This window comes from Streptomyces abyssalis, from assembly GCF_001751365.1.
In the GTDB taxonomy this organism is placed as follows: Bacteria; Actinomycetota; Actinomycetes; order Streptomycetales; family Streptomycetaceae; genus Streptomyces; species Streptomyces abyssalis.
Genome location: NZ_LJGT01000039.1, coordinates 1 through 57,530 on the forward strand (window position 1 = coordinate 1; position 57,530 = coordinate 57,530).

The following is a 57,530-nucleotide window of genomic DNA, read 5'->3' on the forward strand; positions in this document are numbered from 1 at the left end:
ACAACCCTGCCACAGGCCACTCCGGGCGCTTCCCTCTCGGTGAACCCGACACTATCAGAGCTGATCCGACAGTGAATCGGGGGGTGCTTCTTACCGGCGATATCGAAATTCGGAACGCGGTAGGAAGCGGAACGGATACCGACTCTCGCCACGGGTTCGTCGAACTCCGGCGACTTGTCGGATCCTTCACCGCGGAGACCGTTCAACCGGCTCCGCAGCGGCGAGAACAGTAACAGGCCGCCACGTGCGGATGCACATCAGGCGGCCGTGGGCACCGGAGCCGGGCGGTCGTGAGCGGAGACGTCGCCCGTCTCCCCGGCCCGAGCGGCACGCCCTCCGAGGACGTAGACGTAAGCCAGGAACAGGAGTTCGCTGACGACGCCGATGGTGATGCGGGCCCACGTGGGAAGTCCTGACGGGGTCACGAAGCCCTCGATGACACCTGAGACGAACAGCACCGCCGCCAGCCCGATGGCCATGCCGATCGCTGAACGTCCTTCTGCGGCAAGCGCGGCGCGGCGGCTGCGCGGGCCCGGATCGATGACCGTCCAGCCCAGCCGCAGTCCCGTGCCCGCGGCCACGAAGACCGCGGTGAGTTCGAGAATCCCGTGCGGAAGGATGAGTCCGAGGAAGGTGTCGAGCCGGCCCGCCGACTCCATCAGGCCGATGCCGATGCCGAGGTTGAGCATGTTCTGGAAGAGGACCCACAGCACCGGGATTCCGAGCAGGGCGCCGAACGCCAGGCAGACGGCGGCGGCTTGGGCGTTGTTCGTCCACACCTGCGCCGCGAAGGAAGTGGCGGGGTGGCTGGAGTAGTACGACTCGTACTGGCCGCCCGGCTTTGTCATCTCCCGCAGTTCGTCCGGGGCGGCGATCGTCGAACGCACCTCCGGGTGTGTGCCGATCCACCATCCGATGAGGGCGGCGACCACGACGGACAGCAGTGCGACCGGCACCCACCAGTGCCGGCTGCGGTACACGGCGGCGGGGAAACCTGCGGCGAAGAAGTGCGCGGCGTCGCTCCACGAGGCCTTCCGTGGACCCGTCACGGCGCTGCGCGCGCGTGCTACGAGGGACGTGAGGCTCCCGGCCAGCGCCGGATCGGGGGCGCTCGACTGGACCTGGGAGAGGTGGGTGGAGGTGCGCTGGTAGAGCGTGACGAGTTCGTCCGCCTCCTGCCCGGAGAGCCGGCGCCGGCGGCGCAGCAGTTCGTCCAGCCGGTCCCACTCCGCCCTGTGCGCGGAGACGAAGACATCCAGATCCATGGTGAGAGCTTGGCAGACGGCTCGGGGCGGACGGCAGACTGTGCCGAAGGAGACCGACGGCTGGGAGCGGAGGCACGGTGAGCGAGCTCGTGACGGGAGATGCCGTCGTACTGGGTCTGCGGCCGGCGCGGCTGCCGACCCGGGCGCTGGCCGTCTTCATCGACCTGGTGCTCGCCTGGGCCGTCTATCTGGCCGTCTCGATGGCGCTGCTGACCGCCGTCAGCTCGCTGGACGACGCGGCGCTGGCCGCTGTGCAGGTGGCGCTGTTCCTGCTGGTGCTGGTGGGTGTTCCGGTCGCGGTGGAGACGCTGAGCCGCGGCAAGTCTGCGGGCAAGCTGCTGTGCGGTCTGAGGGTGCTGCGGGAGGACGGCGGGCCGGTCCGCTTCCGGCACGCCCTGGTGCGCGGGGCGATCGGGGTCATCGAGATCCAGATCTTCTTCGGCGTCGTGGCCTGCGCGGCTTCGCTCGTCTCGGCCCGCGGACGGCGGCTGGGCGATGTGTTCGCCGGGACTCTCGTCGTACGGGAGAGGGTTCCGGACGCGAGCGGAGCGCCCGCTCCGCCTCCCCCCGCATGGCTGGCCGGGAGCTTCGGGGAGCTGGACCTGTCGCGGGTTCCGGGCGGTCTCTGGCTGGCCGTACGGCAGTATCTGATGCGCGCAGGGCAGCTGGACGAGGCCGTGAGCCGTTCCATGGCGGAGCAGCTCGCCTCCGATCTCGTGTCGTGTACGGGCGTTCCGGCGCCGTACGGCGTGCCCGCCGCGGCGTATCTGGCGGGTGTCGTCGCGGAGCGGCAGGCCAGGGAGGCACAGCGGACCTTCGGCCCGCACGGGGTCGCGTCTCCTTCGGGGCCGTTCCCGTCCGCCGCCTCCCCCGGAGGGCCCACGGCGGCGCCTGGCGGGCAGCAGTCCGGCGGGCACCCGTGGGTGCCCGTCTCGGGGCCGCCCGCGGCCGCGCAGCCGGTGCCGCCCGTGGAGGCTCAGGAGAGGGTGCCCGAGGCTCCTCGCAGTACGGGCTTCGTACCGCCGTCGTAGAGCGCGGTGCGGTGAGAGGCGGCCTCATGGCTCCGGCGGCCGTTCAGCCGAAGCCGGAGGGTGGTGACTCCAGCTCCTCCAGTTCGATGCCCGGGGCGGCGAGGACGACGTCGCCGGCGATGTGGACGGGGTGCTGTTCACCGGTGTCGACCTCTGCGACCTGGTAGTTCCCGACCACGAGGGCGCCGTTGTCAGTGGCGTGTGTTTCAGTACCGGTCAGCGTCCACGACTGGTCGAGGGTGCGCGGAGCGAGTACGGGGGGTGTGAGGGCGACGAGGCGGACGCGGACGGCGGGCCCGCCGGCGGCCGGCCGCAGCAGCCGGGACGTCGCGACGAGGAAGGCGGGGGATGCGCCGGCGAAGGAGTGGGCTGCGGCGTTGCCCTCCTGAGCGTGTTCGCCGGCCGGGTCGCTACGGACCCAGGTGACCCCGTCCAGGACGGCTCCGCGCACCTGCCAGCCCCCGGCGTGGAGTTCGAGCCGGACCGGACGGCCGAGTTCGTCGATGGCCAGGTCGACGGAGCCCGCGTGGTCGCCGGAAGGGGCGGTGATCTGCGAGACGTAACGCCAACCGGAGGGACCGGTGGCGCAGTGGAAGTGTTCGTCGCCGAGGGGGGTGCGATCGTGCGGGTCGTGGAGCGAATACCGGCCGCGTGGCATGCGTGGACTCTACGTGCGAGCCGTGAGGGCAAGCCGAAGGCCCCCGCCGCGGGGGCAGGGGCCTCGGCCTCGTTCAGGGGTGCCCGCCGGCGCCCCGGGTGAGGGAGCGGACGCGGCGGGCGGCCGCCTGTCAGTACCGGTAGTGGTCCGGCTTGTACGGGCCTTCGACGGGGACGCCGATGTAGTCGGCCTGGTCCTTGCGGAGCGTCGTGAGCCTCACGCCGAGCGCGTCCAGGTGCAGACGGGCGACCTTCTCGTCGAGGTGCTTCGGCAGCACGTAGACGTCGGTCGGGTAGGCGTCGGTCTTCGTGAACAGCTCGATCTGGGCGATCGTCTGGTTCGCGAAGCTGTTGGACATCACGAACGAGGGGTGCCCGGTCGCGTTGCCCAGGTTCAGCAGACGGCCCTCGGACAGCACGATGAGCACCTTGCCGTCCGCGAAGGTCCAGGTGTGCACCTGCGGCTTGAGCTCTTCCCGGACCACGCCCTTGATCTCGGCGAGGCCGGCCATGTCGATCTCGTTGTCGAAGTGACCGATGTTGCCCACGATGGCCTGGTGCTTCATCCGGGCCATGTCCGAGGCCATGATGATGTCCTTGTTGCCCGTGGTGGTGATGAAGATGTCCGCCGTCTCGACGACGTCCTCGAGGGTCACCACCTGGTAGCCGTCCATCGCGGCCTGGAGCGCGCAGATCGGGTCGATCTCGGTGATCAGGACGCGGGCGCCCTGACCGCGCAGCGAGTCCGCACAGCCCTTGCCGACGTCGCCGTAGCCGAAGACCACGGCGGTCTTGCCGCCGATGAGGACGTCGGTGGCGCGGTTGATGCCGTCGATCAGCGAGTGGCGGCAGCCGTACTTGTTGTCGAACTTCGACTTCGTGACGGAGTCGTTGACGTTGATCGCCGGGAAGAGGAGCGAACCGTCCTGGTGCATCTCGTACAGACGGTGCACGCCGGTGGTGGTCTCCTCGGTCACACCGCGGATCTCGGAGGCCAGCTGGGTCCACTTCTGCGGGCTCTCCCGCAGGGTGCGGTTCAGCAGCTCCAGGACCACCCGGTGCTCGTCGTTGTCCGCGGTGTCGACGGACGGGGCCGCGCCCGCCTTCTCGTACTCGACGCCCTTGTGCAGGAGGAGGGTGGCGTCACCGCCGTCGTCGAGGATCATGTTCGGTCCGCCGGTGGCGGCGCCGGGCCAGGTGAGGGCCTGCTCGGTGCACCACCAGTACTCCTCCAGCGTCTCGCCCTTCCAGGCGAAGACCGGGACGCCCCGGGGGTTGTCCGGGGTGCCGTCGGGACCCACCACTGCGGCCGCCGCGGCGTGGTCCTGGGTGGAGAAGATGTTGCAGGACGCCCAGCGGACCTCTGCGCCCAGGGCGGTCAGGGTCTCGATCAGGACGGCCGTCTGCACGGTCATGTGGAGCGACCCGGTGATGCGGGCCCCGGTCAGGGGCTTGTCGGCGGCGTACTCCTTGCGGATCGCCATCAGGCCGGGCATCTCGTGCTCGGCCAGGCTGATCTCCTTGCGGCCGAAGGCCGCAAGTGAAAGGTCCGCGACCTTGAAGTCCTGGCCGGTGGAGGTCGTCGTCATGCGAGCTGCTCTCCTCGATGTCGAGGTCATGGCTGACAGGTCCGTGCTGCGGCGCTCGGGCTCCGTGTGCGGTGCCTGCACTGCGTAACGCACCACAGCGCACACGGGCACACTGATCCCTTGCTCGCAGCCCAGTCCGTCGGAGGCCCTCTCTCCCTCGGTGGCCCGCGGGGCGGGCCGGCCGATCTGCCATCAGCAGCGACGTCTGTGCACTACGAAGTTACACCGCTCGTCCAGTCGAACGGATTGCTCACGGTGCGGGCAAGGGCGGACCTGGTCGGATTTCGGCCGCACAGTGCGCGCAGTTGTGCCGATGCCCAACAGTGGGCCCTTCCACACCTCTGGGCATAATTTGACAAACGGCGCGAAGTGATGCATTTCCCGCTGCGGCGGAGGGAGTTCAGCGACGAGCGAACGCGGACAATGCGGACGATCAGCTCGACGGAGCCGACGCCTCCGGCCGGTAGATGTCCGGCTCCAGATAGATCACACGCGCGCTCGGCACGGCCGCCCGGATGCGGTCCTCCGCCGCGTCGATCGCGCTCGCGATCTCGCCCGCGGTGTCGTCGTGCTGCACCGCCACCTTGGCGGCGACCAGCAGTTCCTCGGGGCCCAGGTGCAGGGTCCGCATGTGGATGATCCTCGTCACGGTCTCGCCGTCGACGAGCGCGGAGCGGATCTTCTCCCTCTCCTCCGGATCGGCCGACTCACCCAGCAGCAGCGACTTGGTCTCCGCCGCCAGGACGATCGCGATCACCACCAGGAGCACGCCGATGCACAGGGTGCCGATGCCGTCCCAGACGCCGTCGCCCGTGATGAGTGCGGCGCTGACGCCGAAGAGGGCGAGGACGAGACCGACGAGCGCGCCGAGGTCCTCCAGCAGGACGATCGGCAGCTCGGGTGCCTTGGCGCGCCGCACGAACTGGCCCCAACTGAGCTTGCCGCGTACCTCGTTGGACTCCTTGATGGCGGTGCGGAAGGAGAAGATCTCGGCGATGATCGCGAAGACCAGGACGCCGACCGGCCAGTACCAGTCCCCGAGCGCGTGCGGGTGCTTGATCTTCTCGTAGCCCTCGTAGAGGGCGAAGACGCCACCGATGGTGAACAGGACTATGGAGACCAGGAAGCCGTAGATGTAGCGCTCACGGCCGTAGCCGAAGGGGTGCTCCTCGCTCGCGTCCTTCTTGGCCTTCTTGCCGCCGACCAGCAGCAGGGCCTGGTTCCCGGCGTCGGCGACAGAGTGCACGCTCTCCGCGAGCATTGAGGACGAGCCGCTGAAGATCCAGGCGACGAACTTGGCCACTGCGATGGCCGTGTTCGCGCCCAGCGCGGCGATGATCGCCTTCGAACCGCCTGATGCACTCATACGAGTCGGTCGTCCCTCTCTCGGTGGTACGCGTGGTCCCGGTGGTACGCGTGGTTTCGGTGATGCGCGTGAACCCGCGCTGTCGTGGATGCCTTCCGCCCGTGGCTGTCCTCCACGGCCCCACGGGTGTGCGCGTCAGACATCCACTGTGGCCCGGAAGAGCGTACCGTCACCCGTCATCGCGACCCGCTCGCCCGCCGGTACGTACGCGGACTGGCCGCGCCGCAGAGGCAGTTCGCCCCCTTCGTCCTGTCCGGCGGCGCCGCGCAGCACGACGTGACCGGCCGTGCACAGCAGGATCTGCGGCGTACGGGCGTCGACGGGGCCCACCGCCGCGCCCGGTGCGACGACGTAGCGGGAGAGGCGGAACTCGCCGATGGGGACCTCGTACAGCTCCTCGCCTCCCGGGCCGGCTTCGGGGCGCAGAACAGCCGGTTCGCCCGGCTCGAAGCGGACGATCCGCAGCAACTCCGGTACGTCGACGTGCTTCGGGGTCAGGCCGCAGCGCAGCACGTTGTCGGAGTTGGCCATGATCTCCACGCCGAGGCCGCTCAGATAGGCGTGCGGCACTCCCGCGCCGAGGTAGAGGGCCTCACCCGGGTGCAGACGTACGTGGTTGAGCAGCATTGCCGCGATGACGCCGGGGTCGCCCGGGTAGTGGTGGGCGAGCGAGGCGCAGACGGCGTACGCACCGGCGCGGGCGCGGGCCGGGGTGCCGCCTTCCGCATCGTCGCCCCCCGCGTCGGCGAGGCGGGCCGCGGCCCGTGCGGCCTCTTCGACCGTGGCGGCGATCTCGTGCCGGTCGGCGGTGAGTACGGCGGTCAGGACCTCGCGCAGTGCCGCGCTCTCGGGGCTGGCCCGCAGGATGTCCACGTACGGCTTGAGCGCGTCCACGTCCAGCCCGGCCAGCAGATCCGCCGCGTCCCTCGCCCGCCGGAACCCGCAGAGACCGTCGAAGTCCGTGAGCGCGCAGATGAGTTCGGGCTTGTGGTTGGTGTCCTTGTAGTTGCGCTCGGGTGCGTTGACGGGGACGCCGCGCGCCTCCTCGTCGGCGAAGCCCTGCCGCGCCTGCTCCCGGTCCGGGTGTACCTGGAGCGACAGCGGCGAGGCGGCAGCGAGCAGCTTCAGCAGGAACGGCAGACGCGGTCCGAAGGCGCGTACGGCCTCGGGGCCCAACTCCCCTTCGGGGTCGGCCGCGACGACGTCCGTCAGCGACTGCTCACCGTCGGCGCGGGCGACGGTCGAGGGGGCTCCCGGGTGGGCGCCCATCCACAGCTCGGCCTGCGGTTCGCCGGTGGCCGGCGTCCCGAGGAACTCGGGGATGGCTGAGATCGAGCCCCATGCGTAGGGCCTGACTGTGTTGCTGAGGCGGTCCATGCGGTGGTGCTTCGCTTCCTTACGGCAACTGCGGGGACGAGGACGGTGAGTCGAGGGGCGGGGAGCGGGGACGGGAAGGGCGACGCTTACGGCGACGGCGCCGTTACGGCGACGATGATGCGCCGCCGTCGGCCAGCGCGAGGTAAACGGCGGCGAAATCCACGGTGGCGATCAGCTCGGCGGCGGCCTCCAGAGGACCACTGCCCTCGGCGGGTTCGAGTTCGCCGAGCGGGACGTCGTTCGCGTACGCCAGGTCCCGTGCGGCCACGACGGCGGAGTCCCCGGACGGGGCACGGTCACGCAGCAGCAGGATCCGGGCATGCAGCGATTCCGGCTCGTCGACGCGGTCGCGGAAGAAGTCGTCCGGGTCGGAGCCCGCGGCGAGCGTGCCGGAGAGCAGCGCGCCGTGTGCCGCCATCGCCTCGGGAAGTGCGGCGGGCAGGGCGGGGACGCCGGGGAGCGCGGCGAAGGTGCTCGCGCTGTGCCGTGCGACAGCGCCCGCGAGAGGCCCCTCGCTCCACAACAGCGGGAAGGTTCCGGCTAGTTCGGTGGCGAGCGATTTCGCGGGGTTGCTGTACGTGGCCACGGCGGGGCCACAGCGTTCCGCGACCTGGTCGAGCCGGTCGGCCAGCGACGCCAGTGCGGCCTCGGGGGCGGCGAACAGACCGAGGCGGTCGGAGAGCACGAGGAGCGGCGTCAGCAGGGTCCACAGGAGGCCGGGCGCGGCCGTCGTCCGCGGCCCGGCGGGCGACGGATGCGGTGCGGCGGGCGTCGGATGGGGTACGGCGGGTACTTCGGCGCCGTCCGGGCCCCGGCTCTCCGGCGCACCCGTGGGGTGCGCCGCGGCCGCGTGGTCGTCCCCGTCGCCGTAGGCGTGCCCCGTGTCGTACCCGGGGACGTCGTCGCCCGCGTCCGTGGGTCCGCGTCGGCCCGGGGAGCCGTCCCGCCCCGCGGGCGCCGGCGCCGCGAGGGGCACCGTCAGCCCGTGCGTCTCCCCCGTCATCTCCGCGACAGGGGAACCGGACCTGCAGAGCGTCACGACGGTGCACCCGCGCCTGTACGCCTGCTCGATCAGCGCCGTCAGACCGGCCTCGGACCCGTCCGGCGTCGTCACCAGCAGCAGATCGAGCGAACCGGCCCAGCCGGGCAGGGCCCAGCGCAGCGCACCCGGCGCGGCCAGGGCGCCGGTGGGACGCAGCAGTGTGACGGGGACCGCGTCGTTGCCGAACGCCCCGAGAAGTTCCGCGGCGCAGGCCGTCGCCGGACCGGGACCGGCGACGAAGATCGCACGCGGCCGCCCGTCCGGCCGCAGCGCCGCCAGCGTCTCGGTGGCCTGGCGCATCGCCGTACGTACACGGGCTCCTGCTTCGGCTGTGCCGCGCAGCAGCGCCTCGGTGTCCGCGCGGGCGAGGGCCTCTGGAGAGTCGAGCAGTGACTCGTCGAGCATCTTCCGGAGCCTCCGATCGGCTGCTGGACGACGAGCTGCCCGCGCCGTGTGGTGGGTGAAGGGGCGTGTTGCCGGGGACGGGACGGACGGGCCGCCCTTCGGTTCGGCCGGGACGGACGGGCCGCCCTTCGGTTCGGTCGGTGCGTTCGGCCGGGGCCCCTCAGCCGGGGTCGTCCGGCGGGGCCCGTCAGCCGGGGTCGTTCACCTCGTTCAGCCGGGGCGGCGCGCCTCGTCCACCAGAAGAACCGGAATCCCGTCGCGCACCGGGTAGGCGAGCCCGCACTCGGTGCCGCCCGTGCAGACCAGCTCCTCGGCCTCCTCACGGAGCGGCGAGTGGCACGCCGGGCAGGCGAGGATCTCCAGAAGACCGGCTTCGAGCGGCATGGGTTGTCCCTTTCGGACGCGGGGCGCGGCTGGCGGCCAAGCGTACCGCCGGGCGCCCGGCCCCCGCCCGCGGGCTTCGGGGCCGTCGACGGGTGCGCCCGGCCCCTCTCGGGTCCGGACGTGGGAAGGGTGATCCCGGCCGTGCAGGGGTGAAGGCTGCGGTGGCGGCGAGGGCGGCTGTGGGGGAATCCCCTACGCCCGCACGATGGCGAGGACCTCGTCCCGCACCGCGTCCGCCGTCGCCTGGTCGCGTGCCTCGACGTTCAGCCGCAGCAGCGGTTCCGTGTTGGAGGCCCGCAGGTTGAACCACCAGTCGGCGGCGGTGACCGTCAGCCCGTCCAGCTCGTCGGTCTCGACGTCTTCCCGGTCCTGGTAGGCCGCCCTGACCGCTGAGGCGCGCCCGGCCTGGTCGTCGACCCGGCTGTTGATCTCACCGGAGGAGGCGTAGCGGTCGTACTCCGCGACGAGCCCGGACAGCGGCCCCTGCTGACCGCCCAGCGCGGCGAGTACGTGGAGTGCCGCGAGCATGCCCGTGTCCGCGTTCCAGAAGTCGCGGAAGTAGTAGTGCGCGGAGTGCTCACCGCCGAAGATCGCGCCGGTGCGCGCCATTTCGGCCTTGATGAAGGAGTGCCCGACGCGCGTGCGTACGGGCGTGCCGCCGTTCTCCCGTACGACCTCGGGCACGGACCACGACGTGATCAGGTTGTGGATGACGGCGGAGCCGGGCGACTTGGCGAGTTCGCGTGCGGCGACGAGTGCGGTGATCGCCGACGGCGGGACGGGGTCGCCCTTCTCGTCGACGACGAAGCAGCGGTCGGCGTCGCCGTCGAAGGCCAGCCCGATGTCCGCACCGGTCTTCCGCACACGCTGCTGCAGGTCGACGATGTTCTTCGGATCGAGCGGATTGGCCTCGTGGTTGGGGAAGGTGCCGTCCAGGTCGAAGTACATGGCGTCCAGTTGGAGCGGCAGGCCCTCGAACACCGTGGGAACGGTGTGGCCTCCCATGCCGTTGCCCGCGTCCACGACGACGGACAGCGGCCGGATGGAGGTCAGATCGACGAGCGTGCGCAGGTGCTCGGCGTAGTCGGAGAGCACGTCGCGTTCGCCGATCGTCCCTTCGGACACGTTCTCCCCGCGCTGCGGGGGGCCCGACTCGGCCCAGCTCTCGACGAGTTCGCGGATCTCGGCGAGCCCGCTGTCCTGGCCGACGGGCAGCGCGCCCGCGCGGCACATCTTGATCCCGTTGTAGCGGGCGGGGTTGTGGCTGGCGGTGAACATCGCACCGGGCAGGCCGAGTTGGCCACTTGCGAAGTAGAGCTGGTCCGTCGAGCACAGGCCGATCTCCGTGACGTCGGCGCCCTGCCGGGCCGCTCCTCGCCCGAACGCCCGTGACAGGCCCGGCGACGAGGGCCGCATGTCGTGCCCCACGACGATCGCGGACGCGTCCGTGACGCGTACGAAAGCGGCTCCGAACAGCTCCGCCAGGGACTCGTCCCACTGGTCCGGCACGACGCCGCGCACGTCGTACGCCTTCACGATCTCCGACAGATCAGCCACGGGACGGCCCTCTCCTGGGTGCTCGGGTTCTCGGTTCTCGACAGCTCACTGAGTGCCCAAACCTACCTGTTGGGAGCGCGGTCTCCGGTGCCGTCGGGGCAGTCGGGCGGGCCGCGTGAGACGGGCCCGGGCCGGGGAGAGGACTTGGCGGGCGGAGCCGGCCGGAGGGTCAGGACTCCGGCGACCTCAGGACGCGGAGATGGCCGCGGCGCGCGACCTCCATCGGATCGGAGTCGCGCCCTCCCGGTCCGCCGACGGCGTCCGAGGGCGCCGCAGCGGACGGATCGCGCCGCGGCGTACGGGCCGCCTCCCGCACGGCGTTGGCGAGCGCTTCGAGATCGTCGCCGCTCGGGCGGGCCGGGCCCGACTCGACGGCGAGGCGCACGACTTCCCATCCGCGGGGGGCGGTCAGACGCTCGGAGTGCTCCGAACACAGGTCGTAGCAGTGCGGTTCGGCGTATGTGGCCAACGGGCCGAGGACGGCGGTGGAGTCCGCATAGACGTACGTCAGCGTCGCGACGGCGGGACGGCCGCAGGCGGTTCGCGAACAGCGACGTACAGGGCTCACGACGATGGACCGTACCGCACTCTTGAGCGGCCTGCGACGACTCTCCTTGACGTCACTCCGTCGTGTCGTCCCGGTTGGCCGGAAACACCTGATCTGCGGGAAAGCAAGAGCGCCGACACCCTTGCGCCCGGGGAGAGTCGGGGATCTCACACGAAGCGGTCGGGAGTCGTCCCGAACAGGAAGATGGTCGCGAGATCACCGGTCGCGAGAGATACACGAAGCGACCCGAAAGACCCTGAGACCGATCACTCTGTGACACGGCCGGGAATGTCCCTGTGACCGCGGTTCCCGGCCGCCCGGCCGCTAGGCTCATGACGATGAACAGCCCCGTACCGCCTCGCGGTCCCGGCCGGGCCGACGGGCCCGGTGACTCCGAGCACGGACCGCGCCGCCGCGACCGTCACGGGCGCGGCATGCGCGGACCCGTCGCACCGCCCCAAGTACCCCTCGCCGTCAGCCGTTCGGAAGCCTTCGACGATCTGGTGCGCGATTCGGTCAGCAGGCTTGAGCGGCGCTGGCCGCAGCTCACCGGCGTGGAGTTCGCGGTGCAGGAGGTGCCGCGCGGCGACGACGGCGAAGCCGACGAACAATCCGAGGCAGTGCCGCTCGGACGGGTCGCCGAGTCGAAGGCCGGGCGGCCCGACCGGATCGTCGTCTACCGCCGCCCCGTCGAGATCCGCACGCGCAACCGCGACGAGCGGGCGCTGCTGGTGCACGAGGTCGTCGTGGAGCAGGTCGCCGAACTGCTGGGCCTCTCACCGGAGTCGGTCGATCCCCGTTACGGGCAGGATTAGGGCGCCGGCGACCTCGCGGCGCAGGCACCGGAGTTGGACACGCCGCGCTGCCACGCGACCACTCGACGCATCGACGGCCCGGCATGTCCGCGGTCGTCCTCGCAGGCATGCTCGCGAGTACCGACCCGAGCTTATATTCCTTGACACGTATATACGCGAGTAGGCATATTGGCTTCCGTGACGGATGCCACGTGGACGGCACTGGCCGATCCCCATCGGCGGGCGATGCTCGACGTGCTGCGCGTACGCGCGTGTGCGGTGGGCGAGATCGTCGACGAACTGGGCTTCACACAGCCGACGACGTCCAAGCATCTGAGGGTTCTGCGCGAGGCAGGCCTGGTGAGGGTGCGCACCCACGCACAACGGCGCATCTATTCGGTCGACCTCGAGCAGATGGCTGAACTCGACGCGTGGCTGGCCCCGTTCCGGCAGCTGTGGAACGAACGGCTCGACGCGCTCGGCGAGCACCTCGACAGGAGCGAGGACGAGGCCAAGGGCAAGTGAGCCCAGGAGCACGAGAGCAGGGAGCAAGTCATGGACCATGGAAGCTACTTCAAGTACGAGGGCCGCCCGGCGGTACGGTTCCAGCGGACCTACCCGCACCCCGCCGAACGGCTGTGGGCAGCGGTGACCGAGTCCGGGGAACTGGCGCACTGGTTCCCCAGCGCCGTGCGCATGGACACCTACGCGGGCGGAAAGATCGAGTTCTCCGGCGACCCCGGAATCGAAGCGTCCACGGGCACCGTCCTCGTCTACGAGCCTCCGCGCCGTCTCGCATACACCTGGGGCGGCGACGAACTGCACTTCGAAATCGAGCCTGTTGACGACACGGCCTGCACCCTCACGCTGATCAACGTACTGGAGGCGGAGGACACCGCCGCACGCAACGCCGCCGGATGGACCGTGTGCCTGGCCGAACTCGGCAAGAGCCTCACGGGCGCGACCACGCATGGCCCGCACAGTGAATCCGCCCGGCCCTGGCGTCCCCTCTACGAGGAGTACGTGGCGGCCGGCATGCCCTCGGGCGCCCCGATCCCCGGCGATTCCGGTTCCGGGTCCGGGTCCGGTTCCGGGTCCGGGTCCGGGTCCGGGTCCGGGTCCGGGTCCGGGTCCGGCGCGGGGGACCGGTCCGCGGACGGGATCTGAGCGGGCTCAGCCGCCGTCCGTCAGCACCGAAAGGTCCTGCCCCGATTCGGGGACCAGCACCTTGCCCCGGTCGTCCGGCAGCGTCTGCACGGTGAACGCGGGCAGCTTGCCCTTCTTCGCCTCCAGCATCCGCGAGGCGTACAACTGCCCGCCCGAGAGCCGCTCGACGGTCACCGCGTAGCCGCCCTTGACGCCCTTGGGCCGGGGCGGTTCGAAGGACTTGGTCGTCTTCCCCTTGACCGTGTACGTCTGGCTGACGGGGCTGCCGCCCTCGCTGCCCGCCGAGGCCGTCACACGCACCTTCACCGCCTTGCCGGTGGCCGTGAGCGAGAGCTTGGAGCCCTTCTCGCGGTTGTCGGCGGCGGTGGCGCGGTCGGTGAGGGGCGCGGTGCCGGGGATGAAGGCCGTCTCCTGGTTCTTCCCCTTGCCCCGGGTCACCCGCAGCGCGGCGACGACCGGCGTCGCGTCGCTCCCGCCCTCGGTCGGGGAGAGGACGAGCGAGCCCGCCTCCCCCTTGGTGAGGTCCTTGAGATCGACGGCGGTGGTCATGCCGCCGCGCACATGCAGCGTCTCGTGGCCGGCCGGGGTGATCTGCCCGGACGCACCCGCGAACCTGACCTTGAGATCCGCGTCGTTCTCACCGGCCGCGAGCACGACCAGCCGTACGGCCGTGGCGTCACCGGGAATGCCCGGCAGCACGACGCCCGGGCCGGGGTCGGCGACGGAGGACACCCAGTCGCCGCCCACCTTCTCGTCCACCGCCTGCAGCTGCGCGCCCACGCGCCCGGCACGTGCCACGACGTGGACGCCGAGATTGGTCACCGGCTCGGGTGTGAGCGTGGAGAGGAGCACGGGCACGGTCGAACGCGGCGGGACGGTGATGCCCTCACCGGTCTCGGAGCCCACGCGGCCCTTCTTGCCGTACAGGTTCAGGTCGACGACGGCGCTGGAGTCGTCGGGGTTCGTGAGATGTACGTAGTCCTGCCGCGCCTTGTCCGTGCTCGCGCCCGGGAACCAGAAGTCGGTGTCGGGCACGGTGCAAGCCGTCCCCTGCATTCCGCGCCCCGCCCCGACGGCGACGTCCGTCGTCTGCTGCACCGTCCAGCCGGGAGCCAGGCCGCCGTCGGCGGAGCCGAACATGGCTGAGCCCGGGGCATTGGAATCGGCCGTCACGGGCTTGCCCGGCCCGCGCAACGGGGCGAACGGCTTCGGCTCGGGCTCCTCCTTGCCGCCGTCCCTGTCCTTGCCGTCCTTGCCGCCCTTGCCGTCGTCGCCCTTGTCCTTGTCCTTGCCGGACTCGTCGTCGGAGCCGCCGGTGTCCGCCTTCTCCGCCGGATACAGCTCGGCGCCGCCCTTCCCCTGACCGCCCTTCGGCGTGAAGGCCGTGTACGTGGTCTCCGCGACGTCGGAGACGCTGGGCTGCGGACAGACCAGCGTGGAACGCTCGACGGGCCTGCGTCCGGCCGCCGCGGCTGCGCCCGACTCCTCGCCGCCCGGCGCCGCGAGCGCCGCGACGCCGGTCAGCGTGGCCAGCGCCGTGGCCGCGCCGATGAGGGTCATGCTCGTGCGGTTCACTGCTGATCGCTCCTGTTGCCGTACCGCGGGTCGTAGCCGTACGGGTCGGCCTGCCCCTCGTACGCGTCGTACTGCCGCGCCGGGTAGCGGTCGCCGTAACCCTGCTCGTATCCCTCGTCGTAGGGCTGCGGGTCCCCGTAGGGCCGCTGCTGCGGGTCGAACGGCGAGGGCTCGTACGACGAGGGGTCGTACCCGGGGGACCCGTACTGTGCGTCGTACTGCGAAGACTCGAACTGCCGCTCGCCGTAAGGCTGTTCATACTCTCGCCCGTACGGCGCCGGCTCGTACTCCTGCCCGTACGGCGTCTGCGCGGGAACGCCCGGACCGCCCGGACCCCCGTGATCACCTGCGGGCACGTCCGGAGCATGGGCCGGGGCCTCGGGCACACCCGCGCTCCCGGGCTCCCCGGCCTCGGCGGCCCGCGCCGCCTCCGCCGCGGCCAGCCTGCGCGCCCGGCGGCCGCCCGCCTCCGCGCCCTGCGCGGGAACAGCCGGAGCCGCAGCCTCCGGAAGGTCGTCGTCCACCTGACGGCGCCGGCCGGGCAGTGCGAGCACGACCACCACGAGCGCCAGGAAGCCCTGCAGCCACAACCACCCGGTGTGCGCCGCGCTCGTCTCGTGAGTGACGTCCAGCCGGCCGCCGCCCGCCGGGAGTTCGAAGCCCTGCGCCCATCCGTCGACGGTCACCGGGTCCAGCGGCCTGCCGTCGAGCGTCGCGCTCCACCCGGGATCGGCGGCGTCCGCCACCCGCAGGATGCGCCCGGACTCCCCCGGCCGCAGATCCGTGTGCACCTCCAGCGGGCCCGCCGCGACGGGGACCGGGTCTGCCTCGTCACCGGCGGCACCACCGCCCTTGCCTGCACCGGCCGGCACCACGGTGACCCGCGAGACCTGACGGTCCACCCTCCACAGCGCGCTGCCGTCCTCCTGGCTGAGCCGTGTCAGCCCGGGCGTCGCGTCCAGTACGCGGCTCATCTGGCGCGGCGCCCCGTCCTGTACGAGCACATAGCGCACCGCGTAGCCGCCGAGCTGCTCCGTCTGGTCGGCACCTGAGCCCGCGACGAGGTTGGCGACCACCCGTTCGAGCCGTGCGTCGTCACCGCCGGCTGCCGCCAGATCACCGTCGCCGAGCCGGGCTCCGGACCCGCGGACGATCGAGTACGAGACGTCGGACGGCGCACGGGAGGCATCGTCCGCCTCGCCGGAGAGCACGAGCGTGCGCGCCTGGTCCCTCGTGTTGCCCTCCTCGGCGACGAATGCCGGCACCTGCACCGGATCACGCCGCGACAGGGGCCCGTCGGCGCCGCCGGCCATCCAGCCCACGGCTGCGACGAGCGGCGCGGCGACGGCGGCCGCGGCGACGACCGCCGCCGCCGGCTGCTTCCAGCCGAAGCTCTGTTCCGCGACTCGTTCCTTGGCGCCCTCGGCGCCCATCACGGCGGCGCACAGCAGCGCCAGCCCGTACACGAGAGTGGCCGGTCCGGCCCAGGCGACGCTGTTGGCCAGCCCCGCGTACAGCAGCCCCACGAGGGCCACGGCCCACGCGGCGCGGATGGCCGGCTGCCGTTCCCCGCGCAGCAGTGCGGCCAGCGCCGCCAGCACCACGCCGATCAGCAGCAGCCCGCCCGCGGCACCGGGCCCGCCCGGCGTCAGGGTGAGCAGACCGAGCGCGTCGCCGGACCCCGCCCCGTACGGCAGCCCCGCCTCGCGGAAGAGGCCGGACGGGCTCATCAGCAGCGACAGCGACCACGGAGCGAGCAGAACCATCGGCGTGACGAGGGCGACGGCGGCGCGCACGGCCGTTCCACGCACAGGCCCGTCGGCCGCGGCCGCACCGCCGAATGCGCCCGGGAAACCCGAGGCACCGGAGCCGCCCGCCCCCGGTTCCCCGCCCACCGTTTCCGCCAGGCCCAGCCGCCGCAGCACGAACAGCACCACGGCCAGCGTCAGCGCGATGAGCCACACCAGCGGCGTGAAGGCGGTCGTCAGGGTCAGCAACAGCGCGTACCCCCACACCGCACGCCACCCGGGCCGCCCCCGCAGACCGCTCACGGCGACGGCTGAACGCGCCAGCAACGGCAGCGTGACCGCCAGTACTGCGGTGCCGATCCGGCCGCCCGCGAGCGCACCCGTCGCGGCGGGCAGGAAGGCGTACGCGACGCTCCCCCAGGCTCGCAGCAGCCGCGACTCCACCAGCGGCCGCGAGGTGAAGTACGCGATGAGACCGGCCAGCGGCACCGAGCAGACCAGCAACAGCGTGAGAGCGAAGCCGGTGCTGCCGAAGAAGACGGTGGCGACCACGGCCACGATCGCCAGGTACGGCGGCGCCGTCTGCGTGCCGCCGATGCCGACGGGGTGCCAGCCGTCGGCGTAACGCCCCCACAGGTCCGACACGTCGGCGGGCGCCGGCAGCAGCGCACCTCCCGCGAGCGCGCCGCTTCCCAGCAGCTCGCGGCACGCGATCAGGGACACCACGAGCAGGACCGCGAAGAGCACCGGTCCCGGCTTGCGCCCGATCTGCTTCAGCCGCGCGAACTGCTCGACCTCCAGATAGTCCGCGTCGTCGTCCCCCGGCCCGGACTCGACGGCGCCGTGCCGGCCCCCGGACGACATGTCCGGTTCCGCGCGGCCGCCGAAGTTGCTGGCGACCTGCTCGGCCGTGGCGCGCACGGTGGCGCCGGGCGGCGGGAAGAGATGCCGCAGTTCGCTGTACGGGACCGCCGGCTTGCCCCGCCTGCGCCGTGCACCGAGGAGCCGCGCGGGCCGCAGCAGCGTCCCGGTCAGCCCCCGCACCTCGTCGAGCGCCTGCCCGGGTGCCTTCCCCACGAGATAGGCGAGCGTGCGCAGCAGCGTCCCGAGCACGAGACGCAGCGTCACCCAGACGAGCTTCGAGGCGGGCACGTTGGCGAGCAGCGTGTAGACGGCTCCGGCCTTGTCGACGCGGTGCGGGCTTGCGCCGCCGCGGGCTCCCCTGCCGACGCAGTCGACGGGGCGCCGCTCACGCGAGGCCGCCTCCGCGTGCCGTACCACCGCGTCGGGGACGATCAGCACCTTGTGCCCGGCGGAGTGCGCACGCCAGCACAGGTCGACGTCGTCGCGCATCAGGGGCAACCGCCGGTCGAAGCCGCCGAGTTGCTCGAAGACGTCCCGCCGGATGAGCATCCCGGCGGTGGAGACCGACAGAACCGTCCGCACCTGGTCGTGCTGCCCCTGGTCCTGCTCGCGCCGTTCGACGCCGGTCCAGCGGCGGCCGCTGTTCGCGATGGAGACCCCGGCTTCCAGCAGCTGCCTGCGGTCGTACCAGCTGCGCAGCTTCGGGCCGACGACGGTGGCACCGGGGTCGGCGTCGACGACCCTCAGCAGCCGTGCCAGCGCGTCCGGTTCGGGAGCGCAGTCGTCGTGCAGCAGCCACAGCCACTGGACGGGCTCACCGTGCGGCAGCTCCGGCATGTCGTACGCGTCGTCGCGCCAGGAACGCGTGACGGGGTCCCAGCCGCTGGGGCGTTTCAGATACGGAAGGTCGTCCGGAGTCGGTACGCGCGCGGTCCGTGCCGCCTCGTCCACGGCCGCGCCGAATCCCGTACGGCGGGCCATGTGCAGCACGCGGTCGGGTCCGAGGGCCTCCGTGAGCAGCTGGGCCGACTCGTCCGCGCTGCCGGTGTCGGCCGTGATGACGTCCTGCACCGGGCGCTCCTGGGAGAGCAGGCCCGACAGCGCCTCGGGCAGCCACCTCGCGCCGTCGTGCGAGACGAGCACGGCGGTGACGACGTGCCGAGGGAACTCAGGTGTGGCCGCCTCGTACTGGGCAGCCGTGTGGCTGTGCACGGACATCGAGGTGCGGGCCCCTCCCCGGGGGTCCGGGGGGCGATCCCCCGAAGACGCTGCTACGGACTCGAAGGCGCACCGCCCGCGAGAGGGCCGCGCACCAAGGACGGGCCACACACTAACGGCTCAGTGCGCACTCACCGTCCGGTCCTGCAAGCAGTCGTACAACCAGGGGCACTTCACGTAGGAGGAAAGCCGCGGCCGCGGGGATGCGTCCCCGGTCCCAGGCGGCAAGGGTCCGGCGTCGCTCCGCGCACGAAGCCGTCGCCGGGAACTTCTGCCGACGCGAAGGCGTGGGGCTTTCGAGCCCCGAACTCGCTCAGACAGCGGCCTTCTTCAGGCGCCGCCGCTCACGCTCGGACAGGCCGCCCCAGATACCGAAACGCTCGTCGTTCGCGAGGGCGTACTCAAGGCATTCGGAACGGACCTCGCAGGCGAGGCAGACCTTCTTCGCCTCCCTGGTGGAGCCGCCTTTCTCGGGAAAGAACGACTCGGGATCGGTCTGGGCGCACAACGCGCGTTCCTGCCAGCCGAGCTCCTCGTCAACCTCTTCGACCAGCACTTCCTGGAACAGCTCGGTCATGTGCGCCCCTCGTCCGTCTTTGCGTCCCCGTGATGCCGTCGTTATCGATCGCGGCTGAACGACACGTGTGAAATTACAAGTGTGCCGATCCGCGCCAGTCAAGCCGAGATCTGCTATTGAGTCCGTTATTCACTCTGCGGAACCAAGCAGAACCGGAAAGTGTTGATATCACCATGAACCATCCCAAACACTCCGGTGATCATTCTCCGAACCCGCGTCGACCGGATTCCGTACGGCCGGCCCCGGCGAATCGCCGCCTCCGGCCCGGACAGCCGTGATCACGGCTCGGTCACAGATGCACAACGACGCTCACGTGCACGGGTGTTGCGCCATGTGTCCTCGATCCACAGCGCACAAACCTTTCGCCCCGCACCCCTACCGGATGTGATGAACCCCCGACGCCGGACACGACGTCCGAGTTGACAGCGCCACGGGTCAGTCGGTCTCCTTGACCCCATGCCAGTGACTCCCGAGCTCTTCACGGCCGCCGCCGCGCGGCCTCTTCGCGCGGTTCACGCTGCTCGCGTCGCCACGGGTCACTGCAGCTGTCGCTGTCGCTGCTGTTGAGGCACCTCTCCGGCCGGTCACCGGCCGGCACATCCGGCCGTTGAGAACGCTCCGGCCCGTCCCCGGCCGTTCGCACGGTCGTCCCCGGTACCTCGCCCGGTCCGTCCCGGGCATCCCTCCAGCGCGAAAGACGATCACCGACGTGAACAGCGACAACGAGATCGCGGGCGACCCGCTCGCCCTTCCCCATCTGATGCCGCCGCCCCCCGGCCACCCCTCCACCGTGGCGGGCTTCGCCGGTCTGGCCCGTACGATCGCCGCCGACCGCGCGAGCTGGGAGCCGCTGGTGCGGTACGACGCGGCCACCCGCTGGTACCACCGGCTGCGCACCGGCCCCGGCTACGAGGTGTGGCTGCTGAGCTGGCTGCCCGGGCAGGGCAGCGGGCGCCACGACCACGGGCCGTCCTCCGGTGTCTTCACCGTCCTGCAGGGCGAGCTGACCGAGCACGCACGCGGGGCGCGCCGGACGCTCGGGACCGACGCGTTGCGCACCTTCGCGCCCGGATATGTGCACGAGGTCGTCAACGACAGCCTGCTTCCGGTCGTCAGTCTGCACATCTACTTCCCGGGGCTGACCGAGATGCCGATGTACGAGCCCGTCGCCGCGTGCAGTGCCCCGGAACGGGCGCCGCTGGCCGCCGACTGAGCACCGTCCACCGCGGCAGGGAGTGCGCCGCCGGGCGGTGACCGCCCTGCTGTTCGACTGCTGTCTGCTGACACACTGGTCCGCATGGAGCGGATTGTGGTTCTGGCCGGGGGCATCGGTGGTGCCCGCTTTCTGCGCGGACTGAAGTCCGCCGTGCCCGACGCGGACGTCACCGTCATCGGCAACACCGGTGACGACATCCATCTCTTCGGGCTGAAGGTCTGTCCCGACCTCGACACGGTGATGTACACGCTCGGCGGCGGCATCAACGAGGAACAGGGCTGGGGCCGCGCCGAGGAGTCCTTCGCGGTGAAGGACGAGCTGGCGGCCTACGGAGTGGGCCCCGAGTGGTTCGGGCTCGGCGACCGCGACTTCGCCACCCACATCGTCCGTACGCAGATGCTGAGCGCCGGATACCCGCTCAGCGCCGTCACGGAGGCCCTGTGCGCGCGCTGGCAGCCGGGGGTGACCCTGCTGCCGATGACGGACGACCGCGTCGAGACGCATGTCCTCATCGACACCGCGGACCTGGACGAGTCCCAGCGCGGCGAGGGCGGCGAGAGCCGCAAGGCAGTGCACTTCCAGGAGTACTGGGTGCGGCTGCGTGCCTCCGTCGACGCGCACGCGGTGGTGCCGGTGGGTGCCGAGTCCGCCAAGCCCGCGCCTGGCGTGCTCGACGCCATCGCGGACGCGGACGTGATCCTCTTCCCGCCCTCCAACCCCGTGGTCAGCGTGGGCACGATCCTCGCCGTGCCCGGGATGAGGGAGGCCATCGCCGAGGCCGGGGTCCCGGTGGTCGGGCTGTCGCCCATCGTCGGGGACGCGCCGGTGCACGGCATGGCGGACAAGGTGCTGGCCGCGGTGGGCGTGGAGTCCACGGCGGCCGCCGTCGCACAGCACTACGGCAGCGGCCTGCTGGACGGCTGGCTCGTGGACACCGTGGACGCCGGGTCGACGCAGGCCGTCGAGGATGCCGGAATCCGCTGCCGCGCCGTGCCGTTGATGATGACCGGCACCGATGCGACCGCCGCCATGGCGCGTGAGGCACTCGCGCTGGCGGAAGAGGTGAGCGCGTGACGACCGGCCCGGGCGCCGGGGCGGGCACGGGCACGGACTCGCCCGCCGGCACGGGAGAGTCCGCCGGAAGCCCGCAGCCCCCCGCGTACCGGGTGTGGGCGCTGCCCGGAATCCCCGAAGTTCGCCCCGGCGACGACCTGGTGAAGCTCATCGTGAACGCCGTGACGAGCGCCGGCGCCGCGCCCGGCTCCCCCGGCCTGGCCGACGGTGACGTGCTGATCGTCACGTCGAAGATCGTCAGCAAGGCCGAGGGGCGGATCGTTCGTGCGGACGACCGCGAGGCGGCCATAAACGCGGAGACCGTACGGGTGGTCGCGCGCCGCGGCCCGGCGCGGATCGTCGAGAGCCGGCACGGCTTCGTCATGGCCGCGGCGGGCGTGGACGCCTCCAACACCCCGAAGGGGACGGTGCTGTTGCTGCCCGAGGACCCGGACGCCTCGGCACTGCGCATCCGCGAGGGTGTGCGGGACGCGCTGGGCGCCGACGTCGGCGTTCTCGTCACGGACACCTTCGGGCGGCCGTGGCGCGAGGGTCAGACCGATGTGGCGATCGGCGCCGCGGGCGTACGTGTCCTGGAGGATCTGCGCGGCGGTCTCGACACGTTCGGCAACCCCCTCGGCGTGACGGTCACGGCCGTCGGGGACGAACTGGCCGCGGCCGGCGAGCTCGTCAAGGGCAAGGCGGACGGCTTTCCCGTGGCCGTCGTGCGGGGGCTGCCGCAGCATCTGCTGCAGCGTCAGGGGACGGGTCAGGCGGCGCGTCGGGGGGCGGACGCCTCCGGCGAGTCCGCGGAGCGGGGTCCGGCTGCCGGGTCCGCACGGGCGCTGGTGCGTGACGCCGCGCAGGACATGTTCCGGCTGGGCACCTCCGAGGCAGTACGGGAAGCGCTCGCGCTGCGCCGTACCGTTCGCGAGTTCACATCCGAACCGGTGGACGGCGGTTCGGTGCGCCGTGCCGTCGACGCGGCGGTGACGGCGCCGGCTCCGCATCACACGACGCCGTGGCGCTTCGTACTGCTGGAGTCGCCTCAGTCGCGGCTGCGGCTGCTCGACGCCATGCGCGAGAAGTGGGTCGCCGACCTGCGCGCGGACGGCAAGAGCGAGGAGAGCATCGCCAAGCGGGTGCGGCGCGGCGACGTACTGCGCAACGCGCCGTATCTGGTGGTGCCTTGTCTCGTGACGGACGGCTCGCACGACTATCCGGACGGGCGGCGTTCCGCGGCGGAGCGGGAGATGTTCGTCGTCGCGTGCGGCGCGGGCATCCAGAACTTCCTTGTGGCGCTCGCCGGTGAGCAACTGGGCTCGGCGTGGGTGTCGTCGACGATGTTCTGCCGTGACGTGGTACGCGACGTGCTCGAACTGCCCGGCGATTGGGACCCGATGGGCGCCGTGGCCGTCGGACATGCGGCGGCGCCGCCGCGGCAGCGGCCGCCGCGCAGCGGCGACGACTTCACCGAGGTGCGCTGAGCGCACGGCCGGGCGCTGCCGGACGGGCCGCGCGGGCCGAGCTCTCGGGACGGGCCCCGTCACGGCACGCCGCAACCGTCGGGCACCCGGCCGCGCCGCCCTCGAAGCTGCCGGCCGCACGCCGGCGACGGCCTCCTCACCGAACAGCCCGAGCACGGTGGGCCGCAGCGGCCTTCACCTCAACGCACGACCGCGTCAGCAAGGAACGCCTGCCCTGACCCGGGCACCTTGCCGCACCGCGGGAGCGCGGCCGCCGCGTCACAGGCGCGCGATGTCACCGATGGGGAACCGGGGCGCTCGCCGGGCCGGGGCCCGCCCTGCGAGCAGGATCAGCCGTGCCGCCCGGTGCCGCTGTCCCTCGTACGGGGCGAGCAGTTCCAGCATTCCGGCGTCGTCGGTGTCCCGCGCGCCGGTGAGCGAGTAGCCGACGATGCGCGGCAGATGCAGATCGCCGACGGTCAGCGCGTCTGGGTCGCCGTTGCTGCGCTGGAGGGTCTCCGCCGCGGTCCACGGGCCGATACCCGGGATCAGCTGGAGCCGCCGCATGGCTGCCGCCAGCTCCATCGACCGGGCCTCCTCCAGCCGGGGCGCCCGCTGGGCCGCCCGTATGACAGCCGCGGAACGCTTGCTGTCGACGCCCGCACGGTGCCACTCCCAGGAGGGGATGCGGCACCAGGCCCGGGGCTCCGGCATGACGTACAGGTTCTCGTGCGGGCCCGGCGCGCGCTCTCCGTACCGTCGCACCAGGAGCCGCCACGCGCGGTACGCCTCATGGGTGGTCACCTTCTGTTCCAGCACCGACGGGATCAGCGCCTCCATGACCAGACCTGTGCGCGGCAGCCGGAGTCCGGGATGCCGCCGGTGCGCCTCCCTCGTCAGCGGGTGGTGCGGGACGAAGGCTGACGGGTCGTCGTCCGCGCCCAGCAGCGAGGGCAGCCGCTCCAGGCACCACTCACCGCCGGCGCCCCATGCTTCGGCGTGTACGGCGGCGGCCGGAGCGTCCGCGGTGATGCGCAGCGTCGCCGGGCCCGCCGGGGTGCGGGTCGCCCGCCAGACGGCGCCGCCCTCGGTGCGGAAGCAGGGGTCGTACGGCCCGCGCCGCAGCACGCGCAGGTTCCTCCGCAGGTCGTACGACGCGGGCGCGGTCCAGGAACGGGTACGGGCGGCAGACACGCCCGACAGCGTATGCGCGCGGCGCCCGGCGCACCCCGGGCGGGGCACGAACGGCCGTCGGACGCGCATGAACCGGCGAACGGCCGCCGGAGGCAGTCGCCTTACGAAGTCACTGGTCGGACGAGAAGCGCACCGCGCCCGCCGGAATGCGCGCGCCGCACCACACGCGGATGCCGTCGCGCAGTTCGTTGCCCTCGCCGACGACGGCACCGTCGCCCACCACGGCGCCGTCGAGGACCGTGGCCGAGCCGATGCGGGCTCCGGCGCCGATCAGCGAGTCCCGAACGTCGGCGCCGGGTTCGATGACGGCGCCGTCGAGCACGGTCGAACCGTCGACCCGCGCGCCGGCGCCGACCGACGCGCCCTCGCCCACGACGGTCCCGCCCGTCAGCTTCGCGTCGGGCGCGACGCGCGCCGTGCCCAGTACGAGCCGGTCGCCGCAGCGGCCCGGCAGCGCCGGCGAGGGTGCCCTGCCGAGTACGAGATCGGCGGAGCCGCGTACGAACGCCTGCGGTGTGCCCAGGTCCAGCCAGTAGGTGGAGTCGACCATGCCCTGAAGATGAGCGCCGCCGGAGAGCAGTCCGGGAAAGGTCTCGCGCTCGACCGAGACCGGACGGGCCGCGGGGATGGTGTCGATGACGGAACGGTCGAAGACGTACGCACCGGCGTTGATCTGGTCGGTGACGATCTCCTCGGGGGTCTGCGGCTTCTCCAGGAACGCGGTGACGCGCCCGTCCTCGTCCGTCGGCACGAGACCGTAGGCACGCGGATCGTCGACGCGGGTGAGGTGAAGCGAGACGTCGGCCCCGGTGCGGGTGTGCACGTCCACGAGCTCGCCGATGTCGAGGCCGGTGAGGATGTCGCCGTTGAAGACGAGCACCGGGTCGGACGGGGCGGAGTGCAGCCGGGGCGCGACGTTGCGGATGGCTCCGCCCGTGCCGAGCGGCTCCTCCTCCGTCACGTACTCGAGGTGCAGCCCGAGTTGTGAACCGTCGCCGAAGTACGGCTCGAAGACCTCCGCCAGGTAGGACGTCGCCATCACCACGTGGTCGACGCCGGCCGCACGCGCTCTGGCCAGCTGGTGAGCGAGGAAGGGCACGCCCGCCGCGGGCACCATCGGCTTCGGGGTGTGCACGGTCAGCGGGCGCAGCCGGGTGCCCTTGCCGCCGACAAGGAGGATCGCTTCTGTCACCGGTTTGTCTTCGCTTCCTGACTGGCGGAGCCGGCGGAGGAGCCCTGAGCCGGGTGGTCGGCGGCCAGTTTATGCAGCGGTGCCGGGCCGCAGGGGCGGACACCCGCAGGCACCCGGCGCCCCCGCGGCGGGGCCGGCGACCGCCTGGTCAGCGGCGGCCCTGGAGCCGTGCCGCTTCGGTGCGTACGGAGGGGAGTTCGCGGTAGAGCTTCTCGCCGGGGCACTCCGTGACGAATCCGTCGCGGTGCCCGGAGACGGCGTTGAACGAGACCTTGCTGCCCTTCTTGTGCTTGGTGCCGCCCGCGGACGTCAGGGTCACCTTGCCGTTCGCGGCGATGCCGTGGACTCCGAGCTTCCAGGCCGTCAGCTTGGAGACCGCGTCCTTGGCGGCCTTCGACGGCACCTCTTTCGAGTACGTGCCGAGGACCGCGATGCCCGTGGTGTCCGCGTTGAAGCCGAGCGTGTGTGCGCCCATGACCGGCTTGGCCACTCCGCCGGCGCGCCCCTCGTAGATCTTGCCGCACTTGTCGACGAGGAAGTTGTATCCGATGTCGCGCCAGCGGCTGCTCGTCACGTGATAGCGGTAGATGCCGCGGATGATGGCCGGCACGTCGCCGCAGCTGTAGTCGTTCGTCTCGGCCGAGTGGTGCACGAAGGCGGCCTTCATGGCCCTGCTGTAGCTGAACTCCCGCTCGCGCATGCTCTCGTCCGCGCCCCAGCCCTTGCGGGTGACGATCTCCGGGCGCGGTCCGATGCGGCTGTCCTCCGCCCGGTCCTTCTTCGAGGGAGTCGCGTCCGCGGCGTCGTCCCCGTATGTGGAGCGGGTGTCGGCCCTGTTGAGACCGGGCAGTACGCCGCCGGGGCGCTTCGCCGGGTCGTCGTCGCGCGCGCCGCCGCCCGCGCCGTCGCCCGCGCGGGAGCCGGAGCGGGGTGACTTGCCCGGGTCGACGAGTTCGAGCCGCGCGCCGTCGGGCAGCCCGGCCTCTCCCTTCCGGCCGCCCGGGGTACCTCCCGACTTCCTCCCGTCCGTGGCCGGCAGGATGCGTACGCGCACCGCCGTGGAGTCGCCGACCCACATGGGGGCCGAGGCGCCGAGCGCCTCTCCGCCGGAGCGGTCCCGCTCGGCCGGGCCGGGTCCGCCGTCGCCGTGGGTGTTCAGGGTCCGCCACTCGGACCACTTCTCCGTGTCCGCGGCACGCGTCTGCACCTGGAGCCGCCCGGGCGGCAGGGCGCCGGGGTCCTTCCAGACCACGCCGACCAGCGAGAAGGGCTTCACCTTCCGGGAGGTCACGCGTCTCCCGCCCGACGGGTCGTCCTCCCACGCGGAGAGCAGTCTGTCCCCGGAGCGGGTGCCGTCACCGCGTGCGTGGAGCGGGAGCGACTGGGTGCTGCCGGGGACCGAACCTTCGTTGTCCGCGGCGGCGCGGGAGTCGCTTCCCGCGACTCCGGGCCCGCGGGGGGCGGCGGGGGGTGCGGCGTCCCCCGCGGACGCCGAGTGCTTGCCGGACAGCATGGATTCGGCGGACTCGGTGGGCGCGAGCGGCAACAGCACAGCTCCTGCACACGCGACACCGATCGAGGTGACTAGTAGTGCTCGCATGACGCGATCGTGCACATAGGCCCAGATATCTGTCTATTCGGGACGGAATGGTGCTGCTGATGCTCCGTCCGATACCTCCTGTCACACTCCGTCAGCACGACAGAGGCGGCGGGCGGTCCGCCGCAGCGGCCGTCCCCCGACGCCGCCGGAACCCGCACGCGTAGGCTTATCGGGTGAGCACTCCCCCACGCACCCCCGCCGACCTGCTGCGTTCCGCCCTCGACCAGGAGTCGGGGCGCCCGCTGGTCACCTTCTACGACGACGCCACCGGCGAGCGCGTCGAGCTCTCCGTCGCCACTTTCGCCAACTGGACGGCGAAGACCGCGAACCTGCTCCAGGACGAGCTGGCCACCGAGCCCGGTGACCGGCTCGCCCTGCTGCTGCCCGCGCACTGGCAGACGGCCGTCTGGCTGCTGGCCTGTTCCTCCGCCGGTGTCGTCGCCGACATGCAAGGGGATCCGGCAGGTGCCTCGCTCGTCGTCGCCGGCCCGGAATCGCTGGAGGCCGCGCGCGCGTGCGGCGGCGAACGAGTCGCGCTGAGTCTGCTCCCGCTCGGGGCGCGCTTCCCCGAGCGCCCCGAGGGCTTCGTCGACTACGCGGCCGAAGTGCCCGGCCAGGGCGACCAGTTCATGCCGTACGTGCCCGTCGGGCCCGGCGACCCCTTCTGCGTCCCGCCCGGCGGAGCACCCGGCGGTCCGGCCGGCCGTCCGGCTGCCCTGACCGGGGGCGAGGCCGTCGATCGCGCGCTGGCGGACGCGGAGTCGCTGGGCCTGGGGCCCGGCTCGCGGGTGCTCTCGCGCCGCCCGTACGACAGCTGGGACGGACTCAGCGCCGGGCTGCTGGCTCCGCTGGCCGTCGGCGGTTCGGTCGTACTGTGCCGCAACTCCCAGCACCTGGACGCCGCCGCCCTCGGCAAACGCGGTGAGGACGAGCGCGTCACCCACACCATCGACTGAGCGGGGCCTCCGACCCGCCTCTCCTCCGCGCCCGGCTCGGCACGGTCAGCGATGATCAGCGGTATTCATCAGTGATCAGTAGCGATCAGCCTTGCGTACAACCTTGTACGGGTATCGGGCGTCTGCCTTCGTGACCGGCGCCCACACGCCTGTACGCGTCCCGCACGCGCCGCCGAGACCACGAGGGATGACGCAGACGTGACCGACTCCGGGCCCGACGACAGAGCAGACGGCAGACCAGACGGCAGAGCGACCGAGAACGGCATCCCTGGCCCCCCAGGTAAGAGCGCCCGGGGAACCGCAGGCATCCGGGCAGCCCCGCGCACCGCCGGCATCCCGGGCACCACCCGCTCCGCGCCGCCGCCGCTCCGCCGCCCCCGCCGCTGGCTGCGCACCGTCTCCGTGACCGCCTCGGTGCTCGTACTCGCCTCGGCCGGCGCCGGCTGGACCCTCTACAACAAGCTCGACGGCAACATCCGCACCGACGTCGGCACCGCGGAGCAGCTCGAACACTACGAGGACCAGCGCCCCGACCCCTCCACGGGCGAGGCCGAGAACATCCTGCTGCTCGGCTCCGACAGCCGTCGCGGCGGCAACAGCGAGTACGGACGCGACGAAGGCGGCCAGCGGTCCGACACCGCGATCCTTCTGCACATCTCCGCCGACCGCCGCAGCGCCACCGGCGTCTCGCTCCCCCGCGATCTGATGGTGGACATCCCCGCGTGCACCGCCCGGGACGGCGGCCGCACCCCGGCACGCTTCGCACAGTTCAACAGCGCGTTCCAGACCGGCGGCGCCGCCTGCACCATCCGTACCGTCGAGACGCTCACGGGACTGCGGGTCGACCACCACCTCGTCGTCGACTTCACCGGCTTCAAGTCGCTCGTCGACGAGGTGGGCGGTGTGGAGGTATGCCTCCCCGGCGCGGTGCGCGACCGTGACGCCAAGCTCGAACTCCCCGCCGGACGGCAGACACTGGGCGGAGAGGACGCCCTCGGCTACGTACGGACACGGCACGGGCTCGGAAACGGAAGCGACACCGACCGGATGAGCCGGCAGCAGCAGTTCCTCGGGTCACTGGTGAAGAAAGTGCGAAGCAACGGTGTCCTGCTGAATCCGGCAAAGCTTTATCCGGTGCTGCACTCGGCGACCTCCGCACTCACCGCGGACCAGGGGCTGGATTCCCTCGGTGAGCTGTACGAACTCGCGCGCGGCGTACGGAACATCCCCGAGAGCCAGGTGCGCTTCCTCACCGTCCCGAGACAGTCGTACAAACTCGACAGAAACCGCGACGAACTGGTCCAGCCGGACGCCGGACGACTCTTCACGCAACTGCGCGAGGACCGGGGAGTCCGCGTCGGCAGACCGGCCGGCGACGGCACCGGCGAAAGCGGGCAGACCACGGCGGGCAGCTCCGCAGGCCCTGCTCAGGGGGACAGGAACCAAGCCGCGGGCGGTGCCGTCAGATCCTCGGTGCGCAGGGGGCCGGCAGGCCCCGCACCGGACGGCAGTCGTCACCCGGAAGAGCCGGCGCCGGTATACCGGGGGACGACGGCGGCCCGGGATGTCTGCCGTACATGACATCTCCACCGCCGACCAAGCTGGGATTGGAATGAATTGACCACTTCTGAGGCCGTGGAATTTGTCACCGCCGTCGCTCGGCGCCGAACCTGCCGGATAGTGTGGCCGCTCCGGTCCGCCCCGACAGGGCGGTGCCAGGCGGCAAATGGAGGACTTACGCAATCGTGAACGCGCAGGGCCGTGGGCACGCGGGAGACGTAGATCCCGCGGATCAGTGGGTGTTCGATCCGAGCACCGGCAGCTACAAGCTGCAACTGAACTCTGAGGCCGGCGACTCCCGGAGTCCGTCGGCCGGCAGCCGTCCCGACGCGCCGCGCCAGAGGAGAGCCTCCACTGCCGAGGAGGCCGAGCCCCGGCTTCCCTCGCAGCGCCGCCGCGGCGGCCGCTCCCAGCCGCCGCCCCCCGCCGCCGGCCACGGCCGCCGCAAGCGCAAGCCGGGCCCGTCGAAGAAGCAGAAGGTGCTGCGCTGGGGCGCCGGGACCCTGGGGCTGATACTGGTCGCCGGGGGCATCACGGGCTACTTCCTGTACGAGCACTTCAACGGGAACATCAGCAAGGTCGACGTCGGCAAGGACAACGCCGCGGTCACCGACGGCCCGGTGAACATACTCGTCCTCGGCACCGACTCCCGTAAGGGCAAGGGCAACGGCGGCTACGGCGACGCCGCGAGCGTCGGCCACGCCGACACCACGTTCCTCTTCCACGTCTCGGAGGACCGCACCAACGCCACCGCGCTGTCGATCCCGCGCGACATGATCACGGACATCCCCGCCTGCCCGACGAAGCAGGAGGACGGCTCGGAGAAGATCATTCCGGGCCAGACGGGCGTACGTTTCAACACCAGCCTCGGCCAGTCCGGCCGCGACCCGGGCTGCACCTGGCGCACGGTCGAGAAGATGACCGGCCTCAAGATCAACCACTTCATGATGGCGGACTTCAACGCCGTCAAGCAGCTCTCCTCCGCCGTCGGCGGGGTGGAGGTGTGCACCGCGAAGCCCATCAAGGACCCCAAGTCCCATCTGAACCTCACGGCCGGCAAGCACACCGTCAAGGGCGAGCAGGCCCTGGCCTTCGTACGTACCCGGAAGTCGGTCGGCTTCGGGAGCGACCTGGACCGCATCAAACTGCAGCAGCAGTTCCTCAGCTCGATGATCCGGAAGATGAAGTCCGGAGACACCCTCAGCAATCCGTCGAAGCTGTTCGACCTGGCCAACGCCATGACCAAGGCGCTGACCGTCGACACCGGCATCGGCACCGTGGGGAAGCTGACGGACCTCGCCAAGGACCTTCAGCGGGTGAACGTCAAGAACATCACCTTCGCCACGGTCCCGGTCGTGGACAACCCCGAGGACCCGGCAACCGTCGTACTTGATGAAGCGAAGGCAAAGCCCCTCTTCAAGATGGTGCAGGCGGACAAATCGCTGACCAAGACCAAGAAGGGCTCCGAGGGGAAGGATCCGTCGAAGGCGAAGAAGGTACCGGCCTCGCAGGTGCGCGTGGACGTGCGCAACGGCGGCGGCCCGGTGGGTGCGGCCCAGCAGACCGTCGACTGGCTGCAGAACAACAAGGGCGTGGGGCTCTCGACCAATGCCGGCAACGCCCCGTCCCAACTGTCCAGGACCAGGCTGGAGTTCTCCTCCAGCCAGGCCGGGCAGGCGGCCACGCTCGCGGAGATGATGGGCCTGCCGAAGTCGGCCCTGAAGCAGTCGTCGAGCGTGGGCAAGTCCATGGAACTGACCCTTGCCAAGGACTTCACCGCGGCGGGCGAGCCGGTGGCCGCACCCGAGAAGGCGCCTGACGGCGTCCAGAACGTCAAGGCGAACGACAAGAAGGTCTGCGCGAAGTGACGTACGGGCCCTCGGGACGCCCGTACGGGTGACCGGGGGCACGCACACACCGCGTGGGACGGAGACGGGGAGGTCCCGTGCGGCAGCGGAACGGCACCGGTGGTCACCGGGGGATGCAGGGCGGCGCGCCTGTGCGCGACCGGCGGTGGGATTCGCAGTACGAGGCAGGCCGCGTGCCGCGACAGCGACAGCGGTACACAGAGACGGGCGGCGGCGGTATGGACTCGGACGGCTTCGGCGGTGGCGGGGGCGGAGGCGGCGAGATGCCTCCTCCCCGCAAGAAGAGACGCGTGCTGCGATGGTTCACGATCTGCCTGTCGCTGCTGATACTCGCGACCGCCGGAGCGGGCTACTTCTACGTCGAGCATCTGAACGGCAACCTCGGCAAGGACGTGCTCAACCTCGGCGACAGCAAGCTGGACAAGAGCAGCCCCAACGCCGCCGGTCAGACCCCCATGAACATCCTGCTGCTGGGCTCGGACTCCCGGCAGTCGAAGAAGAACGTCGAGCTCGGCGGCGCGAAGGGCGACGGCGAAAGGCCGCCCCTCGCCGACGTCCAGATGCTGCTGCACGTCTCGGCGGACCGCAGCAACATCTCGGTGATCTCCGTCCCGCGTGACACGAAGGCGACGATCCCCAAGTGCACGGACCCCGATGACCAGAAGGTCTACGAGGAGACCACCGGAAAGATCAACTCCAGCCTCCAGCGCGGTGGCCCGGGCTGCACGGTCGCCACATGGGAAGAGCTGACCGGCATCCCCATCGACCACTTCATGATGATCGACTTCGCGGGCGTCGTCTCCATGGCGGACGCGGTGGGCGGCGTCCCCGTCTGCGTCAACAACAACGTCTACGACCGGCAGTCCAAGCTCCGGCTGAAGAAGGGCAAGTCCGTCGTACGCGGCGAGCAGGCCCTGCACTGGCTGCGCACCCGCCACGGCTTCGGCGACGGCAGCGACATCGGCAGGGCCCGCGCCCAGCACATGTACATGAACTCGATGGTCAGGCAGCTGAAGTCCGGCACGAAGCTCACCGACCCCGGCCAGATGCGTGATCTCGCCGAGGCGGCCACCAAGGCCCTCACGGTCGACGAGGGGCTCGGCAGCGTGAAGAAGCTCTACGACCTCGGCAACGAGCTCAAGCGCGTACCCACCAAGCGCATCACCATGGCGACGATGCCCTGGGAGTACGCCCCGGGCGGATACGTCGTCCCGAAGAAGGGCGACGCGGACCACACCTTCTCTCTCGTCCGCAACGACATCGCCCTGGACGGCAAGGACAAGAAGAAGGCCCCCGCGAAGAAGCCGGCGCCGAGCGAGCCGAGCGCGCCGAAGTCGGAGATCCCCGTACTGGTGATGAACGGCACCGGAAGCGCGCTCCAGGCGCCGGTGAGCGGGCGGGCCGGCGTCATCTCCGAGGAGCTCGGACGGAAGGGCTTCGCCCAGGCCACGGCCGACCAGACGCCCAAGTCCCAGGCGGACACGACGATCCGCTATCAGCGCGAGAGCGAGCGCGGCAACGCCCTGGCCGTCGCCAAGGCCATCGGTCTGCCGGAGAGCGCGGTCAAGCACTCCAGTGGCGTGCAGGGCGTGACGCTGGTGATCGGCGGCGACTGGCGCGAGGGCTCGGTCTACCCGAAGGACGCCGGAGGCGGCTCCGGCAAGAAGAAGGAGAACAAGGCCCCCGACAGCGCCGACGCCCTGCGCGGCGACGACGACAAGGCCTGCATGGAGGTCAACCCGGCCAACCAGTGGTGACCTGAGGACCTGCAGGCCCGGCTGGAGCGGCCGGGCAGCGGAAACGACAGGAGGGCAGCCGCCGAAGCGGCTGCCCTCCTGCGTCGTTCGCGGCCGTCAGCCGGTCACGGGACGCCGGTGCCGGGACGTGCCGTGCCGGGACGTGCCGGGACACCGCGTCAGCGCGTCACGGCATCCGCGTCACTGCGTCGCCGGCACCGGAGCCCTGCGGGAGGCGATCACCTTGCGTGCCAGCTTCCGAGGACTCGTCAGGAAGCCCCAGCCCCACGACATGTGCATCGTGGCCAGCGCGACGGGAATCCACGCCCTGCTCCTCAGCGGCAGCCCGCTGCCGGCCGGCAGCGACCCGAGGACGACGGCCGCCAGATAGCCGGCGGGCACGACGAACCCGAGAGGCAGCCCCGCGAGCCCTGCGCCCGTGCCGAGCGCGATGGCGCACAGCGCGACGGGCGGCGCCAGATAGCGCAGGTTGATCGACCCGGGGTGGTACCGCGCGACGACGTGCCGCCAACGCCCGTAGTTGCGGTACTGCTTGGCCAGCGCGCGGACGCTCGGCCGCGGGCGGTATTCGACTTTCAGCTCCGGCGAGAACCAGACCTTGCCGCCCGCCTCGCGGATGCGGAAGTTCAGCTCCCAGTCCTGAGCCCGGATGAACTCCTCGTTGTAGCCGCCCTGTTGCTCCAGTACGTCACGACGGAACACCCCGAGGTAGACGGTCTCGGCCTCACCCGCCTGCCCGCCCGTGTGGAAGGCGGCGTTGCCGACGCCGATCTTCGAGGTCATGGCGGCGGCGACGGCACGCTCCCAGTCGTTCTCACCCTCGGCGTGCATGATGCCGCCGACGTTGGCGGCACCTGTCTGCGACAGCAGCCGTACGGCCGTGGCGATGTACCCGGGCGAGAGCATCCCGTGCCCGTCCACCCGCACCACCACCGGATGCCGGGAGGCCTTGATGGCGGCGTTGAGTGCCGCGGGCGTACGGCCGCTCGGGTTCGGGACCGTGTGCACCCGGGGATCCTCGGCCACGAGCTCCGCCGCGATCTCGTCCGTACGGTCCTCCGAAGGCCCGAGCGCGATGACGACCTCCAGCTCTCCTTCGTATTCCTGCTGGAGGATGTGCTTGACGGAGCTGCGCAGATGCCGTTCCTCGTTGAGAACAGGCATGATCACCGAGACCGCGGGCAGCTCCGCACCCGGGGAAGTCCATTCAGTCACCTGTTCACGTTACCGCGCCGGAACGAGGCCCCCGCACGCCAGCCGGGTGCCCTCCTGATCACGCGACGGCGTGTGTTCAAGTGCCGCAGATCGTATCGCCCTACGGTATGGCAATGCGCGCGGAAGCACACAAAAACGGCCGTAGTCCCCGCTGGGGGGTACGCCTCGCGACGGCCCTCTCCGTGCTGGTGCTCGGTGCGAGCGGCGTCGGCCATCTCATGGTCAACGGACTCAACGCGGACGTGGACCGGGTCGATCCCTTCCAGGGGCTGACCGACCGGCCACGGGACACCGGCGGCGTCAACTTCCTCGTCGTAGGTACCGACCGGCGCGACAAGCTCTCCGAGGAGGAGCGGAAGAAGTACCGCCTGGGCGGCTCGGCCTGCGACTGCACGGACACCTTGATGCTCGTGCACCTCTCGGCCGACCACGACCGCGCGAGCGTCGTCAGCCTCCCCCGCGACTCGTACGCGAAGCTCCCCGCGCACTCGGACCCGGGCGACGGGAGCGGCGGCGGCAAACGGCACCCTGCCGAGCCCGCGAAGCTCAACTCCGCCTACGCGCACGGGGGTGCGCCCCTTACCGTCCGCACCGTCGAGTCCATGACCGGCATCCACATCGACCACTATCTGGAGGTCGACTTCACCAGCTTCATGCGCACCGTGGACGTGCTGGGCGGGGTGCCCGTCTGCACGGAGAAGGCGCTCCACGACAGCCACTCCGGCCTGAACCTCCCGGCGGGCACGACCAATCTCGACGGCGGACGCGCGCTGCAGTACGTACGGGCACGGCACCTGGGCGACGGCTCCGACCTGGGCCGGATGGAGCGCCAGCAGCACTTCCTCGCCGCCGTGATCGAGAAGGCCACCGACAGCGGCGTACTGATGAACCCCGTGAAGCTGAAGAAGGTCGCCTCGACGGTCCTCGACTCCGTACGCGCGGACGACGGGCTCGGCAGCGCGGAGATGCTCGAACTCGGGCGCGCGCTGCGGCGCTTCGACTCCGACTCGTCGGAGTTCGTCTCCGTGCCCGTCGAGGACGCGGACTTCCGGGTCCCGAAGCTGGGCTCCACCGTGAAGTGGGACGAACGCAAGGCCCGCAAGCTCTTCGCCGCCCTGCGGGACGACAAGCCCCTGACGGAGAAGAAGCCCCAGGACACCGAGCGGGCCCAGGGCTCGAAGAAGGAGGGCGAGGACGCCGCACCCGCCGTGGTCGTCGGCATCCCGCCCGGCGCCGTCCAGGTGCAGGTGGACAACGGCACACGGCGGAAGGGACTCGCGCGCGGCGTCGACAAGGAACTGCGGGCCACCGGCTTCGCCACGACGGGCTCGCCGGGGTCCGCGGACCGAAAGGACGCCTCCCGTACGACGATCTCCTACGACCCCCGCTGGGACCGCTCCGCGCGGACGCTGGCCAAGGCCCTGCCGGGCGCGAAGCTCGTGGCGGAGCCCGGCCGCGGACCCGTCATGAGGGTCACGGTGGGCGGCGAGCACCAGAGCGTACGGAAGGTGCGCGTCAGTTCACCCTCGGACGAGGAGCCCTCGCCGAGCGGGGACGCACCCGACCACGGAGCCGTCAAGGGCGGCGAGCAGGCGTCCTGCGCCTGACGGACCGGGCCGCCCGGATCGCTCTCGAGCTCGTCCGTCGTGTCAGCCGGTGCTCTCCGGCATGGAACGCTCCCGCTGCTTGCGGGCCCGCAGCTCCTTGATGGCGCGGCGGCTCGCCAGCCGGTGCGTGCGGCGGATCTGCGCCTCCTGATGACGCCGCTCGTCCTGCTCCGTCTCCGGCAGGACCGGCGGTACGGTGCGCGGCCTGCCGTCGGAGTCGACGGCGGCGAAGACCAGATACGCGGAGCCGACGTGGGTGGCCGGAACCGCCTCGTTCCAGCGTTCGGCCAGGACCCGCACGCCGACCTCCATCGAGGAGCGGCCCGTCCAGTTCACCTGTGCCTTGACGTGCACGAGGTCGCCGACGCGCACTGGCTCCAGGAAGACCATCTCGTCCATGGAGGCAGTCACCGCCGGCCCGCCCGAGTGCCGTCCGGCGACCGCGCCGGCGGCGTCGTCCACGAGCTTCATGATCACGCCGCCGTGCACGGTGCCGAGGAGGTTGGTCTCGTTGCCCGACATGATGTGCGACAGCGTGGTCCGGGAGGCGGCCGTGGGCTTGCCGGGCAGGCCGTTCCCCGAGGCGGGAGCATGGTCGGTCATGAGCCCCACCCTAGAGCTTGCTCCGCCGTGACCAGCCGGTGGCCGTACAGGGGACGAACAGTGCCTTTGCATCAGAACGGCTACAGCATCTGTCCGATCTCGCCCCCGGGCTGTGTTCCGCCGGGCGGGTCAAGGCAGACTGCCCTCCATGAATGAGTGGCCCGGATGGAACGACTCACACGACAGGTACGGCAGCCCGCGAGCCCACAGAGGCGTGCCGCCGCAGTCGAGAGGCGGCTATGACGCGGGCTACGGCGGGCAGCCGGGCTATTACGACGACCCGGGTCCCGGCTACGACTCCGGATACAACACCGGGCAGGTCTACGGCGGTAACCGCGGATACGACGACTACCCGTACGACGACTACGACGAGCCGCGCCGCCGGCGCAGGCCGCGCTTCAAGACCGTGGTCATATCCCTCGTCGTCATCCTGCTCGCGTGGTCGGTCGGCACGTACTTCTGGGCGGATTCGCAGCTGAAGCGCGAGGTCGATCTGAGCATCGTCCAGGACAGGCCGGAGGCGGGCCAGGGCACCAATTACCTGATCGTGGGCTCCGACAGCCGCGAGGGCCTGTCCGCTCAGGAGAAGAAGGACTACAAGACGGGCTCTGCCGAGGGCAAGCGGACCGACTCGATGATGCTCCTGCACGTCGGCAGCGAAGGCCCGACCCTGATCTCGCTGCCGCGTGACTCCTGGGTCGAGATCCCGCCCTTCAAGGGCTCCGAGTCCGGCAAGCAGTTCAACAACACCCAGCAGACCAAGCTCAACGCCGCCTACTCGCAGGACGGCGCCCCGCTTCTCGTCCGTACCGTCGAGCACAACACCGGGCTGAAGATCGACCACTACGCCGAGATCGGCTTCGCCGGCTTCGCGCAGATCGTCGACGCGGTCGGCGGCGTGGAGATGAACATCCCGCAGGACATCAAGGACAAGAACTCCGGCGCGGACTTCAAGAAGGGCAAGCAGGTACTGGACGGCAAGCAGTCCCTCGCCTTCGTCCGCAACCGTCACGCGGGGACCGGCGACAGCGACCTCGGCCGCACGAAGAACCAGCAGAAGTTCCTGGCGGCGCTGGCGAACCAGACCGCGACGCCGTCGACGGTCCTCAACCCGTTCCGGCTGTACCCGACCATGGGCGCGGGCCTGGACACGCTGATCGTCGACACGGACATGAGCCTGTGGAACCTGGGCTCGATGTTCTTCGCGATGAAGGACGTCAACAGCGGTCAGGGCAAGCGGATGAACATGCCGATCTCCGGGCCCGCACCGGCCGGTTCGCTGCAATGGGACAAGGCGAAGGTGCAGCAGCTCGTCCAGCAGCTGAAGAACGACGAGAAGGTCACCGTCACCTCGGACCGGTGACCGTCCGTCCGGCGCGTTTCCTCCGGGGCTCCTCAGGCATACGCGCTCGTCAGTCGCAGGCGCACAGACAGAACGGGTGCCCGGCAGGGTCCAGATAGACGCGGAAGCCGCGCTTGCCTCCGTCATCGCCCTGGATCAGCCGGGCACCCAGTTCGATCACCTCTTTCTCCGCCTCGTCGAGGCGTTCCCTCGGCACATCCAGATCCAGATGCAGCTGCTGGGCGTGCTCCACGCTGGGCCACTGCGGCGGGATGAATCCGGGCGACTCCTGGAAGGAGAGCCGCCCGCCGCCGGGACCCTCGATGTCCACCCAGTCCTTCGTGCCGTCCGGGTCGACGGTCCAGCCGAGGACCTCTGCGTAGAACTCCGCGAGACGGCGGGGGTCGGGACAGTCCAGAACCACGGTCTGGAACTCGGCGATCGCCATGGTTACCCCTTGAGGTAGTTAACCGGTAACGGACTTGGTTACCACATGATGGCCCTTCGTCGGTAACCTGGCAAGGGTGACGGACCGACCGCCCCCGGAAGCACTCGTCCTGGTGCAGGAGCTGACGAACACGCTCGACGTCGAGACGGGCGAGGACTCCCTCGCCGCGCCGGGCGGCATGGAGGAGTTCGCGCGGCGGCACGGGATCGAAGGGCTGGGCGGCGGCGCCTCCGCCGCGCGTCAACTCGCCGTGCTGCGTGAGCTGCGGGAGGCCCTGCGCGCCGCATGCCTCGCGCACACCGGTACGGACATGCCGTCCGGGGCGTCCGAGGCGCTCGGCCGCCGGCTCGCGGAGGCACCTCTCGTCGTGGCCGTCGACGGTGCGGGCCGCGCCACGCTGCGCCCCGCGGAAGGGCTCACCGGTCCCGCCCTGCTGACCGCCCGCGTCGCCGCCGGCATCGCCACGGCGGAGGCGGACGGTACATGGCAGCGCCTCAAGGCCTGCCCGGCGCACGACTGCCTCTGGGTCTTCTACGACCGCAGCCCGGCGGGACGGGGCCGCTGGTGCTCGATGGCGGTGTGCGGGAGCCGCGCGAAGATGCGCACCTACCGCGCGAAGCGGCGGTAGCGGCCGCTGACGCCCGCCCCTGGCCCGCGCCCTGCGCACCTTCGCGACGCATCCTCGGACGGCCCCGTGCCCACCGCCCGGTACGGGCGCAGTGACACACCCGTGCGACGTGGCCGGAGACCGGCAGCCACCGCCGCTCGCGGCCCCGGGGTGCCGGTCTCGCCCGCCCTGGAAACGCGACGCCGGACCACACCCCGCCTCGACCGCTCCTGCGAGGCGGCGGCGCCGCGCCATGGCGCGGCGGGTCCGTACGCAAGGCACGGACGGCCCGCGGCGCCGACTCAGGCGCAGGACCGCGGCCGCGCCGCCACGCGCGCTACGCCGTGGGGCGGCCCAGCGCGCGGAACTTCCAGTTCGCCTTGCGCCACAGCACCGGATCGAGGGTGTTGCGGCCGTCCAGTACGTGCCGTACGGCCACGACCTCGCCCAGCGCGGCCGGGTCCAGCTCCTGGAACTCCCGCCACTCCGTCAGGTGGAGGACGGCGTCCGCACCGCGCACCGCGTCCAGCGCGCTCGGCGCGTAGCGCAGGGTCGGGAAGAGCGCCCGGGCGTTCTCCATGCCCTTGGGGTCGTAGACCGTCACCTGTGCGCCCTGCAGATGCAGCTGGCCGGCGACGTTCAGCGCGGGCGAGTCCCGTACGTCGTCGGAGTCCGGCTTGAAGGTGGCGCCCAGGACGCCGATGCGCGTGCCCAGCAGGGTGCCGCCCACCGCGTCACGGGCCAGCTCGACCATCTGGGCGCGGCGCCGCATGTTGATGGAGTCGACCTCGCGCAGGAACGTCAGGGCCTGGGACGCGCCGAGTTCTCCGGCGCGGGCCATGAAGGCGCGGATGTCCTTGGGCAGGCAGCCGCCGCCGAAACCGATGCCGGCGCGGAGGAACTTCTTGCCGATGCGGTCGTCGTGCCCTATGGCTTCGGCAAGCTTCACCACGTCGCCGTCGGCGGCCTCGCACACCTCGGCCATGGCGTTGATGAAGGAGATCTTCGTCGCGAGGAAGGAGTTGGCGGACGTCTTGACCAGTTCGGCCGTCGGGAAGTCGGTGACGACGAAGGGCGAACCCTCCGCGAGCGGCGTCGCGTACACCTCGCGCAGCTGCTGCTCGGCGCGCTCGCTGCGTACGCCGACGACGATGCGGTCGGGGTGCAGGGTGTCCTGCACGGCGAAGCCCTCCCGCAGGAACTCCGGGTTCCAGGCCAGCTCAGCGTCCTCACCGACGGGTGCCAGCTCCGTCAGCCGCTCCGCGAGCCGGGCCGCGCTGCCGACCGGCACCGTCGACTTGCCGACGACGAGAGCGGGCCGCGTCAGACGGGGCGCGAGCGACTCCAGCGCGCTGTCGACATAGCTCATGTCGCACGCGTACTCACCGTGCTTCTGCGGGGTGTTGACGCAGACGAAGTGGATGTCGCCGAACTCCGCCACCTCCTCGTACGAGGTGGTGAAGCGGAGCCGTCCGCTCGAATCCGGATGCCCGGCGACGTGCTTGCGCAGCAGTTCCTCGAGACCCGGCTCGTACATCGGGGTCTCGCCGCGCTCCAGCATCGCGACCTTCTCCGGCGAGATGTCCAGGCCCAGCACCTCGAAACCGAGTTCGGCCATGGCGGCGGCGTGCGTGGCGCCGAGGTAGCCGGTGCCGATCACTGTGATCTTGAGCGGTGCCCTGTTGGCCATGATTGGGTTGCTCCTGTAGGACGACGCGGACGGCGCTCGGGGCGCTCCGGAAACGCTGCCCGCGCAGCATATCGGGGGCCGCCTGTCGCGAAACTCACGTATCACGGACGGCCCGGCGGGCCCTAGAATTCGGGTTACTTAACGGTAATTAGCAGATGCCCGCGCGGTGCCGGCACAGCACAGCTGATGAGGAGTGAGACACCTTGGCGTCATCGGGAAAAAGCGCAGCCGCTGACTTCGGCCTCTACCGGCCGTCCGAAGAGCACGACATGCTCAGGGACTCGGTGCGCGCCCTCTCCGAGGCGAAGATCGCGCCCTTCGCCACCGAGGTGGACGAGGAGGCCCGCTTCCCGCAGGAGGCCCGGGACGCGCTGGAGTCCAACGACCTGCACGCCGTGCACGTGCCCGAGGCGTACGGCGGCGCGGGCGCCGACGCGCTGGCGACGGTCATCGTCATCGAGGAGGTCGCCCGTGTGTGCGCGTCCTCCTCGCTGATCCCGGCGGTCAACAAGCTCGGGTCGCTGCCCGTGATCCTCTCCGGCTCCGAGGAGCTGAAGAAGCGGTATCTCTCGCCGCTCGCCGCCGGGGAGGCGATGTTCTCGTACTGCCTGAGCGAGCCGGACGCCGGTTCGGACGCGGGCGGCATGAAGACCAAGGCCGTACGGGACGGCGACCACTACGTCCTGAACGGCGTGAAGCGCTGGATCACCAACGCCGGCGTCTCCGACTACTACACGGTCATGGCCGTCACCGACCCGGACAAGCGCACCAAGGGCATCTCCGCGTTCGTCGTCGAGAAGGACGACGAGGGGGTCTCCTTCGGCGCCCCGGAGAAGAAGCTCGGCATCAAGGGCTCCCCGACCCGCGAGGTCTACCTCGACAACGTGCGCATCCCCGCCGACCGCATGCTCGGCGAGGAGGGCACGGGCTTCGCCACCGCCATGCTGACCCTGGACCACACCCGCATCACCATCGCGGCCCAGGCCCTCGGCATCGCGCAGGGCGCCCTCGACTACGCCAAGGGCTACGTCGCGGAGCGCAAGCAGTTCGGCAAGCCGGTCGGGGACTTCCAGGGCGTGCAGTTCATGCTCGCCGACATGGCGATGAAGCTGGAGGCGGCCCGTCAGCTCACGTACGCGGCGGCCGCGAAGTCCGAGCGCATCGCCCTCGGCGGCGAGGGCGAGGACCTGACCTTCTTCGGCGCGGCGGCCAAGTGCTACGCCTCGGACGCGGCCATGGAGATCACCACGGACGCGGTCCAGCTGCTGGGCGGCTACGGCTACACGCGCGACTACCCCGTCGAGCGGATGATGCGCGACGCCAAGATCACGCAGATCTACGAAGGCACCAACCAGGTCCAGCGGATCGTGATGGCCCGCAACCTGCCGTAGGCGGGTCGGGCTGTCACGTCCAGGACGGCACCCCAGCGGCGCGTACCACGCACAGCAGGGCACACAGCAGGACGAGGGCGCTCCCCCGCGGGGCGCCCTCAGCCGTGCGTACCGCCGGCGCCGGAGGCACCGCCGCCGCGTCCGGCGTCGCCGGACACCGGTGTGCGCGCCGCGATCCAGCTCATCACCATCTTCTCCACACCGGACCTGGTCAGCAGCCCGCCGCCGTGCTCCGCGCCCGGCACCGTCGCGACGGTGATGTCGCCCGGTGCCATGCCGCGCCGCAGCTCGGCCGCACGGAGCGCCTCCGAATGGGCGACGGGTACGAAGTCGTGCCGGGAGTGGATCAGCAGCATGGGCGGATCGTCGGCTCCCGAGGCGTGCTCCGTCGCCGACATGTCCTGCCACACGCGCCGGCACAGCGCGGCCTTCCGCTCCGTCCCGCGGCCCTCGTGCGTCCCGCCCCGCTGCTGTCCGCGCTCCTGCTGTCCGTGCGGCGGGTCGGGCTCACAGCCCGCCAGCCGCGCGGCGTTGGCGCGCAGCACCGCCATGCCCGCGCTGTCGCCGTCGGGTGCGTTCGCCGTACTCCAGGAGCGGTAGGGGTCCACGACCGGTGAGAGCGCGACGACTCCTGCGAGGTGCCGGCGCCCCGCCCCGTACGCACCGGCGCTCGTGGCGAGCTGCCCGCCCGCCGAGGAGCCGAGGAGGACGATCCGGTGCGGGTCCACGCCGAACTGCCGTGCGTGCCGGCCGATCCAGCGCACCGCGCGCAGCACGTCCACGCGCTGGGCGGGCCAGGCGGCGTCGGTGTTGCGGCGGTAGCCGAGGTTGAAGACGGCAGGCCCGGCGCCGGCGATCCGCCGTGCCCACATGTTCCAGCCGGCCGACCGGTCCTGGTACCAGAAGCCCCCGTGCACGATGACGACGCCCGTACGGAGCGGGCCGGGTCGTGCCGGGTTCCCGTCGCTGTAGGCGACCAGCTTCTGCCGCGGCAGCGGGCCGTAGGAGTACGTGCGACGCTCCGGTTCGGGCCGGGACTGCCCGGACGGCTCGCGCTCCTGGCCGCCGCGCACCACGGGCGACGTGCAGAGAATCAGCGCCAGACACGTCACGAGGAGGACGGGGAGTCTGTGCACGTTCACCAGCGTCAGGGCCCCTCGTCCGAGCCGCAACAGCACTCTCCGTGACCGGCAGCCGCGGGCCGGACGTGCGGCGGCCCCGGCTCCGCGTGTACGGAACCGGGGCCGCCGGACAGGCCGCTCGAGGGGCGGCGCGGTGCTACTTCACGGTGCCCAGCAGCAGGTTGATCCGCTTGCGGGCCATGAGGAAGACGACGCCCGCGAGCGCCGCGAGGACGCCCTGGATCCCGAAGCTCGTCGTGCTGCTCGCCGCGTCGCCCAGTACGAGCTGGACGATGGCGAAGACGCAGTCGCCCGCGGTGACCGCCAGGAACCACACACCCATGAGCTGGCTCGCGTACTTGGCGGGCGCCAGCTTCGTGGTGACCGACAGCCCGACCGGCGAGAGGCACAGCTCCGCGAGCGTCTGCAGCAGGTAGACGGTGATCAGCCAGAGCGGCGTCACCTTGTCGCCGCCGGAGGCCGAGGCGATGGCGAGCATCATCACGCCGAAGGAGACGCCGATGCCGATCAGACCGAAGGAGAACTTCGTCGTGGTCGCCGGGTTGCGGCTGCCGAGCTTGACCCAGAGCGCCGCCAGGACGGGAGCGAGGATCATCACCCACAGCGGGTTGACCGACTGGAACCAGCTCGTGGGGAACTCGATCCCGAACAGGTCGGTCGAGGTGCTCTTCTCGGCGAACAGGTTCAGCGTCGAACCGGCCTGGTCGAAGATCATCCAGAAGATCGCCGCCGCGACGAAGAACCAGATGTAACCGCCGAGCTTCTTCCGCTCGTCCTCGGTGACCTCGCGGTCGCGCCGCATCTTCACGAAGTAGTACGTGGGGAGCACCAGACCCGCGATGCTCAGCGGCCACAGCACCCAGTCGATGGTGAAGGCCTCCGCGAGCACGACGGCCGTGTAGAAGACGCCCGTCACGGCCGCGGCGATCAGGGTGTTGCGGATGGCCTTGTTGCGCTCGCTCACATCCAGGGGCTGCGGTACGACGCTGGACTGGGCGGGGAGCTGCCGGGTGCCGACCAGGAACTGGATCAGGCCCAGGGCCATGCCGACCGCTGCGAGCCCGAAGCCCAGGTGCCAGCTGACCTTCTGACCGGCCCAGCCGATGAGCAGCGGGGCCGCGAAGGCGCCGATGTTGATCCCCATGTAGAAGACGGTGAATCCACCGTCCCTGCGGGGGTCGTTGGGGCCCGCGTAGAGGTGGCCGACCATCGTGGAGATGTTGGCCTTCAGCAGGCCGGAACCGACGCCGATGAAGGCGAGACCGGCGAAGAAGAGCGCGTTGACGCCGGTGGCCAGCAGCGCGTGGCCGATCATGATCACGAACGCCGATATGGCGACCGTCTTGCGCGGCCCCCAGACGCGGTCGCCGAGCCAGCCGCCCGGCATCGCCATCAGATAGACGGTGGCGTTGTAGACCGAGTAGAGCGCCACGGCGGTGGCCGGGGCCATGCCCATGCCGCCCTCGGTGACGGCGGCCGTCAGATAGAGGACGAGCAGGGCGCGCATTCCGTAGAAGCTGAAGCGCTCCCACATCTCGGTCATGAAGAGGGTGGCGAGACCGCGGGGGTGACCGAAGAAGGTCTTGCCGTCGGCCGCAGGCGGTTGCTGCGGCGCGTCCTTGGACGTTGTGGACGCCATGTGGGGGGTTTCCTCGCTGTGTGAGAAGGGGGCCGGTGCCGGCCGCCGGCGGGGTGCCGCAGGCGTCCGGTGCAGCCCTGCGTGCTTCTCACAGCGCGGGGCCCGGCACTGGGGACAGTTGGTGCGGCTTCCGCCGTACGTCCCCGAGGCCGGGAGGTGACGGGAGGGTCCTGGCGCAGCGACGTTCCTGAGGCCCGGCAGCGGGGGACAGGATCGTGCGCGCGTGCTCGTCCGCCCCCTGTGGGCGGAAGTCCGCCGCCGGACCGGCCGGCCGGCGGCGCATGACGCGCAGACGGCCGACGACACAGGATCACCACCGCACTGACTCCGCCGGGGTCCGTCCGTCCCCTGGGTGATCACGCCGGAAGTCGGCTCACCATACGTCACGGGGGTACCGGCGGCGGAAGGGAATGGGAGCGAGATCACAGGCACCGGGAGTAAAATCCCAGTCAATTCGAAGGTAACGAGTTCGCATCTCCGACGATTCGCGCTGGTTGACAGGGACCGGCCTTACGCTCGGCGACGAGGACTACCATCGGCCCATGACCCGTGTACTGCTCGCCGAGGACGACGCCGCGATCTCGGAGCCCCTGGCCCGCGCGCTGCGCCGTGAGGGATACGAGGTCGAGGTGCGCGAGGACGGCCCAGGAGCGCTCGACGCAGGACTCAAGGACGGCATCGACCTGGTGGTGCTCGATCTCGGTCTGCCCGGCATGGACGGCCTGGAGGTCTGCCGCCGGCTGCGCAACGAGGGGCACGCCTTCCCCGTACTCGTCCTCACCGCACGCGCCGACGAGGTCGACACCGTTGTCGGTCTGGACGCGGGCGCCGACGACTACGTCACCAAGCCGTTCCGCCTGGCCGAGCTGCTCGCGCGCGTACGTGCGCTGCTGCGCCGGGGCACGGCCGCCGAGCCCGCGGCCCCGCCCGCCACCCACGGCGTGCGCATCGACGTCGACTCGCACCGCGTGTGGATGGGCGAGGACGAACTCCAGCTGACGGCCAAGGAGTTCGACCTGCTGCGCGTCCTCGTACGGGACGCGGGCCGGGTCGTCACCCGCGACCAGCTCATGCGCGAGGTCTGGGACACCACGTGGTGGTCGTCCACCAAGACCCTCGACATGCACATCTCCTGGCTCCGCAAGAAGCTCGGCGACGACGCGGCGAACCCGCGCTACATCGCCACCGTGCGCGGCGTCGGGTTCCGGTTCGAGAAGAGCTGAGTAACGGCGTGGAGGGCTGCACGTGCGGCGCAGGCTGATCCTCTCGACGCTGGCCGTCGTGCTCGTCGTCGTCGCCGTGTTCGGCATCTCCCTGATCCTCGTCGAGTCCCGCTCCATCGAGAACAGCGCCCGCGACAGCGTGAAATCGGAGGCCGTGCAGCTGGTCTCCGTCGTGGAGAGCCGCATCGTCGCCGGGGAGCAGGTGTCCCCCGCGACCATGGACAACGCCGTGCCCGAGAACCGGCACGTCCGCATCGACGTGCCGGGCAAGAAGTCCATCACCCTGGGCAAGCGCCGCGAGGGCAGGGTCATCGAGGCGTCGCAGACCGGTGCGCACGGCGAGCGCATCACCGTACGGCAGGGATACAGCACGGTTCAGGACGAGCTCAACCGCACGCTGCTGATCATCCTCGCGGTCGCACTGCTCGCCGTCGCGGCCGCGGCCATCCTCGCCGTACGCCAGGCGCACCGCGTCGCCGCTCCGCTCACCGACCTCGCCGAGACCGCCGAACGCCTCGGCTCGGGCGACCCCCGCCCACGGCACCGGCGCTACGGCGTGCCCGAACTGGACCGCGTGGCCGACGTGCTGGACGGCAGCGCCGACCGGATCGGCCGGATGCTGACGGCCGAGCGCCGGCTCGCCGCGGACGCCTCGCACCAGTTGCGTACGCCGCTGACCGCTCTGTCGATGCGGCTGGAGGAGATCATCGCCACCGCCGACACCGACGACCCGGACGACCGGGCGACCGTCAAGGAGGAGGCGACGATCGCGCTGGCCCAGGTCGAACGGCTCACCGACGTCGTGCAGCGTCTGCTGACCAACTCCCGCGACCCGCGTTCCGCTTCGGCCGTCGGCCTCGACCTCGACGAGGTGATCAAGCAGCAGGTGGAGGAGTGGAAGCCCGCCTACAGAAGCGCGGGACGCGCGATCGTACGTTCCGGAAAGCCGGGGCTGCGGGTCGTGGGCACGCCGGGCGCGATCGCGGGAGTGCTGGCCACGCTCATCGAGAACTCCCTGATGCACGGCGCCGGACGGGTCGCGCTGCGTACCCGCGTGACCGGCAACCAGGTCGTCGTGGAGGTGACGGACGAAGGCCCCGGCGTGGACTCCGGACTGGGCTCACGCGTCTTCGAACGGACCGTCAGCGGCCACAACTCCACCGGCCTCGGCCTCGCCGTCGCCCGCGATCTGGCGGAGGCCGACGGCGGACGGCTGGAGCTACTTCAGCACCACCCGCCGGTTTTTGCCCTTTTCCTCAGCCGGGAGACCGTCGGCCGAGGCCGAACCGGCGAGAATGCGGCCTGAACGGGAGCGGAAGACCCAGGTGCGGTACGTCCAGAAGCGGAAGACCGTGCCGATGCCGAGGCCCACGACGTTCTTCGCGATGTTGTCCGCGAGCGGCGAGGTGTAGCCCAGACCGTAGTGCGAGACGGCGAGGACGGCGTTCTCGATGACGAGCGCGATGCCGCTGAAGAAGAAGAAAAGGACGGTCTCGCGCTGGATCTGGCGCTTGTCGGTGTGCCGGTACGTCCAGTAGCGGTTGCCGAGGTAGTTGGTGCCGATCGCGACGACCTGGGAGATCACACCCGAGCGGATGGGCGCCAACTGGAAAGTGTGGATGCACAGATTGAAGACGGCCACGTTCACCAGGAAACCGACCGCACCGACGGTGCCGAACTTCGCCGCCTCCCGGACGAGCCGTTCGAGCCGGGTGCGCAGCCCTCTCAGGGTGCGCGCTGCTCTCCAGTCACCCATGGTGCCGATTCCCCGTTCCGGTCGCCGTCGTCCTTCCCCCAGGCCACATGCTAACCAGCACGCATCAGCTCTCGCAGCGCGGCGGACCGCGGCCCGTGCGGGCAGGTGACCGGGCGGCGCGTCGGCCCGGAGGCCGTGAGCGGTGCCTTCCACGGCGGCCCCTGCCGCGCTGCGTACGGTCACCCGCCGCGCTACGCGTGGAGACGCGTACGGATACGCTGAGGTTGTGACGTTCCCCGTAGTCGGCATGGTCGGTGGCGGCCAGCTAGCCCGCATGACCCACGAGGCGGGCATCCCGCTCGGCATCAGATTCAGGCTCCTGTCCGGCACTCCCCAGGACTCCGCGGCGCTGGCCGTGCGCGACGTGGTGGTCGGCGACCACAACGACCTCGCTACTCTGCGTGACTTCGCTCGCGGCTGCGACGTGATCACGTTCGACCACGAGCACGTACCGACCGAGCACCTTCGGGCGCTGGAGGCGGACGGCATCCCCGTACGGCCCGGTCCCGACGCGCTCGTGCACGCCCAGGACAAGGGCGTCATGCGGGCGCGGCTCGACAGCCTCGGCGTGGGCTGCCCGCGGCACCGCATCGTGCGGGACCCGGCGGACGTCGCGGCCTTCGCGGCGGAGGTCGCCGACGCGGACGGAGCGGGCGCGGACGGCGCGGCGCAGGACGCCGGCTTCCCCGTGCCCGTCGTGCTGAAGACGGTGCGCGGCGGCTACGACGGCAAGGGCGTCTGGGTCGTGCGCACCGCCGCCGAGGCGGCCGTCCCCTTCAAGGCGGGCGTGCCCGTGCTGGCCGAGGAGAAGGTCGACTTCGCACGCGAGCTCGCCGCTTGCGTGGTGCGTTCGCCGCACGGGCAGGCGGTCGCCTACCCCGTCGTCGAGTCCGTCCAGGTGGGCGGCGTCTGCGACACGGTGATCGCGCCCGCGCCCGGACTTCCCGACGACGAGGCCGTACAGGCGCAGGAGATGGCGCTGCGGATCGCCCAGGAGCTCGGCGTCGTCGGGCACATGGCGGTGGAGCTCTTCGAGACACCCGACGGGCGCGTGCTGGTGAACGAACTGGCGATGCGCCCGCACAACTCCGGTCACTGGACCCAGGACGGTGCGGTCACCTCGCAGTTCGCCAACCACCTGCGCGCCGTGCTCGACCTTCCGCTCGGCGATCCGCGCCCCCGCGCGCGCTGGACGGTGATGGCGAACGTGCTCGGCGGCGACTACCCGGACATGTACTCGGCGTACCGCCACTGCATGGCGCGCGACCCGCAGTTGAAGATCCACATGTACGGCAAGGACGTGAAGCCCGGCCGCAAGGTCGGCCACGTCAACACCTACGGCGACGACCTGGCCGACGTACGCGAACGCGCCGCACACGCCGCCGGATACCTGCGAGGAACGATCACGGAATGACGTCTGAATCCCCGCTCGTCGGCCTCGTCATGGGCTCCGACTCCGACTGGCCGGTCATGGAGGAAGCCGCAAAGGCGCTGGACGAGTTCGAGGTGCCCTACGAGGCGGACGTGGTCTCCGCGCACCGCATGCCGCGCGAGATGGTGACGTACGGCGAGGAGGCCGCCGCACGCGGACTCCGCGCGATCATCGCGGGCGCCGGCGGCGCCGCCCATCTGCCCGGCATGCTCGCCTCGGTCTCGCCGCTGCCGGTGATCGGCGTGCCGGTGCCGCTGAAGTACCTGGACGGGATGGACTCCCTGCTCTCCATCGTGCAGATGCCCGCGGGCGTGCCCGTCGCGACCGTCTCGGTGGGCGGCGCGCGCAACGCGGGCCTGCTGGCCGTACGGATGCTCGCGGCGGCCGACCCCGAACTGCAGGAGCGCATGCGGCGGTTCCAGGACGAGCTGAACGAAGAGGCGGCCGAGAAGGGCCGGCGGCTGCGCAGCAAGGTCGCCGCCGGCCGGGCCGGTTTCGGCTTCGGGGGCAACTGATGACCGGTGGCGGCGGAGCGGCCGCCGATCCGGCGCTGCTGGCACGGGCGCGCGAACTGCTCGCGGTTCACCCGGTCGTGGACGGGCACAACGATCTGCCGTGGGCGCTGCGCACGCAGGTCTCGTACGACATCTCGCGCCGCGACATCGCCCTCGACCAGTCGGCGCATCTGCACACCGACATCCCGCGGCTGCGGGCGGGCGGCGTCGGCGCCCAGTTCTGGTCAGTGTACGTCAGCACGGAGCTGGCCGGGGACGCCGCCGTGAGCGCCTGTCTCGAACAGATCGACGTCGTACGGCAGTTGACGGACCGGCACCCGGCTGACCTCCGGCTCGCGTTCTCCGCGGAAGGCATGGAGAAGGCGCGCTCCGAGGGCCGCATCGCCTCCCTCATGGGCGCCGAGGGCGGGCACTCCGTCGCCAACTCGCTTGCCACGCTGCGCGCGTTCCACGAGCTGGGCGTGCGCTACATGACGCTCACGCACAACGACAACACCGACTGGGCTGACTCGGCGACGGACGAGCCGCGCCACGGCGGCCTCACCCGCTTCGGCGAGGAGGTCGTACGGGAGATGAACCGGTCGGGGATGCTCGTCGACCTCTCACACGTCGCGGCCTCCACGATGCGGGACGCACTGCGCGTCAGCGAGGCGCCCGTGATCTTCTCGCACTCCTCGGCCCGCGCGGTGTGCGACCACCCGCGCAACATCCCCGACGACGTGCTGGAGGCGCTGCCGCGCAACGGCGGTGTGGCGATGGCGACGTTCGTGCCGAAGTTCGTGCTGCCGGCGGCCGTCGCATGGACGAAGGACGCCGAGGAGAACATGCGGGCGCACGGCCTGCATCCGCTGGACACGGGCGAGGAAGGCATGCGCGTCCACCGCGCGTACGAGCGGGAGCACCCGCGTCCGGTCCCGGACGCATCCACCGTCGCGGACCATCTGGACCACATGCGCGAGGTCGCCGGCATCGACCATCTCGGCATCGGCGGCGACTACGACGGCACGGCGTTCGTGCCGTCGCAGCTGGAGGACGTGTCCGGCTACCCGAACCTCGTCGCCGAACTGCTGCGGCGGCGCTGGTCGGAGGAGGACCTGGCGAAGCTGACGTGGCGGAACGCGGTGCGCGTGCTGGGCGACGCGGAAGCGGTGGCACGGGAGTTGCGCGGCCGGCGCGGACCCTCGGTCGCGACGATCGGCGCGCTGGACGGCTGAACGGGGCAGGCCGGTACGGGTGGCGCTGCGGGCGTCGTTTCAGCCCGGAGCGGCCAGCTCCGCCCAGACCGTCTTGCCCAGGCCCTCCGGGTTGCGGACCACGCCCCAGTCCAGGCAGAGCCGCTGCACGATGAACATGCCGTGCCCACCCGGGCGTCCGGCACGGTGCGGCGTACGCGGCGCGGGCGAGCCGCTCCCCTGGTCGACGATCTCCAGCCGCAGCACCTCGGCGCCGCTGCCGACGCGCAACTCCTCGGGCCCGTCCGCGTGCAGGCACGCGTTCGTGACCAACTCGGAGACGACCAGCAGGACGTCCTCGGCGGCGGCGCGCTGGTCACCGGTGGCCGCTGGCAGCCAGCCCCAGTCCTGCAGCGCCTGGCGTACGAAGTCACGGGCACGGGGCACGGCACCGCTGACGCCGACCAGGCGCAGCCTGCGCACCTGGCGCATCGGATGACCCTTCCCGGTCTCTCCCTGTACGGATTTGCCGGTCTGCTGGGCCCCCGCGGGGCCGCCCTCCGCCGTACGGCCGCTCCGCCCGTGCCCGCCCGCCGGGGCGGTGTGCGACGCGGCAGCGGCCGTGGAGACGCCCTCCGGCTGCACCGACGGACCGGAGGGGCTGGAAGGGCCTGCGGGACTCGACGGGCCACTCCCGCCGGCACCGCCCGCCGCTTCGTCCTGCCCGGCTTCGTCCGCCTGATCGGCTTGGGCTGTCTTGCCCTGCGCACCGGGCCGCTCGGGCCCGCCTGCGGCACCCGCCGCCCCGGACGGCCCCGACGCCGCCCCGGACATGCCTGTCAAGGCCCCGGCCCCGGTGCTCCCGGCCCCGGACTGGGCCGCCGCCGTCGCGGCGCCCTCAGGCTCCGGACCGCAGTCGCCCGCCGGAGACGGCCGGGTGGTGCTCATCAGTGGTTCACCTCACCGATCACCGATAGTGCCTCTCGTCGCCGGGCCAGGCCGGCGAGCAGCAGAATCGCGAGTGTCTGACTGTCCATCTGGGACTGTCCGTCTGGCTGGCTCAGAGGATCTCCTGCCCTACGGAACCGTGAGAACACCCACTGATGCGGACCGAGTGATGTGACACGTGTAACTCCCGCGTAGCGGCCCGTACACACGCCCGGCGAACCGCGTCACGCCTCGGCCACATTGGCCAGCGCGGCGTCGAGGTCCTCGTGGAGCGTGAACACCGCGCTCGCGCCCGTGATCTCGAAGACCCGGGCGACGACCGGCAGCATCCCGGCGAGGTGGACGCCGCCACCGGCGGACTCGGCCTGCAGCCGGGCCCCGAGCAGCACGTTCAGCCCGGTGGAATCGCAGAACTGCAGCCCCGCGCAGTCCACCACCAGCCGGCTGCCGCCCTCCGCGAGCGCCTGCTCCAGCGCCTCGCTGAACAGGTCCGCAGTGGAGTGATCGAGCTCTCCCTCGGGAGTCACGACGGCACTGCCCCCCTGGTGCCGTACGTCGACCGTCAGCCGACCCCGGCTCGTGCTGCCGGGCATCCCGCGGTCCATGTACACCCCTCTTGATCGCCAAAGCGCCGTCTCTTCTGCCCCCGTGAACCGACTCGAACCCTACGCCTTCACCGGCAGTACCGGTAGACGAACAAGCCACACATTGGGGCAAATTCGGACATTGAGCACTTGCCATGCACGTACGCGAGCGGGTAGGCGTATAGGAATACAGAAACACGTCGGCTTTGGAGGCGCCGCACCTTCGTAGTGCACGTCACGGCTTCGGCAGCCATATGCCGAGAATGATGGAGGACACCACAATGTCACCCAGGCTCGATCAAGGGATACCGGACACCGTCACCGGCCCGGCCCTCCCGGAACAGCTCAGCGAGGAGCAGTTCGGCCCGGTAGAGGTGCCGGAACCCACGAGCCCGGAAGCGGTCGAGGAGATCTTCGACCAGCTCCAGCTCCCGGAGATCCCACCGTACGCCGAGGTGGGCCCGGTCGATGCGCGGGCCATGTCGAAGACCCTCTTCAAGCGCCTGGAGAAGCTGGACGAGGGCACCCACGAGTTCGCGTACGTACGCAACACGCTCGTCGAACTCAACCTGGCCCTGGTGAAGTTCGCGGCCTCCCGCTTCCGCTCCCGCAGCGAGCCGATGGAGGACATCGTCCAGGTGGGCACGATCGGCCTGATCAAGGCGATCGACCGGTTCGACCTGGACCGTGGTGTCGAGTTCCCGACGTTCGCCATGCCGACGATCGTCGGCGAGATCAAGCGCTTCTTCCGGGACACCTCCTGGTCCGTACGCGTCCCGCGCCGCCTCCAGGAACTCCGCCTGGACCTGGCCAAGGCCGGCGACGAACTGGCCCAGAACCTCGACCGCGCACCCACGATGGAAGAACTGGCCGAGCGGCTGGACATCTCCGTCGAGGAGGTCGTCGAGGGCATGGCGGCGAGCAACGCCTACACCGCCAGCTCTCTGGACGCGCAGCCCGAGGAGGACGACAGCGAGGGCGCGCTCGCGGACCGCATCGGCTACGAGGACAACGGCCTGGAGGGCATCGAGTACGTCGAGTCCCTCAAGCCGCTGATCGCCGAACTCCCGCCCCGCGACCGCACGATCCTCTCGCTGCGGTTCGTCGCCAACATGACGCAGAGCGAGATCGGCGAGGAGCTCGGCATCTCCCAGATGCACGTCTCCCGGCTGCTCTCCCGCACGCTGAACAGACTGCGCAAGGGCTTGATGATCGACGAGTGACTCCGGGCCCCGCGCCTCGCGCGGGCTCCCGAGGTACGAGCGAGCGGGCCGCCCCGGTACGTGACCGGGGCGGCCCGCTTCGTCGTGTGCGGGTCACATGGCGACGGGAGTGCCCCGGTGCCAGACGCGGGTGGTGAGGGGGACGCCCGGACGGTAGGCGAGGTGGACGTGGGAGGGGGCGTCCAGGAGGGTCAGGTCGGCGCGGGCACCGGGGCTCAGGCGTCCGACGTCGGTGCGGCGAAGAGCGCGCGCGCCGCCCGCCGTGGCGGACCAGACGGCCTCGTCCGGCGTCATCCCCATCTCGCGTACGGCGATCGCCACGCAGAACGGCATCGAGGACGTGAACGACGAACCGGGGTTGCAGTCCGTGGAGAGCGCGACCGTGGCGCCCGCGTCCAGCAGACGGCGCGCGTCGGGATAGACGGCCCTCGTCGAGAACTCGCACCCCGGGAGCAGGGTGGCGACCGTCTCCTCCGCGTCGGCGAGGGCGTCCACGTCGGCGTCGCCGAGGTGTGTGCAGTGGTCGGCGGATGCGGCGCCGAGTTCGACGGCGAGCCGGACGCCGGGCCCGGGAGAGAGCTGGTTGGCGTGGATGCGGGGGACGAGGCCCTTCGCACGGCCCGCGGTGAGTACGGCACGGGCCTGGTCGCCGTCGAACGCGCCCTTCTCGCAGAACACGTCGACCCAACGGGCGTACGGCGCACAGGCGTCCAGCATCGGCCCGGTGACGAGGTCGACGTACGCGGCGGGATCGTCCGCGTACTCCGGGGCGACGATGTGGGCGCCCATGTACGTGACTTCGTCGGTCTGCCCGGCGGCCACACGCAGCGCGCGGGACTCCTGCTCCGGGGTGAGGCCGTAGCCGGACTTGGTCTCCATGGTGGTCGTGCCCTGGCGGCGGGCCTCGTCGAGGAACCGGCGCAGGTTGCGCGCCAGTTCGTCGTCGCCGGCCTCGCGCGTCGCCGCGACGGTGGTACGGATGCCGCCCGCGGTGTAAGGGCGGCCGGACATGCGGGCGTTGAACTCGGCCGTACGGTCGCCCCCGAAGAGCAGGTGGGAGTGGGAGTCGACGAAGCCGGGGAGTGCGGCGCGGCCTTCGGCGTCGTACGCGGAGTCGGCCGCGGGCGCGTCGGCCGCGCGGCCCACCCAGGCGACCCGGTCGCCGTCGAGGACGACGGCGGCGTCCTCGACGAGGCCGAGCGGGCCGCCGTCGCCGAGCGCGGGGTCGTTGGTCACCAGGGTGCGGATGTTCGTGATGACGGTGCTGGTCATGACTGGCTTCCTCGCGTGGTCGCTGGGCGCTGTGCCTTCCGGGTACGTGCGGGCCTCACGGGGCCTCGCCAGGTGCCGGGCCCCCGGCGGCGCGGGGTTCGCCCGGTTGCCGGACCCTCCCGGCTCCGCCGGGGCGGGAGCCTCCCCGGGCCTCGGCCCGAGGCGCGTGCCTCCCGGCCACGCCAGGTGCCGGGCCCTCGGCGGCGCGGGGCACCCCGGCTGTCCGCCTCCCGACTCCGCCAGGTCGAAGCCCAGCGGGAAGCGGGCTCCCCGCGAGGGCGTTCCGGGCCCGGACCCCGGCGCGGAACCCTCCGGGACGCGATTGCCCGCTTCCCGGGCCGCCTGGCTCGGCCGCGTCCGGGCCTTCCGGGAGCCGGGGTGCCTGGCACTGCCCCCCCGCTGCCCCAGGTACTCCGGACCCCGGCCCGTTCCTTCCTCGGCCGCCCAGCCCCCTGCACGACCGCGCGTCCTGGCCCGCCCGGGTCCAGGCGTTGCACGGGGCCCCGGTCCCAGCGAGGGACCCGCTCCGCAGCCCCCGGCGGCCCGGCCCGGCCTGCCGGGCAGACGGTTTCGTTGATCGCAAGGCCCGCGCAGGCCCGGGCGCCCGCGCCCCGGGAACGCGTCCGCAGCGGGCGGCGCAGCCACGAGCCGCAACGGCACGGAGGCATACCTGGCCAGGCCCTGACGTGGCTCCCGGCGACGCCACGCAGCAGCCGCACGCCACCCGGCGGGCGCGCACCCGTACGCCGTCGCCGAGCAGCGGCGCAGGAACAGCGGACGCCCAGGGCCCCGAGCCCGCCCGAACGCGGCATGCATCCGCAGCCGACGGGCCTCCGGCGCGTGCGGCGAGCCGTGATCATGGTCGCTGCGGCGGTCAGTGGAGGGCACCGATCGCCTCGGAGAGGGACGCGGAGACGTCCGGGACGGATGCGTGGCGGCCGTCCCGGACCACGTGGCGGCCGCCGACGACCGTGTGGCGGATGTCGGCCGCCGTCGCCGCGAAGACCGCCGCCTCGGCGGCCATCCGCGGCGCGGGCCCCACCGTGCGTACGGAGTCCAGGGACACCGTCGTGAAGTCGGCGAGCATCCCGGCCTCCAGGCGGCCCGCTTCGGGCCAGCCCAGTGCCCGGTGCCCGTCCTCCGTCGCGGCGCGCAGGAGCTGGGCCGCCGTCCAGTGGCCGCGGGTGCGCGTACGCAGGCGCTCGTCCAGTTCCATCGCCCGCGCCTCCTCCAGGAGGTCGACGACGGCGTGGCTGTCGCTGCCCAGCGAGAGCGTGGCGCCGGCGCGTTCCAGCCGCGGCGCGGGGCCGATGCCGTCGGCGAGGTCGCGTTCGGTGGTCGGGCACATGCACACGCCGGCGGAGGCGTCGCCGAGCAGCTTGATGTCCTCGTCGGTCAGGTGGGTGGCGTGGACGGCCGTCGTACGGCGCCCCAGAACCCCGTGGTCGGCCAGCAGCCGCGTGGGCGTGCAGCCGTGTGCCTGGTGGCAGGCGTCGTTCTCGGCGGTCTGCTCTGACAGATGGACGTGCAGCGGCGCCGACCGCTCCTCCGCCCACTCCACCACCGGGCCCAACTCCCTTGCGGGAACTGCCCGTACGGAGTGGATCGCGGCGCCCGCACGCGCGTGCCCGCCGTCCCCGGTGCGCAGCGCGGAGGCACGCTCCGCCCATGCCGCGGCCGTACCGTCGGAGAAGCGGAGCTGCTGCCGGTTCGGCGGCTCGCCCCGGCCGCCGCGGCCGAAGCCGGAGGCGAGGTAGGCCGTGTCGAGGAGGGTGATGCGGATTCCGGCGTCCGCGGCCGCGGCGATGAGGGCGTGGCCCATGGCGTTGGGGTCGTCGTACGGCTCGCCGCCGGGCGCGTGGTGCAGGTAGTGGAACTCGCCGACGCAGGTGATGCCCGCCAGCGCCATCTCCGCGTAGACCGCGCGGCCCAGGGCGTAGGCCGAGTCGGGCGTGAGGCGGCCGGCGACCTGGTACATCAGCTCGCGCCAGGTCCAGAAGGTACCGGAGCCGACCTGGACGGCGCCGCGCAGCGCCCGGTGGAAGGCGTGCGAGTGCGCGTTGGCGAGGCCCGGCAGGGTCAGGCCCCGCAGCGGTTCGGCGCCCTGGGGCGGTGCTCCGGCTCCCGTCCGTACGGCCGTGATCCTGCCGTCCGCGCCGGTCTCGACGACGACCTCCGGCTCGACGGTGCCGTTCAGCCAGGCGTACGCGCACCAGTACGTACGGGCCGGGGCCGGGCCCGCCTCCGCGGGCGCGGCGGGCACCGGGCCCTCGTGGGACGGGCCCTCTGGGGAGGGGGATGTCATCGGCAGGCCAGCCCTTCCAGCACGTCGGCGAGTGCTCTCACCCCGGCCACGCAGTCGTCCTCGTCGGCGGATTCGGCGGGCGAGTGCGAGACGCCGGTGGGGTTGCGTACGTACAGCATCGCCGTCGGGACGGACGCGGAGAGGATTCCCGCGTCGTGTCCCGCGCCGGTCGGCAGCAGCGGAGCGCCGCCGAGCTGCCGTGCGATCCGGTCGCGCAGGCCGTGTGCGAACTCCACGACGGACGTGAAGGATTCGCGGCTGACGCCGACCCGGACGCCGTCCGCCTCGCCCCGCCGTGCCGCCGCGCGCTCGATGCCGGCGACGACGGTGGCGAGGGTCTCCTCGTCCGGGGCGCGGGAATCCAGCCAGCCCCGCACGAGGGACGGGATGG

48 protein-coding genes (1 of these 48 running past the window's edge) are annotated in these 57,530 nt (G+C 71.5%); 21 read left to right on the forward strand and 27 right to left on the reverse strand.

Annotated features, from left to right (window positions below; translation table 11 throughout):
• Positions 1 to 257 precede the first annotated feature (257 nt).
• Positions 258 to 1,265: a stage II sporulation protein M gene (locus AN215_RS14415; RefSeq protein ID WP_070013518.1), complete on the reverse strand. Its 1,008-nt coding sequence runs from the start codon at positions 1,263 to 1,265 to the stop codon at positions 258 to 260.
• Between the two features lie 77 nt (positions 1,266 to 1,342).
• Here AN215_RS14415 and AN215_RS14420 point away from each other — a divergent pair, with 77 nt between their 5' ends.
• The gene (locus AN215_RS14420; protein ID WP_070013517.1) at positions 1,343 to 2,296 is read left to right on the forward strand and encodes an RDD family protein; all 954 of its coding nucleotides are present in this window, start codon (positions 1,343 to 1,345) and stop codon (positions 2,294 to 2,296) included.
• A 43-nt stretch (positions 2,297 to 2,339) separates the two neighbouring features.
• Here AN215_RS14420 and AN215_RS14425 read toward each other — a convergent pair whose 3' ends face one another.
• The 8 genes from AN215_RS14425 to AN215_RS14455 form a co-directional block, all read right to left on the reverse strand.
• The gene (locus AN215_RS14425) at positions 2,340 to 2,954 is read right to left on the reverse strand and encodes a hypothetical protein (RefSeq protein ID WP_070013516.1); all 615 of its coding nucleotides are present in this window, start codon (positions 2,952 to 2,954) and stop codon (positions 2,340 to 2,342) included.
• 130 nt (positions 2,955 to 3,084) lie between these two features.
• A complete protein-coding gene (ahcY, locus tag AN215_RS14430) occupies positions 3,085 to 4,542 on the reverse strand; it encodes an adenosylhomocysteinase (RefSeq protein WP_070013515.1) in 1,458 nt (485 codons plus the stop codon).
• A 433-nt stretch (positions 4,543 to 4,975) separates the two neighbouring features.
• Positions 4,976 to 5,908, reverse strand: a complete 933-nt coding sequence (locus AN215_RS14435; RefSeq protein WP_070013514.1) for a cation diffusion facilitator family transporter — start codon at positions 5,906 to 5,908, stop codon at positions 4,976 to 4,978.
• 135 nt (positions 5,909 to 6,043) lie between these two features.
• Positions 6,044 to 7,285, reverse strand: coding sequence for a mannose-6-phosphate isomerase, class I (gene manA / locus AN215_RS14440; protein WP_070013513.1), 1,242 nt, complete (start codon positions 7,283 to 7,285; stop codon positions 6,044 to 6,046).
• A 103-nt stretch (positions 7,286 to 7,388) separates the two neighbouring features.
• Entirely contained in the window at positions 7,389 to 8,732 is a 1,344-nt protein-coding gene (locus AN215_RS14445) for an SIS domain-containing protein (RefSeq protein ID WP_070013512.1), read from the reverse strand.
• Between the two features lie 210 nt (positions 8,733 to 8,942).
• Entirely contained in the window at positions 8,943 to 9,116 is a 174-nt protein-coding gene (locus tag AN215_RS28655) for a Trm112 family protein (RefSeq protein WP_079123046.1), read from the reverse strand.
• Between the two features lie 192 nt (positions 9,117 to 9,308).
• The gene (locus AN215_RS14450) at positions 9,309 to 10,673 is read right to left on the reverse strand and encodes a phosphomannomutase/phosphoglucomutase (protein WP_070013511.1); all 1,365 of its coding nucleotides are present in this window, start codon (positions 10,671 to 10,673) and stop codon (positions 9,309 to 9,311) included.
• A gap of 169 nt (positions 10,674 to 10,842) precedes the next feature.
• On the reverse strand, positions 10,843 to 11,241 hold the full coding sequence (locus AN215_RS14455) for a DUF3499 domain-containing protein (RefSeq protein WP_070013510.1): 399 nt from the start codon (positions 11,239 to 11,241) through the stop codon (positions 10,843 to 10,845).
• Between the two features lie 317 nt (positions 11,242 to 11,558).
• Between AN215_RS14455 and AN215_RS14460 the strand changes: the two genes are divergently transcribed.
• From AN215_RS14460 to AN215_RS14470, 3 genes are all read left to right on the forward strand, one after another.
• Positions 11,559 to 12,035, forward strand: a complete 477-nt coding sequence (locus tag AN215_RS14460; protein ID WP_070013509.1) for a metallopeptidase family protein — start codon at positions 11,559 to 11,561, stop codon at positions 12,033 to 12,035.
• 177 nt (positions 12,036 to 12,212) lie between these two features.
• Positions 12,213 to 12,539 carry an ArsR/SmtB family transcription factor gene (locus tag AN215_RS14465; protein ID WP_079123047.1) on the forward strand — a complete coding sequence of 109 codons (327 nt, stop codon included), beginning with the start codon at positions 12,213 to 12,215 and terminating at the stop codon, positions 12,537 to 12,539.
• 30 nt (positions 12,540 to 12,569) lie between these two features.
• Positions 12,570 to 13,181, forward strand: coding sequence for an SRPBCC family protein (locus AN215_RS14470; RefSeq protein ID WP_070013507.1), 612 nt, complete (start codon positions 12,570 to 12,572; stop codon positions 13,179 to 13,181).
• Between the two features lie 6 nt (positions 13,182 to 13,187).
• On the opposite strand, the gene AN215_RS14475 is transcribed toward AN215_RS14470, so the two are convergent.
• The 3 genes from AN215_RS14475 to AN215_RS14485 form a co-directional block, all read right to left on the reverse strand.
• Complete coding sequence (locus AN215_RS14475) at positions 13,188 to 14,756, reverse strand: DUF5719 family protein (protein WP_070013506.1); 1,569 nt, start codon at positions 14,754 to 14,756, stop codon at positions 13,188 to 13,190.
• Positions 14,753 to 18,586: a glycosyltransferase family 2 protein gene (locus AN215_RS14480; RefSeq protein WP_070031181.1), complete on the reverse strand. Its 3,834-nt coding sequence runs from the start codon at positions 18,584 to 18,586 to the stop codon at positions 14,753 to 14,755. The genes AN215_RS14475 and AN215_RS14480 overlap by 4 nt, the downstream gene beginning before the upstream one ends.
• 313 nt (positions 18,587 to 18,899) lie before the next feature.
• Positions 18,900 to 19,163 (reverse strand): WhiB family transcriptional regulator, encoded by a 264-nt coding sequence (locus AN215_RS14485; RefSeq protein ID WP_028436999.1) that lies wholly within the window; start codon positions 19,161 to 19,163, stop codon positions 18,900 to 18,902.
• 709 nt (positions 19,164 to 19,872) lie between these two features.
• On the opposite strand from AN215_RS14485, the gene AN215_RS14490 reads away from it, so the two are divergent.
• From AN215_RS14490 to AN215_RS14500, 3 genes are all read left to right on the forward strand, one after another.
• Positions 19,873 to 20,376, forward strand: coding sequence for a cysteine dioxygenase (locus tag AN215_RS14490; RefSeq protein WP_070013504.1), 504 nt, complete (start codon positions 19,873 to 19,875; stop codon positions 20,374 to 20,376).
• Between the two features lie 84 nt (positions 20,377 to 20,460).
• Positions 20,461 to 21,453, forward strand: coding sequence for a 2-phospho-L-lactate transferase (cofD, locus tag AN215_RS14495; protein ID WP_070013503.1), 993 nt, complete (start codon positions 20,461 to 20,463; stop codon positions 21,451 to 21,453).
• On the forward strand, positions 21,450 to 22,919 hold the full coding sequence (locus AN215_RS14500; RefSeq protein ID WP_079123048.1) for a coenzyme F420-0:L-glutamate ligase: 1,470 nt from the start codon (positions 21,450 to 21,452) through the stop codon (positions 22,917 to 22,919). Before cofD ends, AN215_RS14500 begins: the two co-directional genes overlap by 4 nt.
• A 258-nt stretch (positions 22,920 to 23,177) precedes the next feature.
• Here the strand turns inward: AN215_RS14500 and AN215_RS14505 are convergent, their stop codons facing one another.
• The 3 genes from AN215_RS14505 to AN215_RS14515 all read right to left on the reverse strand — a co-directional run bounded on the left by AN215_RS14505 (position 23,178) and on the right by AN215_RS14515 (position 26,884).
• On the reverse strand, positions 23,178 to 24,161 hold the full coding sequence (locus AN215_RS14505) for a DNA-3-methyladenine glycosylase family protein (protein ID WP_420856224.1): 984 nt from the start codon (positions 24,159 to 24,161) through the stop codon (positions 23,178 to 23,180).
• A 40-nt stretch (positions 24,162 to 24,201) separates the two neighbouring features.
• A complete protein-coding gene (gene manB / locus AN215_RS14510; RefSeq protein ID WP_070013501.1) occupies positions 24,202 to 25,284 on the reverse strand; it encodes a mannose-1-phosphate guanylyltransferase in 1,083 nt (360 codons plus the stop codon).
• A 148-nt stretch (positions 25,285 to 25,432) separates the two neighbouring features.
• Positions 25,433 to 26,884, reverse strand: coding sequence for a peptidoglycan recognition protein family protein (locus AN215_RS14515; protein ID WP_070013500.1), 1,452 nt, complete (start codon positions 26,882 to 26,884; stop codon positions 25,433 to 25,435).
• A gap of 173 nt (positions 26,885 to 27,057) precedes the next feature.
• Between AN215_RS14515 and AN215_RS14520 the strand changes: the two genes are divergently transcribed.
• The 4 genes from AN215_RS14520 (at position 27,058) to AN215_RS14535 (ending at position 33,025) form a co-directional block, all read left to right on the forward strand.
• Positions 27,058 to 27,840: a TIGR03089 family protein gene (locus AN215_RS14520; RefSeq protein ID WP_070013499.1), complete on the forward strand. Its 783-nt coding sequence runs from the start codon at positions 27,058 to 27,060 to the stop codon at positions 27,838 to 27,840.
• A 198-nt stretch (positions 27,841 to 28,038) separates the two neighbouring features.
• Positions 28,039 to 29,421, forward strand: coding sequence for an LCP family protein (locus AN215_RS14525; protein ID WP_245694500.1), 1,383 nt, complete (start codon positions 28,039 to 28,041; stop codon positions 29,419 to 29,421).
• Positions 29,422 to 29,585: 164 nt separating this feature from the next.
• Positions 29,586 to 31,268 (forward strand): LCP family protein, encoded by a 1,683-nt coding sequence (locus tag AN215_RS14530; RefSeq protein ID WP_070013498.1) that lies wholly within the window; start codon positions 29,586 to 29,588, stop codon positions 31,266 to 31,268.
• Between the two features lie 113 nt (positions 31,269 to 31,381).
• Positions 31,382 to 33,025: an LCP family protein gene (locus AN215_RS14535; protein WP_079123050.1), complete on the forward strand. Its 1,644-nt coding sequence runs from the start codon at positions 31,382 to 31,384 to the stop codon at positions 33,023 to 33,025.
• A gap of 180 nt (positions 33,026 to 33,205) precedes the next feature.
• On the opposite strand, the gene AN215_RS14540 is transcribed toward AN215_RS14535, so the two are convergent.
• Entirely contained in the window at positions 33,206 to 34,189 is a 984-nt protein-coding gene (locus AN215_RS14540) for a glycosyltransferase family 2 protein (protein WP_070013941.1), read from the reverse strand.
• Between the two features lie 158 nt (positions 34,190 to 34,347).
• Between AN215_RS14540 and AN215_RS14545 the strand changes: the two genes are divergently transcribed.
• Positions 34,348 to 35,847 carry an LCP family protein gene (locus AN215_RS14545; protein ID WP_079123051.1) on the forward strand — a complete coding sequence of 500 codons (1,500 nt, stop codon included), beginning with the start codon at positions 34,348 to 34,350 and terminating at the stop codon, positions 35,845 to 35,847.
• A gap of 42 nt (positions 35,848 to 35,889) precedes the next feature.
• Here the strand turns inward: AN215_RS14545 and AN215_RS14550 are convergent, their stop codons facing one another.
• A complete protein-coding gene (locus AN215_RS14550; RefSeq protein WP_070013496.1) occupies positions 35,890 to 36,450 on the reverse strand; it encodes an acyl-CoA thioesterase in 561 nt (186 codons plus the stop codon).
• Between the two features lie 148 nt (positions 36,451 to 36,598).
• On the opposite strand from AN215_RS14550, the gene AN215_RS14555 reads away from it, so the two are divergent.
• On the forward strand, positions 36,599 to 37,813 hold the full coding sequence (locus AN215_RS14555; RefSeq protein WP_079123052.1) for an LCP family protein: 1,215 nt from the start codon (positions 36,599 to 36,601) through the stop codon (positions 37,811 to 37,813).
• A gap of 49 nt (positions 37,814 to 37,862) precedes the next feature.
• Here the strand turns inward: AN215_RS14555 and AN215_RS14560 are convergent, their stop codons facing one another.
• Entirely contained in the window at positions 37,863 to 38,240 is a 378-nt protein-coding gene (locus AN215_RS14560; protein WP_070013494.1) for a VOC family protein, read from the reverse strand.
• A gap of 76 nt (positions 38,241 to 38,316) precedes the next feature.
• Here AN215_RS14560 and AN215_RS14565 point away from each other — a divergent pair, with 76 nt between their 5' ends.
• Positions 38,317 to 38,868 carry a CGNR zinc finger domain-containing protein gene (locus AN215_RS14565; protein WP_070013493.1) on the forward strand — a complete coding sequence of 184 codons (552 nt, stop codon included), beginning with the start codon at positions 38,317 to 38,319 and terminating at the stop codon, positions 38,866 to 38,868.
• Positions 38,869 to 39,184: 316 nt separating this feature from the next.
• Here the strand turns inward: AN215_RS14565 and AN215_RS14570 are convergent, their stop codons facing one another.
• The gene (locus AN215_RS14570; protein WP_070013492.1) at positions 39,185 to 40,537 is read right to left on the reverse strand and encodes a UDP-glucose dehydrogenase family protein; all 1,353 of its coding nucleotides are present in this window, start codon (positions 40,535 to 40,537) and stop codon (positions 39,185 to 39,187) included.
• A 203-nt stretch (positions 40,538 to 40,740) separates the two neighbouring features.
• Between AN215_RS14570 and AN215_RS14575 the strand changes: the two genes are divergently transcribed.
• Positions 40,741 to 41,928 (forward strand): acyl-CoA dehydrogenase, encoded by a 1,188-nt coding sequence (locus AN215_RS14575; protein WP_275521341.1) that lies wholly within the window; start codon positions 40,741 to 40,743, stop codon positions 41,926 to 41,928.
• A gap of 98 nt (positions 41,929 to 42,026) precedes the next feature.
• Here the strand turns inward: AN215_RS14575 and AN215_RS14580 are convergent, their stop codons facing one another.
• Positions 42,027 to 43,100: an alpha/beta hydrolase gene (locus tag AN215_RS14580; protein ID WP_070013491.1), complete on the reverse strand. Its 1,074-nt coding sequence runs from the start codon at positions 43,098 to 43,100 to the stop codon at positions 42,027 to 42,029.
• Between the two features lie 106 nt (positions 43,101 to 43,206).
• Entirely contained in the window at positions 43,207 to 44,709 is a 1,503-nt protein-coding gene (locus AN215_RS14585) for a peptide MFS transporter (protein ID WP_070013490.1), read from the reverse strand.
• Between the two features lie 542 nt (positions 44,710 to 45,251).
• Here AN215_RS14585 and AN215_RS14590 point away from each other — a divergent pair.
• Both AN215_RS14590 and AN215_RS14595 read left to right on the forward strand, forming a co-directional pair.
• Entirely contained in the window at positions 45,252 to 45,932 is a 681-nt protein-coding gene (locus AN215_RS14590; protein ID WP_070013489.1) for a response regulator transcription factor, read from the forward strand.
• 22 nt (positions 45,933 to 45,954) lie between these two features.
• Positions 45,955 to 47,238, forward strand: a complete 1,284-nt coding sequence (locus AN215_RS14595; protein WP_070013488.1) for an ATP-binding protein — start codon at positions 45,955 to 45,957, stop codon at positions 47,236 to 47,238.
• On the opposite strand, the gene AN215_RS14600 is transcribed toward AN215_RS14595, so the two are convergent.
• Positions 47,152 to 47,688, reverse strand: coding sequence for a GtrA family protein (locus AN215_RS14600; RefSeq protein WP_070013487.1), 537 nt, complete (start codon positions 47,686 to 47,688; stop codon positions 47,152 to 47,154). The two genes, AN215_RS14595 and AN215_RS14600, sit on opposite strands and share 87 nt — an antisense overlap.
• A 247-nt stretch (positions 47,689 to 47,935) precedes the next feature.
• Here AN215_RS14600 and AN215_RS14605 point away from each other — a divergent pair, with 247 nt between their 5' ends.
• The 3 genes from AN215_RS14605 to AN215_RS14615 are packed head-to-tail and all read left to right on the forward strand — an operon-like array spanning position 47,936 to position 50,849.
• Positions 47,936 to 49,102 carry a 5-(carboxyamino)imidazole ribonucleotide synthase gene (locus tag AN215_RS14605; protein ID WP_245694505.1) on the forward strand — a complete coding sequence of 389 codons (1,167 nt, stop codon included), beginning with the start codon at positions 47,936 to 47,938 and terminating at the stop codon, positions 49,100 to 49,102.
• Entirely contained in the window at positions 49,099 to 49,635 is a 537-nt protein-coding gene (gene purE / locus AN215_RS14610; protein ID WP_070013485.1) for a 5-(carboxyamino)imidazole ribonucleotide mutase, read from the forward strand. The genes AN215_RS14605 and purE overlap by 4 nt, the downstream gene beginning before the upstream one ends.
• Entirely contained in the window at positions 49,635 to 50,849 is a 1,215-nt protein-coding gene (locus AN215_RS14615) for a dipeptidase (protein WP_070013484.1), read from the forward strand. Before purE ends, AN215_RS14615 begins: the two co-directional genes overlap by 1 nt.
• A gap of 39 nt (positions 50,850 to 50,888) precedes the next feature.
• Here the strand turns inward: AN215_RS14615 and AN215_RS14620 are convergent, their stop codons facing one another.
• Positions 50,889 to 51,452: an ATP-binding protein gene (locus AN215_RS14620; protein WP_079123066.1), complete on the reverse strand. Its 564-nt coding sequence runs from the start codon at positions 51,450 to 51,452 to the stop codon at positions 50,889 to 50,891.
• A gap of 527 nt (positions 51,453 to 51,979) precedes the next feature.
• Positions 51,980 to 52,360 (reverse strand): STAS domain-containing protein, encoded by a 381-nt coding sequence (locus tag AN215_RS14625; RefSeq protein ID WP_070013939.1) that lies wholly within the window; start codon positions 52,358 to 52,360, stop codon positions 51,980 to 51,982.
• Between the two features lie 260 nt (positions 52,361 to 52,620).
• Between AN215_RS14625 and AN215_RS14630 the strand changes: the two genes are divergently transcribed.
• Positions 52,621 to 53,562 carry an RNA polymerase sigma factor SigF gene (locus AN215_RS14630; RefSeq protein WP_070013483.1) on the forward strand — a complete coding sequence of 314 codons (942 nt, stop codon included), beginning with the start codon at positions 52,621 to 52,623 and terminating at the stop codon, positions 53,560 to 53,562.
• Between the two features lie 93 nt (positions 53,563 to 53,655).
• Here AN215_RS14630 and hutI read toward each other — a convergent pair whose 3' ends face one another.
• The 3 genes from hutI to AN215_RS14645 all read right to left on the reverse strand — a co-directional run.
• Entirely contained in the window at positions 53,656 to 54,834 is a 1,179-nt protein-coding gene (gene hutI / locus AN215_RS14635) for an imidazolonepropionase (RefSeq protein WP_070031183.1), read from the reverse strand.
• 874 nt (positions 54,835 to 55,708) lie between these two features.
• Positions 55,709 to 57,139, reverse strand: coding sequence for a formimidoylglutamate deiminase (locus AN215_RS14640; RefSeq protein WP_107374376.1), 1,431 nt, complete (start codon positions 57,137 to 57,139; stop codon positions 55,709 to 55,711).
• Positions 57,136 to 57,530: the final stretch of an allantoate amidohydrolase gene (locus AN215_RS14645; RefSeq protein WP_070013938.1), read on the reverse strand. The gene runs 835 nt beyond the window's last position; 395 of the gene's 1,230 nt are visible here — the last part of the coding sequence; the start codon falls outside the window, past its right edge — the gene reads right to left on this strand; the stop codon is at positions 57,136 to 57,138. Before AN215_RS14645 ends, AN215_RS14640 begins: the two co-directional genes overlap by 4 nt.

What these genes read in the sequence shown, in the direction of transcription:
- AN215_RS14600 (WP_070013487.1), bottom strand. Translation starts at nt 47,688, where the DNA reads ATGGGTGACTGGAGAGCAGCGCGCACCCTGAGAGGGCTGCGCACCCGG.
- AN215_RS14560 (WP_070013494.1), bottom strand. Translation starts at nt 38,240, where the DNA reads ATGGCGATCGCCGAGTTCCAGACCGTGGTTCTGGACTGTCCCGACCCC.
- AN215_RS14545 (WP_079123051.1), top strand. Translation starts at nt 34,348, where the DNA reads ATGGCAATGCGCGCGGAAGCACACAAAAACGGCCGTAGTCCCCGCTGG.
- AN215_RS14640 (WP_107374376.1), bottom strand. Translation starts at nt 57,139, where the DNA reads ATGACATCCCCCTCCCCAGAGGGCCCGTCCCACGAGGGCCCGGTGCCC.
- manA (WP_070013513.1), bottom strand. Translation starts at nt 7,285, where the DNA reads ATGGACCGCCTCAGCAACACAGTCAGGCCCTACGCATGGGGCTCGATC.
- AN215_RS14425 (WP_070013516.1), bottom strand. Translation starts at nt 2,954, where the DNA reads ATGCCACGCGGCCGGTATTCGCTCCACGACCCGCACGATCGCACCCCC.
- AN215_RS14630 (WP_070013483.1), top strand. Translation starts at nt 52,621, where the DNA reads ATGTCACCCAGGCTCGATCAAGGGATACCGGACACCGTCACCGGCCCG.
- AN215_RS14435 (WP_070013514.1), bottom strand. Translation starts at nt 5,908, where the DNA reads ATGAGTGCATCAGGCGGTTCGAAGGCGATCATCGCCGCGCTGGGCGCG.
- AN215_RS14415 (WP_070013518.1), bottom strand. Translation starts at nt 1,265, where the DNA reads ATGGATCTGGATGTCTTCGTCTCCGCGCACAGGGCGGAGTGGGACCGG.
- AN215_RS14445 (WP_070013512.1), bottom strand. Translation starts at nt 8,732, where the DNA reads ATGCTCGACGAGTCACTGCTCGACTCTCCAGAGGCCCTCGCCCGCGCG.
- AN215_RS14625 (WP_070013939.1), bottom strand. Translation starts at nt 52,360, where the DNA reads ATGGACCGCGGGATGCCCGGCAGCACGAGCCGGGGTCGGCTGACGGTC.
- AN215_RS14555 (WP_079123052.1), top strand. Translation starts at nt 36,599, where the DNA reads ATGAATGAGTGGCCCGGATGGAACGACTCACACGACAGGTACGGCAGC.
- AN215_RS14480 (WP_070031181.1), bottom strand. Translation starts at nt 18,586, where the DNA reads ATGTCCGTGCACAGCCACACGGCTGCCCAGTACGAGGCGGCCACACCT.
- AN215_RS28655 (WP_079123046.1), bottom strand. Translation starts at nt 9,116, where the DNA reads ATGCCGCTCGAAGCCGGTCTTCTGGAGATCCTCGCCTGCCCGGCGTGC.
- AN215_RS14585 (WP_070013490.1), bottom strand. Translation starts at nt 44,709, where the DNA reads ATGGCGTCCACAACGTCCAAGGACGCGCCGCAGCAACCGCCTGCGGCC.
- AN215_RS14485 (WP_028436999.1), bottom strand. Translation starts at nt 19,163, where the DNA reads ATGACCGAGCTGTTCCAGGAAGTGCTGGTCGAAGAGGTTGACGAGGAG.
- AN215_RS14535 (WP_079123050.1), top strand. Translation starts at nt 31,382, where the DNA reads ATGCAGGGCGGCGCGCCTGTGCGCGACCGGCGGTGGGATTCGCAGTAC.
- ahcY (WP_070013515.1), bottom strand. Translation starts at nt 4,542, where the DNA reads ATGACGACGACCTCCACCGGCCAGGACTTCAAGGTCGCGGACCTTTCA.
- AN215_RS14550 (WP_070013496.1), bottom strand. Translation starts at nt 36,450, where the DNA reads ATGACCGACCATGCTCCCGCCTCGGGGAACGGCCTGCCCGGCAAGCCC.
- AN215_RS14540 (WP_070013941.1), bottom strand. Translation starts at nt 34,189, where the DNA reads ATGCCTGTTCTCAACGAGGAACGGCATCTGCGCAGCTCCGTCAAGCAC.
- AN215_RS14460 (WP_070013509.1), top strand. Translation starts at nt 11,559, where the DNA reads ATGAACAGCCCCGTACCGCCTCGCGGTCCCGGCCGGGCCGACGGGCCC.
- AN215_RS14470 (WP_070013507.1), top strand. Translation starts at nt 12,570, where the DNA reads ATGGACCATGGAAGCTACTTCAAGTACGAGGGCCGCCCGGCGGTACGG.
- AN215_RS14515 (WP_070013500.1), bottom strand. Translation starts at nt 26,884, where the DNA reads ATGCGAGCACTACTAGTCACCTCGATCGGTGTCGCGTGTGCAGGAGCT.
- AN215_RS14505 (WP_420856224.1), bottom strand. Translation starts at nt 24,161, where the DNA reads ATGCGCGTCCGACGGCCGTTCGTGCCCCGCCCGGGGTGCGCCGGGCGC.
- AN215_RS14590 (WP_070013489.1), top strand. Translation starts at nt 45,252, where the DNA reads ATGACCCGTGTACTGCTCGCCGAGGACGACGCCGCGATCTCGGAGCCC.
- AN215_RS14615 (WP_070013484.1), top strand. Translation starts at nt 49,635, where the DNA reads ATGACCGGTGGCGGCGGAGCGGCCGCCGATCCGGCGCTGCTGGCACGG.
- AN215_RS14605 (WP_245694505.1), top strand. Translation starts at nt 47,936, where the DNA reads ATGGTCGGTGGCGGCCAGCTAGCCCGCATGACCCACGAGGCGGGCATC.
- hutI (WP_070031183.1), bottom strand. Translation starts at nt 54,834, where the DNA reads ATGACCAGCACCGTCATCACGAACATCCGCACCCTGGTGACCAACGAC.
- cofD (WP_070013503.1), top strand. Translation starts at nt 20,461, where the DNA reads ATGGAGCGGATTGTGGTTCTGGCCGGGGGCATCGGTGGTGCCCGCTTT.
- purE (WP_070013485.1), top strand. Translation starts at nt 49,099, where the DNA reads ATGACGTCTGAATCCCCGCTCGTCGGCCTCGTCATGGGCTCCGACTCC.
- AN215_RS14570 (WP_070013492.1), bottom strand. Translation starts at nt 40,537, where the DNA reads ATGGCCAACAGGGCACCGCTCAAGATCACAGTGATCGGCACCGGCTAC.